Below are 42,955 nucleotides of genomic sequence, written 5' to 3' on the forward strand. Positions count from 1 at the left end.
AAGGTTATTCAACGAAGCCAAAAAAGAGTTTGGCAAAATTGATATCGTAGTGGCTAATGCCGGCATTGAAATGGTAGAAACCCCTGTTGTTGATTTTACCGAAGAGCAATTCGATAGATTGTTTTCCATCAACACCAAAGGCTCATATTTTACCATGCAACAAGCCGCTAAAAATGTAACCGATAATGGCCGTATCATTTACATCGCGTCAAGCACCACCTCATTTCCGGTACCGGGAATGGCTGTGTATGGCGGTAGTAAAACTACACCGCGTTACCTGGTTGATATCCTGTCAAAAGAAATTGGCCACAAGGGTATTACTGTGAATTCCATTATCCCCTTCGCGGTTGATCACTCCGGTATATTTGCCGAAGCCGGTAGCTACCCCGAACTAAGGAAACAATTACTGGACAGCTGTCCGATGGGCAGACTGGCCGAAGTAGAAGACGTAGCTAATGCAGCCGAATTCTTTGCCAGCGATCTTTCATCATTCGTATCAGGCCAGCACCTGTTAGTAAACGGTGGCGCTACAAATTAATTAGTCGACCTAATTTAAATGAAGTAAAAACAGGGTAAATTAGATTATCCTGTTTTTACATTTAATCCTTAAAGCCATGCCCATAAAGATCATCAATTCATTACTTATCCTGTTTGTAGTATTCATGGGATTTAAACAAGGCTGGGCCATGGTTAGCGGCAAACCCGAAATGCTGGCCATGTTTAGCAAATGGCGTTTCAATAGCCAAAGCCTTATTGTATTGGGTACCATCACCATGCTGAGCGCTTTACTTATCCTGTTTCCGCGAACATTTGTTTTTGGGAACTTTTTAATGGCCATAACTATCCTGCTCATTATTTGCCTGCAGCTATCCACAAAAAACTTGAAGGGGGCAGTTATTGAACTACCCTTCCTACTCATGAACCTGCTCATCATCTATTTGCAATACCCCTTAACAAAATTCAAATGAAAGCAATTAATCATTACCTGGTTTACGCCTCGCTGATCAGTTTATCCTTATCAGCCCAGGCGCAAACAACAAAAACGCCAGTTAAAACCATAAAAAATACAAATGCTATGAATACCGATCAATTAACCAACCCCATAGTAAAAAAGGCCATTGATGCTTTGCAGACCGGTGATAAAAATGCCTGGTTTGCCTTATTCACAGCGGATGCCGAGCTTTTTGACGATGGCCACAAAATGAATTTCAAAAGCTTTTTTGACAAAGCTTTGGGCCATGAACGTTTTACGGCCATTGATAAGATAGAAAACAATGGTCTCGACCTCTACGGCAGGTTCCACAGCGACCAATGGGGCGATTTTAAAACCTACTTCCGGTTTATAATTAATCCCGGAGGCAAGATCAGTCGCCTGGATATTGGACAGGCCAGTTATTAAAAACCAAAAGAGGCTGTATCATCATGATCAGCCTCTTTTTTTATGATCTATCCGGATGCTCAATCTGTATGATCATGGGTTAGATCGGCTACATTAACCAAAAAGTGGGTTTACATGGGTTTACACTTTTCAGGGTTAACATTGATTTAAGCAATTGACAATCAATTATTTGTGAAAATTTTCTCTAAAAAAATGTAAACCCACTTTTCGTACAAATATGATCGGCTTAAATTTCAATTCACAGGCGCAACACCAAGGGATAGTCAATTTGATTAATGATACAGCCTCTCTGTTTTAACCCTGAGCTTATTTACATATGGTGAATTTCCCTCACTTCTACATTGCCGCCAAATTCAAAAATAGGACAGCCTTTGGCCAGTTCAACGGCCTCGTCTAACGAATCGGCTTTAACCAGGGTGTAGCCGCCAATCAGTTCTTTAATTTCGGTATAAGGGCCATCGGTAACCACATTTTTGCCTCTTACCACTTTACCCTCCGCAAACAGGCGGTTTCCACGATCAACCAGTTTATTCTGAGCGGCTATACTGCCCACCCAATCCATCCATCTTTGGGTAACGGCCTGCATTTCTTCTGGTGAACCTTGTGGTGCGCCAACATAATCGTTTCTGAATACAAAAAGGAACTCTTTCATTTTATTAGTTTTTAAGTTTTAAAATAAGATGACGAACACCATTTTTAAAACTGGACAAATTGGTTAAAATATTTTTAGGGCTTTTGTAAAATCAGGGATTAATCCCGAATTTCAAAACAAACTTATAATTTTACCAGATATCGGAGACCATAAAATGGAGCAAATAAATATCAGAAAAGCGGAGTTAAAAGATCTGGACGTATTGTTTGAGTTTAAACAAGCACTGGTTGAATCTGAACGTCCCTTTGATCCTACTTTAAAACCAGGTCCCCTCTATTATTATAACATCCCCGACTTAATTGAGGCAACCGACGCCCTGCTGGTTGTAGCCGAAATTGATTCAATAGTTATTGGTTGTGGATATGCCCGTATTGTTGATTCCAAACCATATTTGAGGCACCAGCAGCATGCCCACCTGGGTTTTATGTATGTAATGCCCGGGCACAGGGGCAAGGGCGTAAACAAACTGATCATTGATGCGCTTAAACAATGGTCGCAGCAGCAGGGTATTACCGAAATACGTTTGGAAGTTTACGCTGTTAATACCGCCGCGCTAAAAGCTTATGAAAAAGTAGGATTTGTACCCCACATGCTAACCATGCGATTGGGCTTAGCAGACGAAAAGGGCTAAACTATTTGCTCCTTCTTCAGTTTTTCACGATGATCAATCCCCCATTTGATCATTTCAAATATGATATGGCCAAAAGACCAACAATACTCAGTTGATGCATATTCCACCAAAACCGGCGGGCCCGGGCTTACTGTTCGCGTAATCAGCTTATTCAATTCCATTTCCCGTAATTCTCTCGAAAGCATCCTGGTGGTTATCCCCGGTATGCTCCGCTCAATTTCCCTGAAACGTTTGTTGCCGTTGCATATAGAATTGATAATGGGCAGCTTCCATTTGCCGCCAATTACGTAAATGGTATCCTGCAGCGCCTGGATTTCCCGCGCCTCGTTTCTTTTACCGTCAATGCCATAAATAACTTCATACATGGCCTTAATTTCCGGCGTCATGTTCTCTGTTGAATATTCTGTTCCCATATTGTTACTGGTATACTCTGTGATACTGGTAACAAAGTTATACCATTTCCGCAATACATTTGCATCATTAAATAAAAAAACACAGAAATGAGCAATTTTCAGAACAAAATAGCTGTAATTACCGGCGGCAATAGCGGCATAGGTTACGCAGCTGCCAGGGAATTAAAAGAAAAAGGTGCCACCGTGATCATCACCGGGCGCAGAAAAGAAGCGATAGAGAAAGCTGCATCCGAACTGGGTGTAACCGGTATTGTTGCCGATCAATCAGACATTAAGGCAACGGAGCGATTGGTTGCCAGTGTTACTGAAAGTTATGGTCAGGTTGATATTCTGTTCATCAATGCGGGTATCGCGGCTATATCCCCAATTGAGCATGCTTCTGAGCAGCACTTTGATGATATTATGAATATCAACTTCAAAGGGGCCTATTTTACGTTGGGCAAGTTTATCCCAATTTTGCGTGATGGTGGATCCGTTGTTTTCCTATCCTCCATAGTGGCCAGCACAACCAGCGTAGCCTCATCGGTTTACTCGGCCAGTAAAGCTGCTTTAAACTCGGTAATGAAGTCGGCAGCATTGGAGTTGGCTCCACGCAAGATCAGGGTAAATGCGGTAAGTCCGGGCCCTATAGCAACAGAGATCATGTACAAAGCCGGCTTAGATGATGCTACTTTGAGCACCATAAAAGACAGCCTCATCACTAAATCGCCTTTAAAACGCATGGGTACCTCCGAAGAAGTTGCCAGCGTAGTAACTTACCTTTGTAATGATGCCGCTGGCTTTATCACCGGTTCTGAATTTATTATAGACGGTGGTTTGTTATTGGTATAACAATTGTTATTTTACCCTATTGAGTCTCTTAATATCCGGTAATAACTATGGCAGCAAACGGGATGCAGATAAACGTTTTATATGAACAACCAGTTGAAATTATAATTGAATTTCCGCTGGCCGTGATGTGCGCGTATAACGGTGGCGATAACCTGGACATTACCTGGGACGATCATATTGCTGCTATCATCAACGGAACATTACAACAAAACAGGGTTTATATCAAGCATGCAAGCCTTGATTTTCCGGCCAAGGACAGCAACGATGCCCTATTCAGTTCGCATATGACGCTGATTGTTCAGCCGCCGGGCTTTGATTTAAATAACATCGTCGATGCATTAACCGACGAAAAATTTCAAAAAGGCCTGTGTATCAAAAGGAAATATGATTACAAAGGTTTTGAAACTGTTTACGCGGATCCGTTTGCTATAAAATAAAGGTTAACACAAGCTTTCCAATTGCTAAAAGGGGGCCGACCATCAGATCGGCTCCCTTTTTTATATACCATTCTTAACAGGCGCATGCTATCTGCAGCCCCGCAGTTTGCTGGGTTCCTTCGGTTTGGTAGCCGTCAAACTTCCACCATTCAATACCGCCCATCAATTCGCGTACATTAAATCCTAACCGGGCCATGTTTAAAGCGCCCTTGGTTGAGGCATTGCAGCCTATACCATCGCAATAGACAACATATAAGGCATCCTTGTCAAAGTGCGCGGTGGCTTGTTCATTCATATCCCGGTGGTTAAGGTTAACGGAACCGGGAATACGCTCGCGCTCCCAGGCAAAATTTTTACGGGCATCAATAGCTATGATGTTTTCTTTTGCCTCAAGGGCCGCGAACAAGTCGGATGGATCCATCTCGAATGATAACTTGTTTTGGTAATGTTCAATGGCTGTGTTCATATTGATCTATTTTGTTGATCCAAATGTAGTTGCCGCAATCATCACAATAGCATGAGATGTACAGCATGTGCACATGAGCAGAATACATATTTGCAAAGCTTATGGATATGTATATTTACGACATGGAAACAAGGCACTTACGCTTGATCAAAACCCTGGCCGACGAAAAAAGCATCACCAGATCATTGGATAAGCTTTTTTTAACACAATCGGCAGTAAGTCACCAGCTTAGGGATATTGAAGAACGGCTGGGTGTTAAAATATTTTATCGCACCAAAAACCAATGGACGCTAACCGAAGAAGGACAGGTGCTGTATGATACCGCCACAAAAGTACTGGCCGAAATAGATGAAGCCACCAACAGGATCAATGACATGCGCCAGGGTCATGCCGGTAATATCCGTATCAGTACCGAATGTTATACCAATTACCACTGGCTGCCCGCATTTATGGCCAGGATGAAAGTGTTGTACCCCAAGCTCGATATTAATATAGTGATTGAAGCCACCCATAAACCCCTGCAAAAATTGCTGGATAACGAACTGGACCTGGGTATTACCTCTGATCCCTGGGATGATAAAAGCATCAAATATGTAGAGCTTTTTAAGGATGAAGTAATGGCCGTAATTCCGCTGGGGCATCCGCTGGCTCATAAAAAATTTCTGACCGGCGATGATTTTAAAGACCAAACGCTCATCATCCACTCCTACCCGTTGGAAACGGTAACTGTTCATCAGCACTTTTTAAAAGATCAAAAAACGCAGCCGCAAAAAATAGTGGCCATGCCCCTTACCGAAGCCGCTTTAGAGATGGTAAAAGCCGGTATGGGTATCCTCACCATGCCCAAATGGGCCATGCGATCGTTTGTTGATTCGCCAACTTTAACCCTCGTTCGGATAGGTCAAAAAGGGTTGATACGCACGCACTATGCCGCCGTAAGGCATGAAGACGCGGGTAAAAAGTATATACAGGATTTTATTAAAAACCTCAAAGAAGAATTGGCCAGATAGACCATGAGTTACCTGATACGCCCCGTTGAACCCGCCGACCTTGACGAACTTTTGCACCTGATGCAGGAACATGCGGATTATGAAAAAGCGCCATTTACCCCCGATGGAAAAAAAGATAGGCTCAGCAAAGCCTTGTTCGCGGCCCACCCCAAATTAAACTGCTGGGTTGTTGAAATGGAAACCGGACTGATTGGTTTTGTATCTTATACCTTTGACTACTCAACCTGGGATGCCGCCGATTTTATGTACATGGATTGTCTTTTCCTGCGTGAACAAGCCCGGGGACAAGGCATCGGTACGGATATCATTCAACATCTTACAACCGTGGCCATTGAACGCCAATGTATCAATATCCAATGGCAAACACCCGTTTTTAACCAACCGGCTATTGATTTTTACCACAAAAACAAAGCGAGCTCAAATCCAAAGATAAGGTTCACCTTAAAGCCCGAATAATTACGCATAGTAATAAATGGACGGCCTTTTTTATCTGCAACCTAAAATTAAATTTAAATTGTAATTTTCGCCCATGCATATCAGGAATCTTACCCAAAAGTTCGACATCGCCTACGTCATTAAAAACGAATGGCACCTGCCTGTGCATAAGCATACCCATTATGAGCTACAGTATATTATGCGCGGCAAAGGCCAGCATATGATCAACGATCGTAGTTATAATTACGAAAAAGGCGATCTGTTTGTTCTTGCTCCACAAGATACCCACTTTTTTGTTTTCGAGGAAAAATGCGTGATCTGTATTATCAAGTTCCACGAAGGCTTTTTCCAGGATCTTTTACTCGATGCCGATTTTAAACAGGTATTCACCCGTTTATCATCCCCGCATCGCAAAATGGATCTGCCGGACAACAGGCAGCAGATCACTCAGCTAATGGATTTGATTATAGCCGAACACCGAAAAGAAACCAGCTATCAAAATATCATTATCAAAAATGCGCTGGCGCTTGTGCTTTCCCTCATGGCTAAAGAAACCGATCAGAATATAGTTAAACCCAAAGACGATAAAATACAAGCCATCATCAACTACATCGATCAGCATATCACCAATAAACAGTTTTTATCCCTGCAAAACATTGCCGATACTTTTCATATCAGCAAAACTTATTTTAACCAGTATTTCAGCAAGGCCACAGGCAGTTCATACAAAAAATATGTACAGGAATATGCCCTGAAACTGATCGCGCACCAACTCATCCACCGGGATAAAACCCTGTCGCAACTGGCAGATGAATTTGGCTATACCGATGAAAGTCATTTAAGTAATGCCTTTAAAGCACATTTTGGGCAAACACCTTCGGCATTTAAAAAAGAGAACCAGCAGCGCTAAAGGCAGCACTCCACGTTTTGTACAATATTTTCTTGATTAATTACATAGGTTTCCCTCAGTAGGTGAACCAATTTTGTGCATCGTTTAAATATAAAAATCATGCATATAGATCATACCACCCTGCGTACAAAGCAACTGGAAAAAACAAAGGACTTTTTACTAAGTATTTTTGATCTGACAGAGGGTGCCCGGCCAGCTGTAATAGCCGCTAACATACCGGGCTATTGGCTGTATCACAAGGGCTTGCCGCTTATACATCTTATTCAAAGTTCTCCTTATTACAGGCAACAACCAGATCATGCCACCGAAGCCATTGACCACACGGCGTTTTATCTGGAAAATTATGACGCCTTTAAACAAAAGCTGCTTAATCTGAGTATCCCACATTCTTTGATGGACTTGCCTGATATAGGCGAAAGGCGCATTTTTCTGCATACCCCTACTGGTATTTTGCTCGAAACGGTCTTCAGAGATTAGCTGGTATTTGTAAACTAAAACAAATTTCACCTTCAGTACAGCACACGGTAAGTGTACCATCATGCGCTTTGGCAATTTCGGAGGCAATATATAACCCAAGCCCTAATCCTTTTTGCCCAGGTTTGATATCTCCGCGCGAAAACGGTTGAAAAAGCCGCTCCATAGTTTCTTCGGATATTTGTTTGGCGGAATTTGATACTGATAAAACAAATTCATTTTCAGCGTTAAATGCTTTCACCTTAACCGGCGTGTCTTTTTCACCATGTGTAAGGGCGTTACTCAATAAATTAGAAAATAGCTGGGCTATGCGCCTTTTGTCACAACTTACAGGCCTGGTTATATTGAATTCCGCATTGATCATACGATCGGGCCATATCAATTGCAGCTCGGTGAGTACCTGGTTAAGAAGGTCTGTTAAAAGTTCATCATTTTTCAGGGCCAGGGTAATCCCTCCGCCAAGCCTGCCACTTGCAAAATCAAGAATATTCTCAATCATCTCCTTCATCCGGTATGACGAATCTTGTACAATGGTAGCCAGGCGTTTGGTACGTTCATCAAGCGGCATCCGCAATAACAACTGAGCCACATTAGAAACAGCTCCAAGCGGGTTACGCAGATCATGACCGAGTATAGCGATAAACTGCTCACGCAGCTCTGCCGTCTTCAGTTCTTCCTGCAATTTCAACTCGCTTATAGCAAGCCGCTCTATCGCATCGAGGTGGAAAGAGATCAATTCGGCGAAAAGCTTAAACATGCCTATGGTCTCCGGGTTATTTAGGCGGGCCGGTCGCGGATCAATAGCGCACAATGTGCCAAAGAAACTCCCATCTTTCAGCATAATGGGCATCGAAATATAACTTTGAATGCCGTACATGGCAGGCGTATGATGATGCGCGTACAGTTCATCATCGGCTACATGATCAATGATAACAGCCTGATGATTTTGGCGGATCTCATGACAAATGGTGGTTTCTACCTTTAATTCACCACCGGGTTTAAGACCAAATTGTATCTCATCACGAACGGCACAGGCAATCCACCGGTATGGCGTAACGCGGGCTACGGCAGCAAAGCCCATTCCGGTAGTTCGGCAAACAACTTCTAATATGGATGATACCGCGTCTATACTGCTTACAGCTTCAATATCTGCCGTAAAATCCGTTTCAATATTTGCCAATCTATGATTTTTAACTGCGGGCTATACTACAAATTAAAATTATTATTTACAAATATAAAAAGGCAACTTTCAATACTACCCGCTATCAAAAATTACGCTATATTATACAGCTCTATATTATTAAACAGCTTTACTATCCCATGCAAATACACCAGCAAATGCTCCTGCTCAAAGAACGAAAAAGAGGCTTTCACTTGATCACCACTGAAGTTGTACACGCGTTGCCGCAATTGGGGCAAATTAAAACCGGTATCATGCAGGTTTTTATCCAACATACCTCGGCATCGTTAACTATTAATGAAAATGCCGACCCCACAGTAAGGCGCGATTTTGAAATGTATTTTAGCAAAACTGTTCCCGAAAACGACCCGGATTATCATCATAACGATGAAGGCCCCGATGATATGCCGGCGCACTTAAAAGCTGCTTTACTGGGTAGCTCTGTTATGATCCCTATCCGTAATGGCAGATTGGCATTAGGTATGTGGCAGGGTATTTACTTGTGCGAACACCGCAATTACGGCGGCCAGCGCAACCTCATTATTACCGCCTGGGGCGAATAAACACTATTTTTATAATTAACTATCATCCGGTTAATATTTTTATTTTATATATTATTTAACCCTGCGTATTTTATTTCGTATACATTGTATTTAAATCATTGATCTCAAAGCCACCACGAGTGGTTGGTTAATATAATGTCTGCTTAATGCCAAAACGCGTCTTCTTTTTTATACCCTTATTGTTTATCGCTATATGTTGTTATAGTCAGGTAAAGGATATTGTTAAAATTAAAGAAACCCTGCCCCATATTACCGATAGTATTAAATATGCCGATGCGCTTAACCGCCTGGGAATATTAATGTATGAAAGTGATCTCGACAGCACCTTTTATTATGCTAAACGTGCCCGGGCCATTTCTGAGCGGTTAAAATACCGGCAGGGCATTGCCGATGCATTAAACACACTTGGGATAGTTTATGACCTCAGGGGCAATCTTCAATTATCATTGCGTTATTATAATGATGCCCATAATCATTACATGACTATAAAAGATTCAGCCAATGTAGTGCAGACCCTCATGAATATTGGTCTTGTTTTTAGTGAAAACAACGAAGAGAAAAAATCCATACAAATATTCAAAAGAGCTATAAACCTGGGCAATAACCTCAAAAAGGATTCGATCATGTCTCTTGTGCTTTGTGATTATTTACTGTTATATCAAAATCATATCCCAAAAGATTCCATCCCGATTTACTTAACTAAAGCCAGGCAAATAGCTACTAAGTATAATGACCACCGGTCGCTTTTGGTTACCGACCAGATACAGGCACAGCTTTATTTAAAGAACAAGCAGCGCGAAAAAGGGATCAGCCTGCTGGAAAAAACAGCCGCTGAAGGTATCGCCATGAACCTGAATTATCTGAGCCTCGATATTATCCAGACCCTTGGTGACTTATACAATAATACGGATACTGCTAAGGCAATTGCCCATTACAAACAAGGGCTCGCTATCGCTGACGCAAGGGGCTATCATATGTATCAAAAGATATTTGGTAAGCACCTATACGATATATACATATCCCGTAACCAACTCCCCGAAGTTCAGCACTATGGCGAAAAACTGCTTAAACTCTACGAGGATGAAGAGCAATTCAACAATACCTCGGGTTTTGATTATATTGATTATGCCTTAAAAGACCAACAATTGGAGGCCATAACCATCAGAAGTAAAAACCGGCAGATAGTAGCCATTATATTGGGTGTACTTTTTTTACTAACCGTAGTGACCGTACTTTTCATTTATCGTTTATACCGCCTGAAAAAGAAACACGCGGGAACACTCGAAGCACTCAATCGGTCGGTACTGTTACGTAACGAAAAGCTGGAGATAGACCATGAATTCAATAACCGCCTGGTATCTATCCTGGCTCATGATTTCAGACAACCGATAGGCACACTTAAAACTTTGGCCGCGGTTTTAAAAGATACCGACGCCTTAACCCGCGATGAGCTGATGGAACTGGTTGATACGATGGAACATTCCTCTACCATCTCGCTCGAAATATTCGAGAATATTTTGCAGTGGATCAAACAACAGCTTTCTGGCTTTAGCTATGAGCCACAACCCCTAAAACTAAAAGAACTGATTGATGAGGCGCTGCAACCTTTTGACCTTATAGGGGGAGAATATCAGCTTAAATTCCTGAACCACATAGATAGCGATATTGTGATACATGCCGATAAAGAACTTGTACAATTTATTCACCGCAACTTTATACATAACGCCATCAAGTTTTCTCCCCGTCATTCCACAATATCCATTTCGGCATCGGCGCACTCTGGCGAAACTACACTTTGTATACTGGATGAGGGCAATGGCATTTCCCCGGAAAAAATGACCTCGATATTCAACTTCAAGGCTACTATGCATTACAGCAACGAAAAAGAAAAGGGTGCCGGCGTAGCCCTGATGATCTGCAAAGATTTTATCGAAAAAATGAGCGGCCGCATCTGGGTAGAAAATGGCAATCAAAAAGGCGCTGCGTTTTGCTACTCCCTACCCAGTTTGAAATAATCTCTCAAAAACTTTTTAAACCTTAAATTTTAACACTTTTCAGAGCAAAAACGGCCTAAAAAAGCTTTAAAATTGATATAAAAACATCGACTTTAACAAATTAAAAGGCGATTTTATGCTGTTTTAAAAACTTTAAAAAGTATGAAAAGCTGATATGGCCACCTTGAAATTACAAAACGAGTTTTTTGACCGGGTTGATAAGCTGAATAAATAGATTTTGAGCTTTGAGTTCAGAGTTTTGAGTCTCGGGTTTAACATCAGGGTCCTCTCCGAGAGACCCTGCGGGGACGGAATAAATAAGTGGTGAGTGTCAGTTTTGAGTAGTAAGTTTTTAAAAACTTCGCCGTCGCTCGGCTCCAGCCGAGTGATGGCGGAGTTCTATTCTGTTGACTTCAAACTCACCATTCAAAACTGGCAACTAAATCACCTACTTTAATATCACCCTAGTAGCGCCGTAGCCAAATTTTTCTTTACGGGCATCCATAAAGGTTTGTACTTTGGGGTGCTTGCCCAAGGCTTTATGCAGTTCGTTGCGCAGTACACCATTGCCGGCTCCATGGATAAATACCATATCGGGTAGTTGATGTACGATGGCAGCATCAAGCGTTTTATGAAAGTGCGCCAGTTGTATGTTCAGCATTTCGCTGTTTTGCAAAAACTGGTGATCATCACGCAACTTTTCGATATGAAGGTCCACCTCATTGGCCGGTTTATCCAATACTACTTTCTCTTCGGGCGATTTAAAAAAACTTTCCTTCAGCTTTTGCGCGTCGATCACCAGGTCGGGTTCATCCAGGCGAATAAGCCAGCCGGCATCTTTTAACAATGGGATCTGCTTTTTTGTGGTCGAAAAATCTTTAGCCTTAAATTTTTCGCGCAATGCCATTGGCACAGGTGGTTCTATATTTTGTTTAGTGCTGTAAATCACGTTAAAAATTAAGGTGGGCCACAATTGCAGATCGGCCAATTGAGCCGAGTATATCTTCACTGCCGACTGCGGAGCTACAACTTCAGCAAATTCACCTTTAAACACTTGTTGCTTTTCGGTGGTGAGCGCCGCCAGCAATTGGAACGAGGTAGTATTCACCAAATGAAAATGCACAACAGAATTGGCTTTAGCATCGGTAACCACACCCAGATAGATCCCCTTTTTTTCAAATTCGCCCACGGGTATTGTAGCTTCATTATCAGTAGCGGCCTTTTTTGCCCCGGCAGGTTCATAACCATGTACCGAGGTAACCTTACTGGCCAGCACGGGTATCTCAAACTCATCCTCGCCGGTAACCCCTATCATCTGGTCGTCAATAATACGGGTTACAAAGCCCTCCATTTTTTCGTCAACAAAGCGCACAAAGTCGCCCAATTTATATTTCATAACTGTATATGTCTGGCTGTAAAGTTACTTTATATCTGCAAATAGGTATATAAATAAAATTGTGACGTAATATTGCATTGAGTCTAAACAATTTGGCCTTTTCATAGTTGAATTACCGCAGCACACTTATCTTATAATTTATCATGGATAATTTAAACACCAAACCTTTAGATACCAGCTTGTTAAAGCAGGTATTTGTACACAATCTTAACCGCATATATTTTGGCAAGCGCTACCTGGACAATAATTTGGAACACCTGATCAAACTGGCATCGTTCACTGCGCTGGAACAAGCCATACAGGAGTTTTGGGACGATATCAAAAAGCAGATAGCCCGAATGGACGAAATATATAAACTGATCAACGAAACCCCGTCCGACAAAAATTGCAACCCCATCAAATCAATCATCAGGGATGAATTTTGCCTTGATGAAAAGCAGGCAATGTCAATCCTGGGCGATATGGACCTCATCATGTACCTGCAATTACTGGAACATATCAACATCACTTCCTGCCGTATGCTCATGATGGTGGCTAAATTGCTAAATTATGATGACGCCAAACAATTGCTTACCGAATGTTTCGATGAATCTATCGATAATGACCAGCTTTTTATGCTGATATCGAAGGAATACCTTACAGAAAACTGAAAGCAGCTGAAAGCAGACACATAAACTTATTTCACGCGTCATTGTCGCGCTACGCTTGCAATGACGCTATTTTTTTGATTTTTACCCTCTTTACAAGGTTGACATGCTTAGCTATGTGGGGGCTCCTATATAAGTTTTGACGGCCTCAAACGATCAACTCAATAGATTCATGACAATTTAATCCCACATGAATTGGATATTACAAAAAAAGCCATCCGCACAAAGGCGAATGGCTCAAATATTAGTTATTTAATACCCCTATTAAAATAACTTAAGCAAAGTAAAAAAATATATCCCACCCACGCAACCGATTTAGTGTGAAATTCACCTTTGTTACAAATTTGTTACGAAATCATAAATAATGGGTCCCGCCCCATTTACAGGTCATGTATACCCACATATTAAATTCATGATAATCGCTTATTAATTATCAATTGATTTACATTAATTTGCATTTGAATTAACTAACAACATGATCAAATCTTTACTTTTATCGGCCTTTGCCTGCCTGATGCTGGCACAGGCGCAGGCGCAAAATTTGTATATGCCGCGCGATATACAACAAGCCTACAAAAACGGCACCCGTGCCGCCGACGGTAAACCCGGAAAAAACTACTGGCAAAATTATGGCCGGTACAACATCACCATTACCGCCCTGCCACCCAGTCGCGACATCAAGGGAACTGAGGAGATCGCCTACATCAATAACAGCCCGGATACCTTGAAATCGCTTAATATGAAACTCATATTAAACATTCACAAACCCGGTGCCGCCCGTATGGGTAATGCCCAGCCCGATTATTTAACTCCGGGCGTGCAAATAGATACCTTCCTGATCAACGGAAAAGCTAAAAAGGTAAACAATGCCATAGCCTCTACTAACCAGATGGTGGGTTTACTAAAACCATTGATGCCGCACGATTCGGTTAAACTGCACATTGCATGGCATTTTCAGATCTCGAAAGAGAGTGGCCGTGAAGGGATGATCGACTCCACAACGTATTACCTCGCATACTTCTATCCACGGGTATCTGTTTATGACGATTATAATGGCTGGGACAGGCTCCCGTTTTTAGATGCCCAAGAGTTTTATAACGACTTTAACGACTATACACTGCAGGTAAAAGCGCCGAAAAACTATATAGTTTGGGCCACCGGAACTTTGCAAAACCCCAACCAGGTGCTGCAGCCCGAGTATGCCAAACGTTTGCAGGCATCCATGACCAGTGATTCCACCATTCATGTAGCCACAGCCGCCGACCTGGCCTCAAAAAACATCACCGCCCAAAACGACGTCAATACCTGGGTATGGAAAGCAAACGACATCAGCGATATGGCCGTTGGCATAAGCGATCATTACGTTTGGGATGCAGCCAGTACCATTGTTGACGATGCCACCCAGCGCAGGGCCAGCATGCAGGCCGCGTTTTTAGATAATGCCGAAGATTTTCATCATGCCGTGCAAAATGGCCGCAACTCCTTAAGCTGGCTATCACGCAACTGGCCAGGCGTACCTTATCCGTTCCCTAAAATGACCTCATTTCAGGGCTTTGCCGATATGGAATACCCCATGATGGTGAACGATAGCCATAACGCCGATATCCACTTCTCGCAATTTGTACAGGATCACGAGATAGCACATACTTATTTCCCTTTCTATATGGGTATTAATGAAAGCCGTTACGCCTTTATGGACGAAGGCTGGGCCACTACTTTTGAGCGCCTGATAGGCGCTGCCGAAGTTGGCCAGGAAAAAGCTGACGCCCTTTATAAGAGCTTCCGGGTGGAAAGATGGATAGGTGATGTGTCAACAGCCGAAGATCTGCCCGTTATAATCCCATCAAGCGAGTTAAGGGGCGGCTATGGTAATAACTCCTATGGCAAACCATCCTTAAGCTATTTCGCGTTAAAAGATATGCTGGGCGATGCCCTGTTTAAAAAATCGCTGCACGGGTATATGGACCGCTGGCATGGCAAACATCCTATTCCATGGGATTATTTTAACTCCATGAGCAATGTATCGGGCCGTAACCTGAACTGGTTTTTTAATAACTGGTTTTTTACTAACTACTATATCGACCTGGCCTTGCAAAACATCAGCAAAGCAAATGGCGGTTATACCGCGTCGATCAAAAACATTGGCGGCTTTGCCGTTCCGTTTGATGTAAAAATAACTTATGCCGATGGCACAACCGAAAGCATACACCAAACGCCAGGTGTTTGGGAGAAAAACCAAAAACAGATCAGTGTAAACATCAAAACCGCCAAAACCATTAAATCGGCCGAACTGGATGGTGGTATATTTATGGATGCAGATGTAAGCAACAATAAATTTGAGGTGAAGAATTAAGCATTGGTTGAAAAAACACACGTTGTCATTTCGACCGGAGGGAGAAATCTTATACAAGAGGCCTGTCCTGGCGCATAAGATCTCTCCTCGTACCTCGTTCGAGATGACAACGTGTGTTTTTTACTTCGTTTATGTTTTTATTCCATTCATATTTTATCAACTATTGTTAAAATAGCTATACCATAAAAAAAGCCCGGCGTTTGCCGGGCTTTTTTTATGGTATAGTAGTCCTAAAAATTATGCGCCCTGTACAGAATCGTTCCAGTTATCGGCAGTATCTTTTACTTTTGCTTTAGCTTCATTTACAGCATCTTCACCTGCTTCTTTTGCCTTACCTGCTACATCATGCACCTTTGATTTTACGGCGTCAACCACGTGTTCGCCTCTCTCGCGCAAATCGCTAACAGTACCGCTAAACCTTGATTTTGCCCTGTCAACGGCATTGCTGCCATATTCTTTGATATCATGAGCTGTTGATTGCGCTTTATTTTTAGCGGTACCAACCAAATCATTGATATAATCGGCAATGTCTTCTCTCAGGTCTCCGCCCTTTTCAGGAGCCAGTAACAAACCTAATGCGGCACCAGCTGCCGCGCCTACTAAAAGTGCTGCTATAATTTTTGCTTGATCTTTCATGTTCAATTTTTTAGTTAGATGATTTAATCTGGGTTGATATAAACAACAACAATGCCAGTTTTGCAAGCAGCTAAACCTTGCTTCCTGAGAAGAACTAAATCTCTCTAAATAAATTACTGATTGGTTTTATTTTTCCTTATAAAGAGATTTATAAAATCTCCAATTAGAAAATATGCCATTAATAATAGCATCACCAGCAATGCTATTAGTTTTACTGATAAGATATGGCTTACGTTTTTAAAATCCCGTACAAACACTAAAGTGATAATAGCTTCCGTTATCGCAACTACAATATACATGAATTTAAACTTTATCCTGTTGTTGTTTATTTCTCTGATGCCATTCAAGATCATATATGTCGGAAAATTTAGGATCAGAAATAGAACTATAAAAACCCCGCTTTTGGAACCAGCTGACATTGACGAATAATCTTGAAATTCGTGTAATTGAATAAAGGAGATAACGGAAAATATTATAAATATGAGTGATAAAATCAACCTAACGATTCCCGCTATTACATTTACCATACAAATAAGATTTAGTTATTATAAAACTACCACTTGCATTTCAATTTAACACCATAGATACAAAGAATTTTACCCACAAAAAAAGGCATCCACTAAGTGGATGCCTGTATGCTTAATGGTTATATTATAATTAAATAACTTTTACATTTACCGCATTTAAGCCTTTTCTTCCGTTCTCTACTTCAAACTCTACTTTATCATTTTCACGGATTTCGTCGATCAGGCCTGTTGAATGAACAAAGATGTCTTGACCACCACCTGTTGGTGTAATAAAACCAAAACCTTTTGTTTCATTGAAAAATTTTACTGTTCCTTCTTTTTGCATTATTTTATTTATTAAAGTCCGCAAGGTACAACAATATTTCAGAAACCCAAGTCTATGGGGTAAATCCACTATCATCACAATTAGTTAAATATCTTATTTACAGACAATAAGACCATCTAAAAAAAATTACCGCCACATGAATGCTCCCGTTCCCTGGTTAATTTTCAAAATGGGTATGTTTGCCAAAAAAAAATTCACGTACATGAAAGCCTTTATTTTCGATCTTAACGGAACCATGATTAATGACATGCCCTACCACACCAAAGCATGGCAAACCTTATTAAATGGCCAGCTGGGCGGCAATTTTACCTGGGACGAAGTGAAGCAGCAGATGTATGGCAAAAACCCCGAAGTGCTGGTACGCATGTTTGGCCCCGAGAGGTTCACACTGGAAGAAATGAACAAATTATCGTACGAGAAAGAAGAAAAATATCAGCAGGAATTTTTACCGCACCTGGCCCTTTTGCCCGGCTTACCGGAGTTTTTAGAAGCCGCTTATCAGCGGGGTATTCCCATGGCGATAGGCTCGGCAGCTATCCCTTTCAATATCGATTTTGTGTTGGATAACCTTAACATCAGGCACTATTTTAAGGCCATTGTAAGCGCCGATGATGTATTGCTAAGCAAACCGCATCCCGAAACATTTTTAAAGGCAGCGGCCCTGCTTAATATAAATCCTACTGATTGTACTGTATTTGAAGATGTACCCAAAGGCGCCGAAGCGGCTGCCAATGCCGGCATGAGGGCCGTAGTGATCACTACTACCCACGAACCACATGAATTTGAAAGGCTGACCAATGTACAACACTTCTCAGCCGATTTTACAGATGAATATTTTGAGGAGCTGCTGGGATAAAATATAAAAGGCTGTCATGCTGAGCTTGTCGAAACATGGTGGGCAGGCCTCTGCGCACGCCCTTCGACAGGCTCAGGGTGACAGCCCCCGTTTTAATTCAGCTTATTTACTCCGAATATATACTCCCTACCCTATCGCGCAGGTTATAGCCTGATGCCATTACTTCGCCATAAGCCCCGGCGGTACGTATGGCAATCAGGTCACCGCGGAATGATTCTGGGAATTCTACATCCTTCTGAAAACAATCCGTGCTCTCGCAGATAGGACCAACCACGTCGTATTTTATTTGTCCATAGTCCATGGTCGATGGTCCATGGTCTTGTCTACTTATATTCTCTATCTGATGATAAGCCTGGTAAAGCATGGGGCGCATCAGTTCGGTCATGCCGGCATCCAGTACCAGGAAGTTTTTCTTTAGGCCGTTCTTCACGTATAGTACCCGTGATATGAGCGATGCGCTTTGGGCTACCAGTGCGCGACCTAATTCAAAATGCACTTCCTGACCGGGTTTTACGTTCAGGAAATTCTTGAACACCTGGAAATAGTTTTCAAAATCGGCTATGTTACCATCGGGATTATAATAATCTACACCAAGACCGCCACCTGTATTCAATACTTTAACCGGGAAGCCATGATCCTCGAACCAATCCTGCATTTCGTTGATGCGGGTACACAGGTTTTTGTATACTTCCAGATCGGTAATTTGCGAACCAATATGGAAATGGATACCTAAAAATTCCAGATTTTTGCATTGGCGCAAAGCGGTGGCCACGTCGGGCAGTTGCCATATATTGATGCCGAATTTATTCTCGTCAAGACCCGTGGTGATAAAATGATGGGTATGCGCATCCACATTTGGGTTGATGCGGATAGCTACCTTGGCTCTTTTGCCTTTGGCAGCGGCCAGGCCATCAATGATATTCAGCTCCTGTACCGACTCTACATTGAAACAAAAGATATCAGTATCCAGCCCCAGGTTTATTTCTCTGTCTGATTTACCTACGCCGGCAAACACGATCTTGCCTTTGTCAAAACCACGGTCGATAGCTGCCCTTACCTCGTTACCGCTCACACAATCGGCCCCAAAACCAAAAGACTGGATCATCTCCAGCACCCGCGGATTAAAGTTGGCCTTCATCGCGTAGTGCACATGAAACCCATGCTTAGCCGAAGCATCGCGGGCCGCGGTAAGCGTTTGGCGCAATACCTCCAGATCATAGTAGTAGAATGGTGTATCTAAACCTTGGAATTTATTTATTATATCTGTATTGAACATTATTTTAAGTCAAAAATCAAAATTAAAAAGTCAAAAATATGCGAAGAAACTAAATCCGAAATCAAAACAACCTGTTGTGCAGGCTCCTCAAAGTCTCTATTTTATCTTCGGTTTTTACCAGTAGCGACAGGTTATGGTCGCTGCCGCCATAGGATATCATCCTCAGCGGGATATGTTTTACGGCTTCCAGTACCCTTGCCGCATAGCCGTGCTTTTCGGCGCCAAAATCGCCTACCACGCAAATAATGGTATGGTTTACATCCAACTCAACCGAACCAAAAGCGTTCAGCTCGGTGGTGATATCGCCCAGGTAGGTGGTGTCATCAATAGTTAAAGATACGGCCACTTCCGAGGTGGTGATCATATCGATAGAAGTTTTGTACCGCTCAAATACTTCGAAAACTTTACGCAAAAAACCATGCGCCAATAGCATCCGGCTTGACTGGATCTTGATGGCCGTAATGCCATCCTTGGCAGCGATGGATTTGATCTTGTCCTTCTCGCTGGTATTGGTGATGAGCGTACCCTTTGCCTGCGGATCCATGGTATTGAGCAAACGCACCGGGATCTTATATTTTTGTGCCGGGAACACGCTCTGCGGATGCAATATCTTAGCACCAAAGTAAGCCAGTTCGGCAGCTTCATCAAATGACAGCTGGGCAATGGGCTGAGTACCCTTCACAATACGCGGATCGTTGTTGTGCATGCCGTCGATATCTGTCCATATCTGTACCTCTTCGCTGCGGATACCCGCGCCTATCAGGGATGCGGTATAATCACTGCCACCACGGCGCAGATTATCAACCTCGCCAAAGGCGTTGCGACAAATGAAGCCTTGGGTAATGAACAGGTTTACTTGCGGGTATTTATCCAGCAACGGAGTTAATTTCTCGGTAATGTGGTCAACAACAGGTTCGTTATCCTCATCTATCTTCATAAAATCAAGCGCAGGTAACAGTACCGATGGCACACCTATTTGTTTCAGGTAAACATGGTACAGCGTGGTCGACAATAATTCGCCTTGAGCCAGGATGATCTTATCTTCGATAGTGGTAAACAGATCATTAGCCAGGTTGCTGAGTACCGAAAAATGGTAATCGATAACCTCTTTGCCTTGTTTTAAAAATTCGTCATCAGTAAACAGTTCCTTGATAAACAGTTCGTACTTATCCTTCAGCAGCTTAATGAGGGTAATGGCCTTTTGCTTATCGCCTGTGAGATAAGCCTGTCCAATTTCAACCAGGCTGTTGGTGGTGCCTGATACTGCCGAAAGCACAACAATCTGCCTTTCAGTGGGATTAATGATGTCGAGCAGATTTTTCATACGCGCGGGGCTACCCACCGATGTTCCGCCAAATTTTAAAACTTTCATTTTTTAGCTTGTATGTTCTATTGCATACCGGCAAAAAAAGGTACCGGTATTTGAGGCGCTAAAAATAAGATTTTAAAATACTTATAGCCTATATTCGAGGCAAATTAATCTCAATTAAATAAGGGCCTTTACTTGGCTTTATTTAATGAAGACAATATCAACTCTTTTACCTTTTCCATTACGGCATCATGCTTTTCCGCAGTAATATAATTTTTAACAACAATATCTGGTATTAAGCCATGTTTGGAGTGATGATCGCTGGCTGTGGTGCTTTCCCAATACCGCGGCAAATGGAGCAACAAGCCGCTATTAGGTAGTCTGATGGTCGAAAAGCCGCCATCGGAGCCTGCCTCGGCCCCACCTGTCTCTTCGCCGATAACGGTTACTTTACATTGATTTTTCAGACTGGCAGCAAATATGCTCGCTGCAGAAAACGTTCCCTTATCTACAAGTAAATAAATATTTTTATCAAAATGATACTCAGCGGCTGGATATAATTTGGGGAGCTGGCGCCAGCTATAATTATAAGGCTGCACTTTATCCGTGGTTTTCTGGGGCTGATCATTTCCGGCATCATGCAGTATATAATCATTAAAAGTGATCTTGTTAACCGGTATTTGCGCAGCTTCTATCTGGGTAAATTCGTTTTTAATCAGATAACGCATCAAATCGCCACCAACAACAGGAAGTCCACCAGTATTACCCCGAATATCAATCACCAGGTTTTTGATCTTATCATCTTGCATCCGTTTAAAAAACTGTTCATGAAAACCCTGGTAATAATTAAAATAAGAGAATCCCTTGATCTTTAATACCGCTGTAGATGGTACAGCTGTCGGGTAATCAACGGATACCACCTTGTTAAGCTCATCCTTTGTTTTTTCAAGTAGTTCTTTGATCTGATCGGCTCCCATAGTACGTTTGGCATGAAACGCTTTCAGGTGCAGGGTACTGTTTCTGTTTAAAGTATCCATTACCTCCAGATCATAAACCGGTTTATAGCCAAACACATTCCCATATACCGAGCTAAAACCAACACCCTGCAGTTGATAATCGGTCCACTGTTCACTTAAATCCTCACCCGATACATATTTTTTCAAGGTGGTAATGATCTGATCTGATGGTAAACCATCTATACTTTTTACTGTCAAAATGTAGCGTTTGGATGTGTCTTTAGCACTTTTTATCCGTAAAAGTAATTTACCATCCTGAACCGTCAGAAAAGGAGTCAGATGATCAACCGGGTATTTATTTTGCCAGTTGATATAGGCTCTCGAATAAAATAAACCCGTATGCCCCGAACGAATACCGGCAATAACCGGCTGCAATACCCGCCAAAATTCAATTTCGGTCATGGGTTTATTAATCATTGCGGCGGCGTTTATAAAAGCACTATCCAAAGCAGCTTTGCTTTGGTAACGGTACAAGCTGGCGTGTGCTTCTATCAATACATTTTTCAAAAATGTAAGGTCGTCAACCAACTGCGTTTGCGTATAGGTTTTTGAGGGTGTATACGTGGTATCTATCTGCGCGCTTACCTTTCCTGCCAGGAGTAGCAGAATTATCAGCAAGCCATTTTTTAAGCGTTTCAATTGAGATGGGGTTTACCTATAAAAATAGATATTATCTCAAGTACGCTAAGTAAAAACTTTGTTGCTTAAGCGGGCTTTAAAACGCCTCATTCAGTCCCAGGAAGAAGCCCTTGGAACCGTATTTACCCCAGGCATAATCCAGGCACAGGTTGGTACGCGTAGCCTTGTTAAACAGCACCCGTAAACCACCGCCACCACCTGGCTGCCACACCTGAAATAGTTTGGTGCCCAGCTCATCATTGGCGGTTTGCATATTGAAGAAAGTAACCCCGCTTACAAAACCATTCCGGAGTATCGGGAAACGGTATTCCACTTCGGAGTAGTTATACTGGGTGCCTTTGAAATAAGTAGATGTATAGCCCCTGCCGCTGCGGAAACTGCCATCGCGCGCAGTGCCCGGAACCTCCAGGTAAGGCAATGTACCACCAAGCAAGTAGGAACCCCAGTTCCAGAACGCGATTACATGCTCGGGATGGCTTTCGGACAAACTGAAATACTTCCTGAAATCGGTGGTAAACTGTACCGCGTTTTTGGTACTGCCTATCCAGGTTTGATTAACCCGAAAACCGGCATCTACATAAATACCCTTATAGGCCCGGTTCTGGTTATCGCGTGTAGTATACTGCACGTTAAAAAGCAGCCCGTTTGCCGAGTAACGGTCCTGCGGAAGTCCATGTTGTTCGTTATAGATACGGGATGGGGTTAACTTATTGGTAGTATCTTTGGCTTCAATATTCCGCCGGATATCAAAGGATACCCCCGCCCCAACAAAAAGGCCTTTCTGAATTTCTTTATACACCTTTTCCCTGAAATTAAAATACAGCGATTTAAGCGTATACACTTTGCGCTGCGGATCGGCCAGTATTTTATCTGCTTCACTTCCTTCTACATTCTGCCGGCCAATACCCAGGCCAAAGTCGGGTGTAACGGTTTTAGCGGCAACAAGGCTACCCTGAAAATTCCATTTATTGCCTGGCGTGTAAACGTTATGGTTCACATAAAAATAAATAATACCCTTGGTAGTGATAGAAGCTGATGTAGCCGCTACAGACAACAGCGTATTGGGGTCGTTCCCTAATTTACGACCAGCCACTGCCTTGATCCCGATCTGCGAACCGATAGTGGGATTTGCCGCCACATTGGGAATAATGGTAATACCCGATGATTTTTTCAGAACAGAATCGGGCTTTTTATGCGGATGAAGAATTGCATTTGCCAAATCGCCTATATCATATTGTTTAGAAAGCGTTGCTGCTTCCTTGCTTCGCATTGTCAAGGCCTGTTTCCGCAAGGAATCTTTTTTTAAAGAATCGGCACCGGCAACCTGGGCGCTGACATTATTAGTCAAGCCTGCCCATAGTACCAGTATTAAAATATTAAACGCTAAATAAAACCTTCGCTTTGTTATATGTTGTGTTTTCAGGATGATAAATATTTAATTCTCAATTACTAATAGATCTGTTGTGATCAGTTAAACCAATTTCTAAACCCAACAATCCTCAAAATGTTTGATAATTAAATTATTCAAAGCTTGTTTTACCTACGCCGCGCACTATAAATTGTGGATGTAGGTTAATAATAAGCCCGCCGAAAAATGAGAAGTATGCGTAGTTACGGGATCACCGGCCAGTAAATTATTTTCATTGGGATTATCAAAATTAATATCCTGCAAATATTTATTGGTTGTACCGTATGACAATAACAGCCCTGCCCTGAAATTAAACTTGCGCCGCTTTAAATTAGCCCCAAGCTGGCAATGATAAATATTGTAATAGGCGATATTGCCCGACGATCCATTATCATCTTTATACAGATCATTATTGGCATAGTTAAAATCGGTATGTAAGGATACAAAACCGGTTACATCGGGCCGGAGCAGATAGCTTGCTCCAAACCCGAAATTAATAACAGACCGTCTTACATCTTTAAGTCGCAGATCTGATTGAGCCGAGATCCGGATGGGCACCTCACCCTTTACCGCGTCAACATCCCGTGGACTTATAATGCTATATTCGTTCACTTTGGCAAAATACTCGGCGGCAAAATAAATTTGTCCTTTCTCATAATCATAGGCATAACCAAAACCAATGCTTAAAGGCATTTTATAAATAGCCTTCAACTTCTGCTGCCTGGAATTGATGAGGAAGTTGATCGTATCCTTACTGCCAGGACTTGCCGGATCATCGCTGGGTATAATCAGGTTATTCACCGCGTTATCGCTCAGTATGTTTGCCCTACTGGCTATATGCATCAACGGCGATGTTATGGTGAGGCCAAAATGATGTCGATCCTCATCGTATGCAAGACCGGTTTTAAACCGCAAGCCAACTTGATAATACGATGCCAGGTATGATTGTTCTGATAAACTTAAAGGTAAAAAGCCCGTATTGGTATTTACATTGATAAGCGCTCTTGAGCTGGCATCATAATCGCCGGTTTGTTTACGCAGTTGTCCCTCAGCCCATAAACCCAAGGCCCAATGATCGGCTATTTTAAAACCCCCGCTTATAATTCCGGTGGTTTCATTAATAGAGCTCTGTTTTTTTACTTGTCCCAAAAACGACTCATCTCCCGGACTATACGAATCATTGAGTACATTGAATTTGGCATCCCGCTGTTGTGTAACCTGGTAGTTCATCACCGGATTGTGGATAAGGGCATAGCCCAATGTAAAAGGCTTTTTTCCTTTGAATGAAATAGTGGCAGATACTATTTGCGGAATTATAGCAGCCGAGCTTGAGTTAAGATTGAGCCCGGTTCCGGCACCATTTTTTGTGCGGATATTGCTGTATTGATAAATTGACCCACTAATAGATGCCGTAGTTTTATTGCTATAAGCCAGCAAGGCCGGGTTCAAAAACATCACCCCGCTGTCGCGGTTAAAAGCAATTACAGCACCAGGTGTTAAGAAGCCGGCAGGATTATAATTGGACGACCAATAGTTAGCATCCTGAGCTCTAACTCCTTGAAGCAAAAATAATAAGCAGAAAAAAATGATAAAGGTTTTTAACATAGGGGTATGTATTTGGCGTAAAAATATTATAAATTCAACCTACGGGGAAAATATTGGTTGCTATTGTTAAACTATTTTGCCCCCACGGTTCGTTTAAAGGTTTCTTATGAAGTTTATAACGCTTACCTTAACACTACTTTGCTTTTTCATTTTTTCACAAGCCCAAAACCTGAGCTTTAGCCAACCTGTTAACTTTTTACCTGCGGCCCGTACCGATAAAGCTATTGATATTACCAGCTTTAAAGGCAATTATTTTGTTACCTGGAAAGAGGCGGGCCCAAGTGGTAGTATCCACGTATGTTATGTAGGTAAACATCACGACATCCGCCTTTTAGCAAAAGATGCGACATCCGGCACAGAAAAGAGCGCCTTCGCACCGGTTTTAAGGGTGACGAACAATCATATCTACGTTTTATGGCTGGGTACCGATGGCTCGTTAAAATACATGATCAATAACAGTGATACTACGTTCAATACGCAGGCTATTGGCACCGTGAATTTTCAAAATTCGCCCAAATTACGGTCAGGCATTACAGCAACAGTGGTGAACGGCCGTATCATGATCGCCTCACACGCGGCCAATAAAAACGATATGGTTGTGGCCTTTATTGATGCTGATGATAAGGGCATGCTTAAACCGGCTGTACTACAAACCGTACCCAATAAAAAAAGCGCTGAATATCCGTTTATAGTTACCCTCTCCAACAACACGGTAAGGCTTTGTTATTATAACGATCAGGGCATTTACTATACCGATCTGAATACCAGTACCCAAACATGGACGGATCAGTCGCCGGTATCCGGTTCAAAAACCAAGGTATCGCCGGCTATTTACCATGTATTTAATACTACACGTTTGTTCTATATCTGGAAAGACACTAAAAAGGATAACAACGTATACTATGCTACCGGCGACGAACAGGCCAGATCATTAACCGGGCACCCCTTACCTAATTATTTCAAAACAGCCTACCCGGTTGCCGTTTGCAAGATAGACGATAAAAAGTTTGCCATGGCTTTTATTGGCGCCAACCAAAAACTGTACCTGAGCTTTTTTACCACCTACAACCCGGCACGCTGGATGGAGGATACACTTTTTCCCAATAAAGGTGAGCTGACGCTTAAAGATATCGTGATCCCCGGCTCGCACGACGCGGGCATGTCGGCATTAAATGGTACCGGTGGCAAGCAGGCCGGTTCTATCAATAACTGCAATACGCTTACGCAAAAACTAAATGTAGGTCAACAGCTTAACGCGGGCATCCGGATGTTTGACCTGCGGGTGGGGGCATTTAAAAACAGCATTTACACCAAACATAGCTCATCAGATTGTATGGCAGAGGCTATGGGCGGCGGCTACGGCGAACGTTTTAAGGATATCCTCGACTCTGTTAAAAACTTCCTTAGTCGGAATAAAAAAGAGTTCGTCATTTTAACTTTCAGTCATTTTTGTCCGAAAGAAGCTTCTACAGATGAGGTGGCCGATTATATTTTCAGCATTCTGGGTAAGGAGCATATTTTTAATAACCAATTCAAAAGCATCGATCAGATCAAACTAAACCAGCTGGCTGGCAAGGTGATCGTAACCTTTGAACAATATGCCAGCGCCGATAAACTCATCGACTCCAACTCCATGGCCGATAAAAGCAAAACGTTCCTGAACATCCGTAGGGCCTATGCCGCCACCAACCAGGTCAATAAATTATTAACCAAAGAGGAGCTGTTTTTCACCTCAATGAAAAGCGGAGTGAGTAACAACGACCTGATACGCCTCGACTGGCAACTGACCCAAAGCAGCGACGAAGCCGCCCTGGTATGTAACGATTTCCAGAATGAGAATGTAGACCCGGTAATCAATGGCCTGATGCTGCTTACCAATGTGATCAAGAAAAACAAAAGCATCATCGATATGGCCACAGCAGGCAACAAATACCTGCCGGCCAAAGTTAACGAATGGATAAGCACGGGCACCATCAACAAAAACAATAAACCCAATATTCTATACGTCGACGTAGCCGGACCCTGGATAACCGATTATTGTATTGAATTGAACGGCACGGCGGTTTATAATTAACACTACAAAGACCTGTCAGTCTGAGCTTGTCGAAGACTCGTGCGTAAAGGCCTGCCCACCGTGTTTTGACAGATTCAACATGACACCCTCCTTTCAACACTCATTATCAATCTACCCAAACACATTCCCCTTCACCAGAAACAGTGGCAGTGAGCCATGATCCAATACCCGGGAATGAAAATCTTTGATATTAAAATTCTTACCCTGTTTCTTTTGCAATTCTTCTTTCCAGTGCAGTATTTGCAGTGCGCCGTATTTATAGCTCACCACCTGTGCGGGCCAGCGCCTCATGCGGGCTATTTCGCGCTGAGCTATATCATCCTGGTTACGGATGTTCTTTTTCCAGAAAGCCAGGGCCTGGGCATCGGTCCAGCCGTAATAGTTTAATCCAACATCAAGCGGTACACGTACAGAGCGTACAATGTCCCACTCCCATTTGCCCATTTCGTCATAGGGTGTTTGGTATGCACCTAACTGTTTGCCCAGTTCTTCGGTATAAGCGGCCCAGCCTTCGGCCAAACCCGCGTAAAAAAAGAGTTTTTGCACTTCGGATGTTTTTGTCTGTGCCACTATACTTAGCTGATAATGGTGCCCTGGTACAGCCTCATGAATAAAAAGCCAATCGAACTGCCGCTTATTGTAAGGCTTATCAAAAAGGTTATAGTAAAAAATATTGTCATTATAATAGCCCGGTGTTTGTGCCAGCTGCTTGGCGGCTCCTTTTTCTATTTTTAGCGGCGGGATATTTGTGTCGTTAAAAAGTTTGGGCAAGTTGGCATATACAATGGCCTTGGTATGTTCAAACGCCTCCTGTACCTTAATTGTATCTTTTTCAAAAAAGGAAGAATCATTTAAATGCTTGTAAAACGCATCTTCACTTAAACCGGTTTGCACCCTCACGGCTTCTATATGTTTTTGTACACGCGTAACTTCGGACAAACCGAACTGGTAAATCTGATCGGGCGTAACGTCGGCGTCAACCCAACGTTTTAATAAATACGCGTACCAGGCCTTGCCATTGGGTATGGTGATGATGCCACCTGCTGGTATTTGCGCCGGTTTATGCTTAAGCCAATCCTGCTCTAAAGCTATATGTTCCAGGTTGAGTTTGGTTTCATAGGCAATCAGCGCGTAATCTGTTTTTTGGGAGGGGCTTAGCTCTACGGGTTTATAAATGGCGAGTTCGGCCTGTACCGATTTGAAAAACTTGAGTTGTTTTTGTAAAGCATCCGCCGAACCGATACGTTCCAGCCCGGTTACATAACTCAGGTCGAGCTCTGGCAGGTTGAGGGCTTTATAACCACTCGCAAACTTGCTGGAAAAAGCATCGAAATTTTGTTGCTCGCTGGTATGGAATAAAGAAAGTACAAAAAGGCTGATAGTGGCTATAAAGGTCTTCATAATATTTTGATAAGCAATCGCCTCCTTTGTTACATCGGCTTAATTATTTGCAGGTACTTCTAAATCACCCTGATAGGGTGAGGATTTACAGCCCGGTAAACATTATATTTGATATAAACCAAACCTAAGCACCTGATGTACAAACTCATCACCCTTCTGGCTTTTACACTGATAGCAGGTAAAACCATTGCCCAGGTAACTTACCCTGATGCAGCATTGCCCACTGATACACCCAGCATTTTTGCTAAAGGATTATTAAGTGACGGCCTGAGCAATCGTGATTTTACCATATCGCCCAAAGGCGATGAGATCTTTTTCACCCTGGAGCAGCCGCGTATAGTAGGCAGTGTTATTTTGCACCTGGTTAAAAAAAATAACCAGTGGGGTAAACCGGAAGTAGCCTCTTTCTCGGGCCGCGACAATGATCATGAAGCCGCGTTTTCTCCGGATGGGCAATGGATCTATTTTTCATCAGACAGGCCCTTGCTGGATACCGGTGCCCGCAAAGATTTTGATATATGGCGGGTTAAACGAACCGGTAACGGCACCTGGGGTAAACCCGAAAACCTGGGCCCTGGTGTAAATACAGCCAAAAATGAGTTTTATCCCAGCATTACCCGCAGCGGCAACTTATACATAACTGTAGAGGCAGATTATGGTAAAGGCGATGAGGATATTGTACTTTTTAAAGCCACACCAACCGGATACAGCAAACCGGAAAGCCTGCCCGAAGATATCAACACCAAATACGATGAATTTAATGCCTTTGTTGATCCTGATGAGCAATTTATCCTGCTTTCATCCTACGGCCGACCGGATGATATGGGTCGCGGGGATATGTATATCAGCCAGAAAGATAAAGCTGGTAACTGGCTCCCGGTAAAACGATTGCCCGTACCCATCAATACTACCACGCTTGACTATTGCCCATTTGTAACCTGGGACAAAAAATATCTCTTGTTTACCAGCAAACGATTAAACCCGCAAATGCTTAACAAAAGCGGTAAAACCTATGAGCAGATCAAGGTACAATTAAACGAATCGGGAAACGGCAGTGATGATATTTATTGGGTAAAGTTTAACCCGACGTGGTGAATTTGTCTGAACCGGATTTTTTCATCACTTCAAATTATATTTTTTACCGAGCGCCACTATAATCGAATTAGGACCGTCAGGCCCCTGTTTACTGAATAGCCGTGTATATTCTGCCTGTGCTTCCTTAAATTTCTTCAATTCGGCGTACATAACAAGTTTACCCCAAAAAGGTATGTCATAAGGCCGCCCAATTTCAAGCTCTGTTAAAATATCATCGTTTGTATTTATCCGGTTAAAAAATGGTAGAATAAATTCTAAAAGATTGTGTTTGTGTTCTACTATTAGAGGTTCTATATCCGTATCGGCATTAATCCTGTACCACATATCCCTGGTATTCATTAAATTTCCAATACGCCTCCGTATAACACTGAGTACTTCCTTAGGATAGGTCGGAAATTCGTCTCTGAAACCACCATAATAACCATTCCAAAATAATGGCGAAAATATTCCTACATTAACGGTGAATGATATATTCTCTTTTCTTCCAAGGTGGTACTTTTGAAGGTTGATTACTTTTCCAATACCATCAGTCGTTTCAGCTATATAAAAGTTATTCCCGTTTCTCTTAAATCCTAATGGCTTTAAAGTGAGATGATAGGCTTCCTTAGCTATTCTATCAAATTTAGTTTCGGCTATTGTCTTCATTGTTATTTAATTAACATGAATATATTGAGGATTTACTTATCGTCGTCAGCCGTTTCCTTCAGCTCATCTTCCTTCTTGGCTTTGCCCATTTTTATTTTGGGGTTTTCCTGGGTACCGGTGATGGTCATCGGGATGCCGAATATGCCGAATGGCGGTAGTCCCAGCCTGAATTGCAAGTTTAGTTTGCCATCCAGGCTTACCTGGCCTTCAAACCGCGGCCTGAAACCGGCCATACGCATTTTGGTGCGTTCAATGGTCATTATATTATTGGCGATGGTACTTTTGATGTCCACTTTGGATACATCGCCCTTGGCCAGACTGTCGTGCCCGGTTTGTTTACCTACCGCGCTGAACAATTTAAAGCCATATAGTTTTACCTTCTTTACAGAAAGTACACCACCGCCTTTTATGGAGGGGTAAATCGGTTTCATATCACCGTTCAGTTTGCCATTCAGCTTATAATCTAACGATACAATACCCTGCACATGCGCGGCTGATGAAGCCATATCATGAAACATTTTTACTTCTTTGTAAGCACGCTGGATATCAAATTCTTTTGCATTGATGTGGTAATCAAAGTAGGCTTTTTGCGGTGTGGTGCTGCCATAAGCAGCATCCATAACCACAGGTGCGCCTATCAGGGTAAAACCGGTTTGTTTCAGGATGATCTGCCCCTTGCTGATGCTCATTTGTCCCTTGGCATCGCTAATGTCCAGCCCCATGTATTTTACTTTTTTTACATTGGCGATAAAATCAAGATCGAGGTTAGCAGGTACCAGTATAACCCCGTTTGATTTGGTAGGTGTAGGTTTAGGTTTAGCCGATGCCGGAGTTCCCGCGAAGGCCATAAAATCATCGGCTATGATCAAATCACTTTGCAGATTAAACTGTCCCTTCAAAACCGAATTCGGTTTAACGGCATAATCTATCGCGTTGGACAGCGCACCGTTCAAAACGATAACAGATTTACCGTAATTGGCCGTAAACTGGTCAAACTTCATCTTATCCTGATTAAAGCTGAACAGGCCGTTTTTGATGAGGAAAGGCTTGGGGAATAATTCAGACCGCAGTGTAACATCCTTCACTTTCATGGTGCCGGAGTTAGCCAACAGGTTATATCTGCCTGCAAGAGCATCGCTTTGTTTACCCTTTAAGGAAAAATTGGTACTGATAAAGCCTTTTACATCATAGCCTTTTACAGCGAAAACTTTATATATTTTGCCAATATCCAACTGCCCGCGTGAGGCTACACGATAGTTAAGATCATCAAAATTGTGCAGATCTGCCTTCAGCATAAAAGGCTGCCCTTCAAAGTTAAAGGATACGGGTTTGATATTCACTTTCAAGCCTTTTAATGAGCTGGTATTGTTAGTGATATCCGCGCTCACCTGTATATCCTGCACCGGGTGCGGGTAATATTTGGTTTGTACATAACCATTTTTCAGCTCCAATTTGGCATCGGTAACCGGGAATATCCCACGTTCGGGAATGTACCTGCCTTTAATTTGCAGGTTTGCATCCAGGTCGCCGCGTACGTCCATACCGCTATCGGCAGGTAAAAATTGTTTCACATCGCTCAGATGGAATTTGGTTTGAAGCCCCGCATCGATCATAGCCCCGGCAGTGTTGCTTAGTTTCAGATATCCTTTGATATAATTATTTAGCGCAATGGCATTCAGGTTATCTACCTGCAGAGTAGCATGGGCTATGTCATGATCGGGGCAGGCGGCATTCAGATTGAAGCTGATATTTTTTAGCGCTTCGGGCAAGTTGGCGTATTTGATATACCCATCGGTAAATGCAGAGTGCAAGGTAAATTTAGGGATGCTGGTGATCACCGTTTCTGTCTTTGGTCGTAACCCGCCTGTTCTTTTCAGTCCTTTGGCGTATTTACCCTCGGCCAGCAAGTGCAGCGAATATCGTCCTTTCAAATCAACTGCTTTAACGCCAAAGGCACGGTTCCATTTTTGCAGGTCAACCTCGGTATTGATCTTAGCGAAGATCTGCGGTTCTTTGATACCTTTTACTTTGATCACCGAGCCAAAATAATCTTTACCGATGTTAAAATAGATCGAATCGACATTGAGGTTCAAACTGTCCGGATTGAGGCCAGGCAGCCTTGCATCCATATTGATGAACAGGTTTTTTACCGGCTCTGGCGTGCTTTTGTTCACTACGGCGCCATCACGTACCTTCATATTGAAAGTAAAATCGGGCATGATGTTTTTGGAGGCGATGTATTTACCGGTAAGCGCAATCTGTATGTTACCGTTACCGCTGATATCCATATTGTCTACATATTTTTCGTACTCGGCAGGCAGGGCGGTAAAAATATCACCCAGGTCATTTTGGTCTGATGTGATCCTGAAATCCATATCATAGCCCTCCTTCAGGAACTCGAACCGGCCTTTAAACTTAACCGGGAGCTTATTAATGAGCAAGTCGTTTTTCTGAAAGGCAAAAGCCAATGATTTGGTATTGATACTGGTGACCAGGTCGGCATTTACTTTTTTATGGTGAACGTAGCTTTTGCCACCGTAAACAAAATCGACAGATGCCGCCGCGATATGGCTTGACAGATCAAAAATATCTTTGCTCAGATCGCCGCTGCCTTTATAGTTAAAATCGCTGGCCTCAATTTGCATCGGCACCGACTTATCATCATACACCAAGCGGCTTTTTTCAATCAGAATTTGTTCAATCCCCAATGAAGCGCTGCTGGTATCGGCCGCGTTAGCGGGCTTGCTGCCTTTTGATTGGTATACGTTATAGTTGGCTTTACCGCTGCTATCCACCTTAATATTGATAAGCGCCTGGCTCAGGTATATTTTATTTATATTGATTTTGCTTTTAAATACCGACGAAAGATCTATCGCCAGCGAAACTTCTTTGGCTGCCACCAGCGTATCATTCTGGAAAGGCGCGCTGCCGTCTAACAAAAAATCATTTAACGTAAGGGTAAGCGCCGGAAATCTTTTAAAGAACGACAAGCGCGTGCTGGTAAAATTCAGTTTGCCGTTGATACTGCCACCGGCCCATTGCTTGATCTTGTTAGTTATGGTCTGTGGAAAAAGATACGGCAAGAGAAACATCAACGCCAGTAGACCTACCAGTGTTATTCCACTTATTTTAAGTGTTTTAAATATGATTTTTTTGATTGGCATCGGCATAAAAGTAATTGCTGATAAGGAGCCATGAAGATAAGGATAAAAGCCAAATGCGGTGGGTAAAATTATTATTAAGCTTTATTGGTAAAATGTTTTAACTGATGATTAAATACATAAAAATTATTCAACCGGTGTATCGAATACACTTTTTTCAACGTATTGTATAATGTCGGTACTATAAGTTCCTTGTCCCCAATACGGGGCTCTTTTTAAGAGCCCCGGGGGGCAGGGATATTTTAACAGTCAATTATGGCTTAGTCCAGAGTAAAAACTCGGCGTTGTCGGTACTCGTCATAGAGCGGGTAACGTTTTCAAAATCAAATCCTTTATATTTCGAGACAATATCATATACCTGCTCAAATCCCTTAGTACCATGTGGGATTATGCAACCGCTATCATTCCCTGCTAATGTTAACCATATATCCGGCAACCAGGGCCCCGAATCGGTATTGATGAGCAATATGGCTTCCAGGTCGTTCCAGAACAAGGTTTCTGTTTCACGTTCCGGATGTTCAACTTTTACAAATTCCGCTGTAACGGTTATTATAAAATCATCTTCGGGCTGTTTCATTTAATTTATATTGTTTGATTACGGAATTAAAATGATCTTCCCGGTGCTCTGTTTGCTTTCCATATACTCGTGAGCCAGTTTGCCATAGGCCAGTTTAAAGGCTTTAGGAACCTGCAATACCAGTTGCCCCGAGGTTATCCAGTTAAATAATACACCTGACCGTTTAATTCGCTCTTCTTTCGAATCCAGGTAACTCCAAAGATCACCGCCGGTAATGGTTTGTGAGCGATCCATCAATAACTCTAAAGATGGCGGGGGCTCGGGCAAACCGCCTGCTTTACCATACAGCACTACGGTGCCCAACGTGCGGGTTATCTCCAGGCTGTCATTCAAGGTTTTTGCTACGCTGTCATAAGTCACATCTACACCTTTGCCGCCCGTATAATCCAGTACCTTTTCTTTCCAGTTATCCTGATATAAAAAAACAGCATCGGCCCCTGCTGCCAGGGCGGTTGTTCTTTTAGCTTCTGAGGAGGTAAGCCCAATAACCTTTGCGCCCAGCAGTTTGCATATTTGTGTAAGCAACTGGCCAACGCCTCCGGCTATGGCATGTAACAGTACAGTTTCGCCGGGTTTAACCGGATAGCTATCCGTTGCCAGGTAATGGGCGGTCATACCTTGTAAAAGTATAGCGGCGGCGGTCTCAAAGCTTATTTCGGCAGGTAAAGGGATAGCATGGGTGACAGGTACGGCAACCAGCTCGGCATTAGCAAAGGGTACATCGCCAAAGCTTACCCTGTCGCCCGGTTTAAAATCGGGATGCCCATTATTATCGGCTACTATACCGGCGCCCTCATAACCCGCGATGTAGGGCGGCTTGCCCAATAGATGGTAATTCCCCTTACGCCGCTCGGTATCGGAAAAATTAAGCCCGATGGCTTTCATCTCAACCAGTATATCTCCTGCTTTTAATACAGGCGGGGCAATATCCAGATATTGAAGAACCCCGGGATCGCCAAATGTGGAAAATGTTAGTGCTTTCATATCATCTAATATCCATCTTTTTCGGGTCACCTATTTAACATGGCAGGTAATTCAACATAAACAGACAATAGCATGATATTTTTAACAGCCTCCTACTCCGCCGAACGTAACATTTAATTTACAGATAAAATTTCGGTTATCTGTAGCATTCATACCAGTGTTATACGTAAGGTTAAGTATATGATGATCTCTACAATAATTAATTTTATGAAATACGTTCAACAAAATTTAAAAAGGCGTGCAGGCATGGTCGGGATGATGTGTTTGCTGGCTGGGCTACTCACTTCCTGCTTAAAAAATCATGACAATGACTATGTTGAACCACCGGTAGCCTATCTTTCGGTGATCAATGCTTCACCTGACTCACAACCAGTAAATTTCTTCTTGGATCAAAACCGGGCCAATGATTTTCCTATTAACTACGGGCATGGGATTGATTACATCAGAGCTTTTCCGGGTAAAAGGGTTGCTACCTTTTATGTAGCAGGCTCACAGCAAAAGCTCAAAGCTGATACCATTAGTCTTACTGCTCAAAAATTTTATTCGATGTACTTATCCAATGTTACTGCTACTCCGGATATGATATTAACCACCGACTCGATCAGTCGCCCTGATGCAGGGAAAGCCACCATCCGCCTGGTAAATGTTAGTCCGGATGCAGGCGCGGTTGACCTGGGGATAAAAGCAGGTGCTTTACTGGCCAGTAACCAGTCGTATAAAGGAGCATCGGCTTTTGTACCTATACAAGGCAACAGTACTTACACCTTAGAAGTTCGTAAAAAAGGAACTACCACCGTTTTGGTTACGTTGGCAGACTTAAAACTAAATAGTGGTTCAGTTTATACTATATGGCTACAGGGCCTGACTGCTGCCACCGATCAAAAGAAACTGAGCGCTAATGTGCAAACTAACGCCTATTATTATTAAGTATCGTTTTCAAATAACAAAAGCCTCCGCAGCGTGTTGTGGGGGCTTTTTATTTTAGGGCGATGTTTATTTCTGATTCTACAGAAAAAATCATAACAATCTGATTTTGATTAAACTTCATAGATGTTTTTAAGTCAAAGCGATACAAAACTTCAACCTATGAAAACATTACTTATCATTTGTTTGGCGATAGCGCTGTTATCGTCATGCAGCACCTACCAAATGAATATCCTAAGCAGTACAAACACTGTTCATAATGAACGGACCGGTGAGTTTAAACTGGAAAACGACTCTGTAAAGATCCTCTACTCTTTTGCAGGTGAAAATGTACCTATCCACGTAAGCATCTATAACAAACTTAACGAGCCTATTTATGCCGATTGGGAACGCTCGGCATTTGTGATGAATAAAAAAAGCACCAGCTATGCTGATGGCGTTTTACAGGTAAATGGAACGCTTTCAGGAACATCTGTAGGCCGGGAAATCCGTTACTCCGATGCCAGTATCAACGCGCAGGTAACACTCCCACAAAATGTAGCTTTTATTCCGCCTCATTCCCAGGTGAGTAAAACTATCACCAATGTTGATGGTAAGGAGTTCCAGTACATCGCCGATACACTTTTCGCCAAATCCAAACTACCTTCGGGCTTTGGCGGTGATCTCAAAGTAAAACTGGCTAAATTTGAACAAGGAAAAAGTCCATTATTTTTCAAGAGTTATTTAACGTTGTACACACTCAATAATAATGTGCAAAAACTCATAACCTATCAGAACGATTTTTATATTTCAGAAGCTTTCAGATCATCACTTGGCCCTGAAAATTTCTCGGACTTTGGAGAAAACAGAGGCGATCACTTTTATATTAAAATACCTAATTAAGCTGAGTAGATACCCTTTAGGAGGAGTAAAATAGTTATAGCGAAGTGTTTCTGCTTATGTTATTCTTTTTCACTAAATAGAAAACAGCAAAAACCACAGCAATTATCGCTAAATACATTGTCCAGGTATCTATAGGACAAGTGCCTATCGGATCATTCAGGTCACATGGTTCACCTGGGTCATCAGCTAATACCATAAATACATTACTCACAATCAGCAAAAGCATTACCGCTGCAGTTTTCCGGATGAAAGACCTATTTACGCTGTTTATATTTTTTATCTTTTTCATAACAATTGAAATAAATACTATCTTTTTATAAACTTTCCTTGCCCTATCAATGCCCCGTTTGATGCATCATATAAATTAACTATGTATATACCTGGGGTAAAATAGCCCACATTGGCTGTCCAACTTGAGCCTGTAACCTTCCTTTTGCTCATTACAAAACCGGTTGGGCCAATGATGCTTAGGCTATAAGCCTTGTTGGATGATTCGTCCGCGATCTGCATTTGAATTTGTGATTCGGCGGGATTAGGATAAACTTTTACAACAGATCCGTTAGGAGACTGCAGCGTGTATACAACACTGATTTTGGGTGAATAGGTTACCGTTCCGTCCCGGTCGGTTTGCTTTAAGCGATATACATTATCCCCGGTTGAGGCAAGCAAGTCCGTATAAGTATAGTTGCTGGCACCCGTGCTTTTAAGCTGATATATGGAGTTAAAGTTCCCCGCTTGATCCTGCTTTTCTAATACAAAAGAGGTAACGTCTCCCTCATTCTCTACTAACCAGTTGATATCAATTCCTTTGGTTGCTTTTTTACCGGTAAAACTTAGCAAGTGATAATTTGAGGGACTTTTATTAATAACCAGTTCAAATCTTCCTGCGCCGTAAGTAGCTGTATTACTGTTGTCTAAATTAAAATTATAAGTATTGTTATGAGTCATATCTAATGAATCATTCAACAGCTTATCGTGTAAAAAAACAGTGTAATAATCGGGCAAACCACTTATCTCGGTTTTAGAGAATGTATATATCCCAGATGTGGAACCCTTAACATACAAGGGGATCACCGTTCTGGAGGCCGAAGGCACCGGGTATTTATTCAAGGCCAACCGCACACTATCCGCACTATAACTTGAAAGGTATACACTTGGCCCTAATCCATCCAGATCTTTGCCATCCTCTTGCTGATCATAGGTTGACAGCCAACCATTCTTAAAATAAATAGCGCAGTTATCGTTACGAACACTATCTGCCGATAATTTCAATTTAATCTCCGGGATAACTTCACTTGTATTTTGTGCTGAAACGGAATTTACGGATTGCGCGGCCGGCGGCCTTGCATTAGCAATATGCATTTGACCTGGTACCGACATCAGCAAGGGAGTTGGTTGCTGATTGCCATTCACTTTTGCGGCCTCGGTAAAGGTTACTGTAGTTGATGTTGCACCAAGCAGGGTGATGAAGAAGCCTTGCCCGCTGCCCAGGTACCTTGAGGCTCCATTGCCATCACTTCCACCGGTAGTACCAATGGTCGGATCCCAATAAGAATACCCTTTATTTACAGGATTAAAAACCAGGAATTTTGTAGCAGCTGCAGCCGGATTGGAAAAATTGATCCCCGTATTACCTGATTTTAAATTGGTATTGTTTAAATCCAATGCGCTGGCGTACGGGTTACCCAAAAGATAATATCCCGTTCCGGGACTATGTTTACTTAATGTAGCGGAAGAGCCTGCATATGCCCATGGTGTAAAGCTAATAGAACCTTGATTTAAAGCTCCGGAAGCTGAAAGGGTAACCGTTTCTGGCGCTAAACCTACGGTACCACCTTTTTGCCCAGGTCCTGTGCCCAGGTTATTAATATTATCACCAATAAAATAAAACATGAAGCCATTGCCAACTGGTAAAGTAGTGTTAGCCACACCGGTAATATTAACCGTATTACTTCCTGCAGTTAGTTTTTCAAGCCCTTTAAATGTGCCCGATGTAAATGTTATATTGCTTGTAGGTACATTTTCCTGGTAAAAATACAGCGTTGGGTTATTATTAGCGGTAGCATTAAATCCGTTGGCAGTACCTCCCGGTCCCGAAATGAACGCGTTGGCGGCTACATAATTAACATTAAAAATACCAGCACCAGTGTTAACCGGGCTCGACATTAAGCGATAACCACGCTGACTCGTGGAACCTCCCTGTAAATAGCGTTCCACATTCACATTTCCTGTTATGGGAGTGGTATAATTTATAGGCGCGACCGTAGCGCTTGAAGCAGCGGTTGACTTTAAAGTAAGATATGCTGTGCTACTGGTACCCGCCACCAGCTTTGCTGGGCTTGTCATGGTTAATATACCGGTAGGTGATACGGAAAAATTGCCAGTACCAGCGTTCATGGTTGAAACACTGGCGGCATTAACACCATTAAAGGTTACCTTATTAAATACCGTACCCGCAGAGCTATTGTCAAGCAAGGTTTGCGCGCCCGTTCCGTTAAAAAAGGTAGTACCTGTGCTTTGTGTATATACACCTCCGCTGTTATTAGTGTAATTGCCCCCTATATAAAAATTAGCTGAGCCCAGATTAAATGTGCCCGTGTTGCTAACGGCGCCTTTAATAATAATATCTCCCCCGTCTTGATTAACCACTGTTGATGCCTGGTTTGTCCAACCACCTGTTACAGTAACCGTAGGATCGTTGGTATTTAAATTCACAATGCCACCACTCGTAGTCCAATTGTTGCCAACGGTTAAACCTTGTATGGGAGCCACATTAATGGTGCTGTTTTTATCAGCAACCTTTGTACTCGCACCAGAAAATGTCAGGTTATAATATGCCGGGGATGTTGTATTTATGTAGGTTGCTGTAGTGGTGGTTGATGGCTCATTAGCGGTGTAAACTATTTGATTTTCGGCATTATTATCACTAAACAAGGTAGTGCCACTGCTACCACCGAATGTAAAATAAACATAAAAATTATCAATCAATGGGGTAATAATTGGGGCCTTGTTCCTTAACTCAAAGGTATTAGCGTTACCAACAGCAGTGGCTGTATAACCTGTATTATCAGCTATAACCTGGCCATAACCCTTAAAACCAAGTACTCCCGGATTTAAACCCGCAAAGCCATTAATTGTAGGTGAAAAGGTTTTAACAAGATTCATTTGCCCCAGAAGCGTTGTTGTCCCTTTTTCTACCGAAAAACAAGGATAACAAACCTGTCCACTGCTTGCATTATTAACCCCGTTGCAGTTGAGTAAAATATTCCCGTTGATAGTTAACTGATTTACCTGAGCCGAAAACAAGGCAACATCAGCAACGGAGCCAGCTGGTTGCGTTGTGGCATCCCCTACTACTACGTTTCCCTGGCAAAGTACACTCCCCGTTCCGGCTATGATAGCATTAAAAATATTCCTGGGGTCGGCCGCACCTGCATAGTGATTTTGGGCTATGTTTCCGGTTACGGTTAATGTAGTTGAAGTTGCACCATTATTGTTAACCGTTAACAGCATGGTATATTTTGTTCCAAAGCTTTGTTGTGCTCCCGAGGTGTTTCGCAAATAATATGTGGCAGCTGTAACGCCATTATTGCCAAAGGTTATAGACTTCCAGGTTGTATTGGCAGCTACAATCGGGAAACGGGTAAGTGTAAGGGTTTGGCTTCCTAAATTTACGCACAAACCACTAATAAGGGTATAAGTAGTAGCAACACCAATTCTTACATCGTCATTAGCGCCGGGAGCCACAGGGCAAGCTATTAAACCGGCTTGTGCCCAATTTCCGGCATCTGTTACATCGGTACTGTTTCTACCAGTCCAATCAAAAGTTCCGGCTTTAACTGTATTTGATAAAACCAGTAGCAATAAACAAGCACCTATTTTAAAACTCATTAAACTCCAAATATTGCTGTGTACTTTCATTAGATTATGACCAATTATTGAAATTTGAGGCTGCTTAATATCTTGATTGATCAATACTTCTTATCCCTGATTATTACTCGCTGCGGTGATTAATTAACAGAGGTGTTAAAAAGAACTATTTATTTAATACTATGACATAAATCAGTTTACCAATCACAGATATTACATAAATTTGATTGTTTTTGGATTAAGTTTAAACTGCTTCGACACACAAGCTAATTACACCGACGAAATGGCCATCGGGCACGATGGAATGTTGGCAATACCGATAATAAACTAACTTTTTCTACGTTACCGCCTAAACTGCCAACCAATTATTACAACAAGGTTCTTCTTTAAAATCCGGAATTTCTGATCAGTTTATTATAAGATACCGTATTGCCAAAATTATACCTGAAACCTATAGTAAAGTGGGCATATTGGTCGGGCGCATTGTTTTTAAACTTTGTCGGAGGATCATTATAGCCATCGAGTCCTTCACCAAAAGCATAATTGTGTTCGTAACCCAGCGTAATGGTATAACCTACCTGCTCATAGGAATCATAAATTTTAAACTCGTAACCAAAGCGCAGCGGTAATACCATGTTGGTGCTTTTGTCCTTGCCCTGGAAACCATTGGTGCTGCCCACCGGGCCGTTTTGAACATATGCAGGCAGGTTGGTACGCTGTATATCCTTCATATTGTTGGATATGGCGCCTATGCCGGTGCCCACATAAAAGTTTTTGATCACGTTTAAAAAACAATTGTCGGCATAATCAATAAAACTTCCCAATTGAACATCGGCATGCAGTAATAAAGCTTTATAGGAGTTTTTATAAATCCGGCCAAAGGCATCTTTATCGGGAGTACGGCCACCGCCCGAAAGCGTGCCGAACTGGTACTCCAGCGCTACAGGCACGTAAGGGTTAAAATTGTAGGCGATGTTTAAATTATAAATAGGGTGGTACTCTTCCCTTTTCATATCAGCGTATGCCTTGCCATAACCAATACCGCCGCCAATACCCCATTCATAATAGTTGTATCCGTCCTGTGCCTTTGCAATAAAACCAGCGATTGTGAAAACAAAAAGCAGAATAAATTTTTTCAAAGCTAAATTTTAATCAATGTTCAGTTAAACAGACCTTATCTAAATATATAAGGTATTTAATATTGGCAAGGCTATGTTAGACATAAAGGCAAAACCACCCGATGAATAAACAGAAATGGCCGTTGAGCGGGGGAATAGTTAGATGTCTGGCCCATAATTTCAAGCCACCTGTTCGCGTTCTTTAGAGCGGATACAGAAAGTGACCATCCAGTTAAAAACAATCGGGATCAGCAGGATCACCGAGATCAGGAAGGTGTTACTCAGATCACTGAACAATAGCACAAAACCAATAGCACCCAGGTTCATACCCGCCAGGCATAAGGTGGCCTGTAAATGGTTCAATCCCAGTTTCAGCATGCGGTGGTGCATATGGTTACGGTCGGCATCAAACGGCGATCTGCCTTTTAATATCCTTAAGGTAAACACCCGCAATGTGTCAAAAACAGGCCCTATCAGTATCGCCACCGTAAGCGCCGGCGCGGTAAACAAATGCGGGATTCCCGCTACAGTTACTTTACTGATCTCGGTATACTTGATAGCCATTACCGCCGATACCAGGCCAATGAGTAATGCACCTGTATCGCCCATAAAGATCTTGGCCGGGGTAATATTATACCGTAAAAACCCGGCTACTGCGCCTACCATGGCCAGGCAAATGGCTGCCAGTTCATATTGCTTTACCGACAGGAACATCAGGGCCAGCGTTCCGTTAACGATCAGTCCCGTGGTGGCCGCAAGTCCATCTATTCCATCTATCAGGTTAAAGGAATTCACAATCAGCATAATCAATAGGATGGAAAAGATGGCGCTGGGCA

General features: G+C 42.4%; 40 protein-coding genes (1 of these 40 running past the window's edge). 19 read left to right on the top strand and 21 right to left on the bottom strand.

Features of this window, described 5'->3' with window-relative positions; all coding sequences use genetic code 11:
* The 3 genes from ACTJKG_RS11790 to ACTJKG_RS11800 form a co-directional block, all read left to right on the top strand.
* Positions 1 to 538, top strand: the 3' portion of a protein-coding gene (locus tag ACTJKG_RS11790) for an SDR family oxidoreductase (RefSeq protein ID WP_172334834.1). The gene continues 215 nt to the left of window position 1, outside the view; 538 of the gene's 753 nt are visible here — the last part of the coding sequence; the start codon falls outside the window, past its left edge; the stop codon is at positions 536 to 538.
* A gap of 76 nt (positions 539 to 614) precedes the next feature.
* Positions 615 to 968 carry a DoxX family protein gene (locus ACTJKG_RS11795; RefSeq protein WP_440739308.1) on the top strand — a complete coding sequence of 118 codons (354 nt, stop codon included), beginning with the start codon at positions 615 to 617 and terminating at the stop codon, positions 966 to 968.
* Positions 965 to 1,399 (top strand): hypothetical protein, encoded by a 435-nt coding sequence (locus ACTJKG_RS11800; RefSeq protein ID WP_440739309.1) that lies wholly within the window; start codon positions 965 to 967, stop codon positions 1,397 to 1,399. Before ACTJKG_RS11795 ends, ACTJKG_RS11800 begins: the two co-directional genes overlap by 4 nt.
* 310 nt (positions 1,400 to 1,709) lie before the next feature.
* Here ACTJKG_RS11800 and ACTJKG_RS11805 read toward each other — a convergent pair whose 3' ends face one another.
* The gene (locus ACTJKG_RS11805) at positions 1,710 to 2,051 is read right to left on the bottom strand and encodes a YciI family protein (RefSeq protein WP_172334836.1); all 342 of its coding nucleotides are present in this window, start codon (positions 2,049 to 2,051) and stop codon (positions 1,710 to 1,712) included.
* A gap of 154 nt (positions 2,052 to 2,205) precedes the next feature.
* On the opposite strand from ACTJKG_RS11805, the gene ACTJKG_RS11810 reads away from it, so the two are divergent.
* Positions 2,206 to 2,682: a GNAT family N-acetyltransferase gene (locus ACTJKG_RS11810; protein ID WP_440739310.1), complete on the top strand. Its 477-nt coding sequence runs from the start codon at positions 2,206 to 2,208 to the stop codon at positions 2,680 to 2,682.
* Here the strand turns inward: ACTJKG_RS11810 and ACTJKG_RS11815 are convergent.
* Positions 2,679 to 3,095, bottom strand: a complete 417-nt coding sequence (locus ACTJKG_RS11815; RefSeq protein ID WP_440739311.1) for a winged helix-turn-helix transcriptional regulator — start codon at positions 3,093 to 3,095, stop codon at positions 2,679 to 2,681. The two genes, ACTJKG_RS11810 and ACTJKG_RS11815, sit on opposite strands and share 4 nt — an antisense overlap.
* An 87-nt stretch (positions 3,096 to 3,182) precedes the next feature.
* Here ACTJKG_RS11815 and ACTJKG_RS11820 point away from each other — a divergent pair, with 87 nt between their 5' ends.
* Both ACTJKG_RS11820 and ACTJKG_RS11825 read left to right on the top strand, forming a co-directional pair.
* Complete coding sequence (locus ACTJKG_RS11820; protein ID WP_440739312.1) at positions 3,183 to 3,926, top strand: SDR family oxidoreductase; 744 nt, start codon at positions 3,183 to 3,185, stop codon at positions 3,924 to 3,926.
* A gap of 47 nt (positions 3,927 to 3,973) precedes the next feature.
* Positions 3,974 to 4,363 carry a hypothetical protein gene (locus ACTJKG_RS11825; protein WP_440739313.1) on the top strand — a complete coding sequence of 130 codons (390 nt, stop codon included), beginning with the start codon at positions 3,974 to 3,976 and terminating at the stop codon, positions 4,361 to 4,363.
* A 73-nt stretch (positions 4,364 to 4,436) separates the two neighbouring features.
* Here ACTJKG_RS11825 and ACTJKG_RS11830 read toward each other — a convergent pair whose 3' ends face one another.
* Positions 4,437 to 4,829, bottom strand: a complete 393-nt coding sequence (locus ACTJKG_RS11830; protein WP_440739314.1) for a rhodanese-like domain-containing protein — start codon at positions 4,827 to 4,829, stop codon at positions 4,437 to 4,439.
* A gap of 122 nt (positions 4,830 to 4,951) precedes the next feature.
* Between ACTJKG_RS11830 and ACTJKG_RS11835 the strand changes: the two genes are divergently transcribed.
* From ACTJKG_RS11835 to ACTJKG_RS11850, 4 genes are all read left to right on the top strand, one after another.
* Positions 4,952 to 5,839: a LysR substrate-binding domain-containing protein gene (locus ACTJKG_RS11835; protein WP_172334891.1), complete on the top strand. Its 888-nt coding sequence runs from the start codon at positions 4,952 to 4,954 to the stop codon at positions 5,837 to 5,839.
* A 3-nt stretch (positions 5,840 to 5,842) separates the two neighbouring features.
* A complete protein-coding gene (locus ACTJKG_RS11840) occupies positions 5,843 to 6,295 on the top strand; it encodes a GNAT family N-acetyltransferase (protein WP_172334841.1) in 453 nt (150 codons plus the stop codon).
* A gap of 73 nt (positions 6,296 to 6,368) precedes the next feature.
* Positions 6,369 to 7,184, top strand: a complete 816-nt coding sequence (locus ACTJKG_RS11845) for an AraC family transcriptional regulator (protein ID WP_440739315.1) — start codon at positions 6,369 to 6,371, stop codon at positions 7,182 to 7,184.
* A gap of 99 nt (positions 7,185 to 7,283) precedes the next feature.
* A complete protein-coding gene (locus tag ACTJKG_RS11850) occupies positions 7,284 to 7,661 on the top strand; it encodes a glyoxalase (protein ID WP_172334843.1) in 378 nt (125 codons plus the stop codon).
* Here the strand turns inward: ACTJKG_RS11850 and ACTJKG_RS11855 are convergent.
* A complete protein-coding gene (locus tag ACTJKG_RS11855; RefSeq protein WP_440739316.1) occupies positions 7,651 to 8,838 on the bottom strand; it encodes a GAF domain-containing sensor histidine kinase in 1,188 nt (395 codons plus the stop codon). The genes ACTJKG_RS11850 and ACTJKG_RS11855 overlap by 11 nt on opposite strands.
* Positions 8,839 to 8,978: 140 nt before the next feature.
* Here ACTJKG_RS11855 and ACTJKG_RS11860 point away from each other — a divergent pair, with 140 nt between their 5' ends.
* Positions 8,979 to 9,401, top strand: coding sequence for a secondary thiamine-phosphate synthase enzyme YjbQ (locus ACTJKG_RS11860; protein ID WP_172334844.1), 423 nt, complete (start codon positions 8,979 to 8,981; stop codon positions 9,399 to 9,401).
* Positions 9,402 to 9,547: 146 nt separating this feature from the next.
* The gene (locus ACTJKG_RS11865) at positions 9,548 to 11,416 is read left to right on the top strand and encodes a tetratricopeptide repeat-containing sensor histidine kinase (protein ID WP_172334845.1); all 1,869 of its coding nucleotides are present in this window, start codon (positions 9,548 to 9,550) and stop codon (positions 11,414 to 11,416) included.
* Between the two features lie 427 nt (positions 11,417 to 11,843).
* Here the strand turns inward: ACTJKG_RS11865 and ACTJKG_RS11870 are convergent, their stop codons facing one another.
* Positions 11,844 to 12,791: a Smr/MutS family protein gene (locus tag ACTJKG_RS11870; RefSeq protein ID WP_440739317.1), complete on the bottom strand. Its 948-nt coding sequence runs from the start codon at positions 12,789 to 12,791 to the stop codon at positions 11,844 to 11,846.
* 143 nt (positions 12,792 to 12,934) lie between these two features.
* On the opposite strand from ACTJKG_RS11870, the gene ACTJKG_RS11875 reads away from it, so the two are divergent.
* The gene (locus tag ACTJKG_RS11875; protein WP_172334847.1) at positions 12,935 to 13,441 is read left to right on the top strand and encodes a DUF892 family protein; all 507 of its coding nucleotides are present in this window, start codon (positions 12,935 to 12,937) and stop codon (positions 13,439 to 13,441) included.
* Between the two features lie 472 nt (positions 13,442 to 13,913).
* Positions 13,914 to 15,791, top strand: coding sequence for a M1 family metallopeptidase (locus ACTJKG_RS11880; RefSeq protein ID WP_440739318.1), 1,878 nt, complete (start codon positions 13,914 to 13,916; stop codon positions 15,789 to 15,791).
* Positions 15,792 to 16,028: 237 nt separating this feature from the next.
* Here ACTJKG_RS11880 and ACTJKG_RS11885 read toward each other — a convergent pair whose 3' ends face one another.
* A complete protein-coding gene (locus ACTJKG_RS11885) occupies positions 16,029 to 16,427 on the bottom strand; it encodes a YtxH domain-containing protein (protein ID WP_172334849.1) in 399 nt (132 codons plus the stop codon).
* 657 nt (positions 16,428 to 17,084) lie between these two features.
* The gene (locus ACTJKG_RS11890; RefSeq protein ID WP_166089472.1) at positions 17,085 to 17,279 is read right to left on the bottom strand and encodes a cold-shock protein; all 195 of its coding nucleotides are present in this window, start codon (positions 17,277 to 17,279) and stop codon (positions 17,085 to 17,087) included.
* 202 nt (positions 17,280 to 17,481) lie between these two features.
* On the opposite strand from ACTJKG_RS11890, the gene ACTJKG_RS11895 reads away from it, so the two are divergent.
* Positions 17,482 to 18,135, top strand: a complete 654-nt coding sequence (locus tag ACTJKG_RS11895; protein ID WP_440739319.1) for an HAD family hydrolase — start codon at positions 17,482 to 17,484, stop codon at positions 18,133 to 18,135.
* A gap of 106 nt (positions 18,136 to 18,241) precedes the next feature.
* Here ACTJKG_RS11895 and lysA read toward each other — a convergent pair whose 3' ends face one another.
* The 5 genes from lysA to ACTJKG_RS11920 form a co-directional block, all read right to left on the bottom strand.
* Positions 18,242 to 19,411 carry a diaminopimelate decarboxylase gene (gene lysA, locus ACTJKG_RS11900; RefSeq protein ID WP_440739320.1) on the bottom strand — a complete coding sequence of 390 codons (1,170 nt, stop codon included), beginning with the start codon at positions 19,409 to 19,411 and terminating at the stop codon, positions 18,242 to 18,244.
* 61 nt (positions 19,412 to 19,472) lie between these two features.
* Positions 19,473 to 20,783 carry an aspartate kinase gene (locus ACTJKG_RS11905; RefSeq protein ID WP_440739321.1) on the bottom strand — a complete coding sequence of 437 codons (1,311 nt, stop codon included), beginning with the start codon at positions 20,781 to 20,783 and terminating at the stop codon, positions 19,473 to 19,475.
* Positions 20,784 to 20,911: 128 nt separating this feature from the next.
* Positions 20,912 to 22,375: a S41 family peptidase gene (locus ACTJKG_RS11910; protein WP_440739322.1), complete on the bottom strand. Its 1,464-nt coding sequence runs from the start codon at positions 22,373 to 22,375 to the stop codon at positions 20,912 to 20,914.
* A gap of 76 nt (positions 22,376 to 22,451) precedes the next feature.
* Positions 22,452 to 23,645 carry a BamA/TamA family outer membrane protein gene (locus ACTJKG_RS11915; RefSeq protein ID WP_172334854.1) on the bottom strand — a complete coding sequence of 398 codons (1,194 nt, stop codon included), beginning with the start codon at positions 23,643 to 23,645 and terminating at the stop codon, positions 22,452 to 22,454.
* 282 nt (positions 23,646 to 23,927) lie between these two features.
* On the bottom strand, positions 23,928 to 25,388 hold the full coding sequence (locus tag ACTJKG_RS11920; protein WP_440739323.1) for a hypothetical protein: 1,461 nt from the start codon (positions 25,386 to 25,388) through the stop codon (positions 23,928 to 23,930).
* Positions 25,389 to 25,494: 106 nt separating this feature from the next.
* Between ACTJKG_RS11920 and ACTJKG_RS11925 the strand changes: the two genes are divergently transcribed.
* The gene (locus ACTJKG_RS11925; RefSeq protein ID WP_440739324.1) at positions 25,495 to 27,462 is read left to right on the top strand and encodes a phosphatidylinositol-specific phospholipase C domain-containing protein; all 1,968 of its coding nucleotides are present in this window, start codon (positions 25,495 to 25,497) and stop codon (positions 27,460 to 27,462) included.
* Between the two features lie 111 nt (positions 27,463 to 27,573).
* On the opposite strand, the gene ACTJKG_RS11930 is transcribed toward ACTJKG_RS11925, so the two are convergent.
* Positions 27,574 to 28,863 carry a DUF885 domain-containing protein gene (locus ACTJKG_RS11930; RefSeq protein WP_440739325.1) on the bottom strand — a complete coding sequence of 430 codons (1,290 nt, stop codon included), beginning with the start codon at positions 28,861 to 28,863 and terminating at the stop codon, positions 27,574 to 27,576.
* Between the two features lie 135 nt (positions 28,864 to 28,998).
* Here ACTJKG_RS11930 and ACTJKG_RS11935 point away from each other — a divergent pair, with 135 nt between their 5' ends.
* A complete protein-coding gene (locus ACTJKG_RS11935) occupies positions 28,999 to 29,958 on the top strand; it encodes a hypothetical protein (protein ID WP_440739326.1) in 960 nt (319 codons plus the stop codon).
* 24 nt (positions 29,959 to 29,982) lie between these two features.
* Here ACTJKG_RS11935 and ACTJKG_RS11940 read toward each other — a convergent pair whose 3' ends face one another.
* From ACTJKG_RS11940 to ACTJKG_RS11955, 4 genes are all read right to left on the bottom strand, one after another.
* Complete coding sequence (locus ACTJKG_RS11940; RefSeq protein ID WP_440739327.1) at positions 29,983 to 30,603, bottom strand: DUF4304 domain-containing protein; 621 nt, start codon at positions 30,601 to 30,603, stop codon at positions 29,983 to 29,985.
* A gap of 32 nt (positions 30,604 to 30,635) precedes the next feature.
* Positions 30,636 to 33,767 (bottom strand): AsmA family protein, encoded by a 3,132-nt coding sequence (locus ACTJKG_RS11945; protein ID WP_440739328.1) that lies wholly within the window; start codon positions 33,765 to 33,767, stop codon positions 30,636 to 30,638.
* Positions 33,768 to 34,017: 250 nt separating this feature from the next.
* On the bottom strand, positions 34,018 to 34,341 hold the full coding sequence (locus tag ACTJKG_RS11950) for a hypothetical protein (RefSeq protein ID WP_440739329.1): 324 nt from the start codon (positions 34,339 to 34,341) through the stop codon (positions 34,018 to 34,020).
* Between the two features lie 18 nt (positions 34,342 to 34,359).
* Positions 34,360 to 35,325, bottom strand: a complete 966-nt coding sequence (locus tag ACTJKG_RS11955; protein ID WP_440739330.1) for a quinone oxidoreductase family protein — start codon at positions 35,323 to 35,325, stop codon at positions 34,360 to 34,362.
* Between the two features lie 207 nt (positions 35,326 to 35,532).
* Here ACTJKG_RS11955 and ACTJKG_RS11960 point away from each other — a divergent pair, with 207 nt between their 5' ends.
* Together ACTJKG_RS11960 and ACTJKG_RS11965 are read left to right on the top strand one after the other, a co-directional pair.
* The gene (locus ACTJKG_RS11960) at positions 35,533 to 36,252 is read left to right on the top strand and encodes a DUF4397 domain-containing protein (protein WP_172334863.1); all 720 of its coding nucleotides are present in this window, start codon (positions 35,533 to 35,535) and stop codon (positions 36,250 to 36,252) included.
* Between the two features lie 159 nt (positions 36,253 to 36,411).
* Complete coding sequence (locus ACTJKG_RS11965; protein WP_440739331.1) at positions 36,412 to 37,131, top strand: hypothetical protein; 720 nt, start codon at positions 36,412 to 36,414, stop codon at positions 37,129 to 37,131.
* 34 nt (positions 37,132 to 37,165) lie between these two features.
* Here the strand turns inward: ACTJKG_RS11965 and ACTJKG_RS11970 are convergent, their stop codons facing one another.
* The 4 genes from ACTJKG_RS11970 to ACTJKG_RS11985 all read right to left on the bottom strand — a co-directional run.
* Complete coding sequence (locus tag ACTJKG_RS11970; RefSeq protein ID WP_172334865.1) at positions 37,166 to 37,420, bottom strand: hypothetical protein; 255 nt, start codon at positions 37,418 to 37,420, stop codon at positions 37,166 to 37,168.
* 17 nt (positions 37,421 to 37,437) lie between these two features.
* Positions 37,438 to 41,022, bottom strand: a complete 3,585-nt coding sequence (locus tag ACTJKG_RS11975; RefSeq protein WP_440739332.1) for a beta strand repeat-containing protein — start codon at positions 41,020 to 41,022, stop codon at positions 37,438 to 37,440.
* Between the two features lie 365 nt (positions 41,023 to 41,387).
* Positions 41,388 to 42,140: an outer membrane beta-barrel protein gene (locus ACTJKG_RS11980; RefSeq protein ID WP_172334867.1), complete on the bottom strand. Its 753-nt coding sequence runs from the start codon at positions 42,138 to 42,140 to the stop codon at positions 41,388 to 41,390.
* Between the two features lie 159 nt (positions 42,141 to 42,299).
* Positions 42,300 to 42,955, bottom strand: a 656-nt coding sequence (locus ACTJKG_RS11985; RefSeq protein ID WP_440739333.1) for an MraY family glycosyltransferase, incomplete at its 5' end; no start/stop codon positions are given.

The organism is Mucilaginibacter sp. 22184, from assembly GCF_052045695.1.
Lineage (GTDB): Bacteria > Bacteroidota > Bacteroidia > Sphingobacteriales > Sphingobacteriaceae > Mucilaginibacter.

Coding starts and splice junctions, on each gene's coding strand:
- ACTJKG_RS11960 (WP_172334863.1), top strand. CDS start 35,533: ATGAAATACGTTCAACAAAATTTAAAAAGGCGTGCAGGCATGGTCGGG.
- ACTJKG_RS11825 (WP_440739313.1), top strand. CDS start 3,974: ATGGCAGCAAACGGGATGCAGATAAACGTTTTATATGAACAACCAGTT.
- ACTJKG_RS11930 (WP_440739325.1), bottom strand. CDS start 28,863: ATGAAGACCTTTATAGCCACTATCAGCCTTTTTGTACTTTCTTTATTC.
- ACTJKG_RS11820 (WP_440739312.1), top strand. CDS start 3,183: ATGAGCAATTTTCAGAACAAAATAGCTGTAATTACCGGCGGCAATAGC.
- ACTJKG_RS11975 (WP_440739332.1), bottom strand. CDS start 41,022: ATGAGTTTTAAAATAGGTGCTTGTTTATTGCTACTGGTTTTATCAAAT.
- ACTJKG_RS11860 (WP_172334844.1), top strand. CDS start 8,979: ATGCAAATACACCAGCAAATGCTCCTGCTCAAAGAACGAAAAAGAGGC.
- ACTJKG_RS11885 (WP_172334849.1), bottom strand. CDS start 16,427: ATGAAAGATCAAGCAAAAATTATAGCAGCACTTTTAGTAGGCGCGGCA.
- ACTJKG_RS11865 (WP_172334845.1), top strand. CDS start 9,548: ATGCCAAAACGCGTCTTCTTTTTTATACCCTTATTGTTTATCGCTATA.
- ACTJKG_RS11890 (WP_166089472.1), bottom strand. CDS start 17,279: ATGCAAAAAGAAGGAACAGTAAAATTTTTCAATGAAACAAAAGGTTTT.
- ACTJKG_RS11905 (WP_440739321.1), bottom strand. CDS start 20,783: ATGAAAGTTTTAAAATTTGGCGGAACATCGGTGGGTAGCCCCGCGCGT.
- ACTJKG_RS11915 (WP_172334854.1), bottom strand. CDS start 23,645: ATGCGAAGCAAGGAAGCAGCAACGCTTTCTAAACAATATGATATAGGC.
- ACTJKG_RS11950 (WP_440739329.1), bottom strand. CDS start 34,341: ATGAAACAGCCCGAAGATGATTTTATAATAACCGTTACAGCGGAATTT.
- ACTJKG_RS11945 (WP_440739328.1), bottom strand. CDS start 33,767: ATGCCAATCAAAAAAATCATATTTAAAACACTTAAAATAAGTGGAATA.
- ACTJKG_RS11870 (WP_440739317.1), bottom strand. CDS start 12,791: ATGAAATATAAATTGGGCGACTTTGTGCGCTTTGTTGACGAAAAAATG.
- ACTJKG_RS11845 (WP_440739315.1), top strand. CDS start 6,369: ATGCATATCAGGAATCTTACCCAAAAGTTCGACATCGCCTACGTCATT.
- ACTJKG_RS11955 (WP_440739330.1), bottom strand. CDS start 35,325: ATGAAAGCACTAACATTTTCCACATTTGGCGATCCCGGGGTTCTTCAA.
- ACTJKG_RS11920 (WP_440739323.1), bottom strand. CDS start 25,388: ATGTTAAAAACCTTTATCATTTTTTTCTGCTTATTATTTTTGCTTCAA.
- ACTJKG_RS11970 (WP_172334865.1), bottom strand. CDS start 37,420: ATGAAAAAGATAAAAAATATAAACAGCGTAAATAGGTCTTTCATCCGG.
- ACTJKG_RS11880 (WP_440739318.1), top strand. CDS start 13,914: ATGATCAAATCTTTACTTTTATCGGCCTTTGCCTGCCTGATGCTGGCA.
- ACTJKG_RS11805 (WP_172334836.1), bottom strand. CDS start 2,051: ATGAAAGAGTTCCTTTTTGTATTCAGAAACGATTATGTTGGCGCACCA.
- ACTJKG_RS11840 (WP_172334841.1), top strand. CDS start 5,843: ATGAGTTACCTGATACGCCCCGTTGAACCCGCCGACCTTGACGAACTT.
- ACTJKG_RS11895 (WP_440739319.1), top strand. CDS start 17,482: ATGAAAGCCTTTATTTTCGATCTTAACGGAACCATGATTAATGACATG.
- ACTJKG_RS11965 (WP_440739331.1), top strand. CDS start 36,412: ATGAAAACATTACTTATCATTTGTTTGGCGATAGCGCTGTTATCGTCA.
- ACTJKG_RS11795 (WP_440739308.1), top strand. CDS start 615: ATGCCCATAAAGATCATCAATTCATTACTTATCCTGTTTGTAGTATTC.
- ACTJKG_RS11850 (WP_172334843.1), top strand. CDS start 7,284: ATGCATATAGATCATACCACCCTGCGTACAAAGCAACTGGAAAAAACA.
- ACTJKG_RS11925 (WP_440739324.1), top strand. CDS start 25,495: ATGAAGTTTATAACGCTTACCTTAACACTACTTTGCTTTTTCATTTTT.
- ACTJKG_RS11875 (WP_172334847.1), top strand. CDS start 12,935: ATGGATAATTTAAACACCAAACCTTTAGATACCAGCTTGTTAAAGCAG.
- ACTJKG_RS11830 (WP_440739314.1), bottom strand. CDS start 4,829: ATGAACACAGCCATTGAACATTACCAAAACAAGTTATCATTCGAGATG.
- ACTJKG_RS11800 (WP_440739309.1), top strand. CDS start 965: ATGAAAGCAATTAATCATTACCTGGTTTACGCCTCGCTGATCAGTTTA.
- ACTJKG_RS11835 (WP_172334891.1), top strand. CDS start 4,952: ATGGAAACAAGGCACTTACGCTTGATCAAAACCCTGGCCGACGAAAAA.
- ACTJKG_RS11935 (WP_440739326.1), top strand. CDS start 28,999: ATGTACAAACTCATCACCCTTCTGGCTTTTACACTGATAGCAGGTAAA.
- ACTJKG_RS11810 (WP_440739310.1), top strand. CDS start 2,206: ATGGAGCAAATAAATATCAGAAAAGCGGAGTTAAAAGATCTGGACGTA.
- ACTJKG_RS11815 (WP_440739311.1), bottom strand. CDS start 3,095: ATGGGAACAGAATATTCAACAGAGAACATGACGCCGGAAATTAAGGCC.
- ACTJKG_RS11940 (WP_440739327.1), bottom strand. CDS start 30,603: ATGAAGACAATAGCCGAAACTAAATTTGATAGAATAGCTAAGGAAGCC.
- lysA (WP_440739320.1), bottom strand. CDS start 19,411: ATGTTCAATACAGATATAATAAATAAATTCCAAGGTTTAGATACACCA.